The 56,713-nt window shown below is 70.2% G+C and carries 50 protein-coding genes, 1 pseudogene and 1 riboswitch (2 of these 52 cut by a window edge); of the genes and pseudogenes, 30 read left to right on the plus strand and 21 right to left on the minus strand.

Annotation, left to right across the window (positions count from 1 at the left end):
- The 7 genes from fmt to ACT3T9_RS04545 form a co-directional block, all read left to right on the plus strand.
- Window positions 1-862: the 3' portion of a methionyl-tRNA formyltransferase gene (fmt, locus tag ACT3T9_RS04515; RefSeq protein WP_441443016.1), read on the plus strand. It extends 92 nt beyond the left edge of the window; the window shows 862 of its 954 coding nt (coding positions 93-954); the start codon falls outside the window, past its left edge; the stop codon is at window positions 860-862.
- Entirely contained in the window at window positions 859-2,448 is a 1,590-nt protein-coding gene (locus ACT3T9_RS04520) for a transcription antitermination factor NusB (protein ID WP_442331665.1), read from the plus strand. The genes fmt and ACT3T9_RS04520 overlap by 4 nt, the downstream gene beginning before the upstream one ends.
- The gene (gene rpe, locus ACT3T9_RS04525) at window positions 2,445-3,131 is read left to right on the plus strand and encodes a ribulose-phosphate 3-epimerase (RefSeq protein ID WP_441443018.1); all 687 of its coding nucleotides are present in this window, start codon (window positions 2,445-2,447) and stop codon (window positions 3,129-3,131) included. The genes ACT3T9_RS04520 and rpe overlap by 4 nt, the downstream gene beginning before the upstream one ends.
- Window positions 3,132-3,300: 169 nt before the next feature.
- A riboswitch (FMN riboswitch) is annotated at window positions 3,301-3,418 on the plus strand.
- Window positions 3,419-3,510: 92 nt separating this feature from the next.
- Window positions 3,511-4,218 (plus strand): nicotinamide riboside transporter PnuC, encoded by a 708-nt coding sequence (pnuC, locus tag ACT3T9_RS04530; RefSeq protein WP_441443019.1) that lies wholly within the window; start codon window positions 3,511-3,513, stop codon window positions 4,216-4,218.
- 61 nt (window positions 4,219-4,279) lie between these two features.
- The gene (locus ACT3T9_RS04535; RefSeq protein ID WP_442331664.1) at window positions 4,280-4,543 is read left to right on the plus strand and encodes a phosphoribosyl-ATP diphosphatase; all 264 of its coding nucleotides are present in this window, start codon (window positions 4,280-4,282) and stop codon (window positions 4,541-4,543) included.
- Between the two features lie 176 nt (window positions 4,544-4,719).
- Window positions 4,720-5,577, plus strand: coding sequence for an ATP phosphoribosyltransferase (hisG, locus tag ACT3T9_RS04540; protein WP_441443021.1), 858 nt, complete (start codon window positions 4,720-4,722; stop codon window positions 5,575-5,577).
- A 7-nt stretch (window positions 5,578-5,584) separates the two neighbouring features.
- Window positions 5,585-6,049: a PH domain-containing protein gene (locus tag ACT3T9_RS04545; RefSeq protein WP_441443022.1), complete on the plus strand. Its 465-nt coding sequence runs from the start codon at window positions 5,585-5,587 to the stop codon at window positions 6,047-6,049.
- A 103-nt stretch (window positions 6,050-6,152) separates the two neighbouring features.
- Here the strand turns inward: ACT3T9_RS04545 and ACT3T9_RS04550 are convergent, their stop codons facing one another.
- Window positions 6,153-7,268, minus strand: coding sequence for a DUF3866 family protein (locus tag ACT3T9_RS04550; RefSeq protein WP_444606038.1), 1,116 nt, complete (start codon window positions 7,266-7,268; stop codon window positions 6,153-6,155).
- A gap of 67 nt (window positions 7,269-7,335) precedes the next feature.
- On the opposite strand from ACT3T9_RS04550, the gene ACT3T9_RS04555 reads away from it, so the two are divergent.
- From ACT3T9_RS04555 to ACT3T9_RS04595, 9 genes are all read left to right on the plus strand, one after another.
- Window positions 7,336-9,327, plus strand: coding sequence for a WYL domain-containing protein (locus tag ACT3T9_RS04555; protein WP_444606039.1), 1,992 nt, complete (start codon window positions 7,336-7,338; stop codon window positions 9,325-9,327).
- 132 nt (window positions 9,328-9,459) lie between these two features.
- Complete coding sequence (tatA, locus tag ACT3T9_RS04560) at window positions 9,460-9,786, plus strand: Sec-independent protein translocase subunit TatA (RefSeq protein ID WP_444606040.1); 327 nt, start codon at window positions 9,460-9,462, stop codon at window positions 9,784-9,786.
- 161 nt (window positions 9,787-9,947) lie between these two features.
- Window positions 9,948-10,781 carry a twin-arginine translocase subunit TatC gene (tatC, locus tag ACT3T9_RS04565; protein WP_441443026.1) on the plus strand — a complete coding sequence of 278 codons (834 nt, stop codon included), beginning with the start codon at window positions 9,948-9,950 and terminating at the stop codon, window positions 10,779-10,781.
- Window positions 10,778-11,743 carry a diacylglycerol/lipid kinase family protein gene (locus ACT3T9_RS04570; RefSeq protein ID WP_444606041.1) on the plus strand — a complete coding sequence of 322 codons (966 nt, stop codon included), beginning with the start codon at window positions 10,778-10,780 and terminating at the stop codon, window positions 11,741-11,743. Before tatC ends, ACT3T9_RS04570 begins: the two co-directional genes overlap by 4 nt.
- The gene (locus tag ACT3T9_RS04575; RefSeq protein WP_444606042.1) at window positions 11,740-14,757 is read left to right on the plus strand and encodes a DEAD/DEAH box helicase; all 3,018 of its coding nucleotides are present in this window, start codon (window positions 11,740-11,742) and stop codon (window positions 14,755-14,757) included. The genes ACT3T9_RS04570 and ACT3T9_RS04575 overlap by 4 nt, the downstream gene beginning before the upstream one ends.
- Window positions 14,754-15,569 (plus strand): hypothetical protein, encoded by an 816-nt coding sequence (locus ACT3T9_RS04580; RefSeq protein ID WP_442331660.1) that lies wholly within the window; start codon window positions 14,754-14,756, stop codon window positions 15,567-15,569. Before ACT3T9_RS04575 ends, ACT3T9_RS04580 begins: the two co-directional genes overlap by 4 nt.
- Window positions 15,566-17,287 (plus strand): apolipoprotein N-acyltransferase, encoded by a 1,722-nt coding sequence (gene lnt, locus ACT3T9_RS04585; protein ID WP_441443030.1) that lies wholly within the window; start codon window positions 15,566-15,568, stop codon window positions 17,285-17,287. Before ACT3T9_RS04580 ends, lnt begins: the two co-directional genes overlap by 4 nt.
- A gap of 2 nt (window positions 17,288-17,289) precedes the next feature.
- Window positions 17,290-18,045, plus strand: coding sequence for a polyprenol monophosphomannose synthase (locus tag ACT3T9_RS04590; RefSeq protein WP_441443031.1), 756 nt, complete (start codon window positions 17,290-17,292; stop codon window positions 18,043-18,045).
- 36 nt (window positions 18,046-18,081) lie between these two features.
- Complete coding sequence (locus ACT3T9_RS04595; RefSeq protein WP_444606043.1) at window positions 18,082-18,669, plus strand: FxsA family protein; 588 nt, start codon at window positions 18,082-18,084, stop codon at window positions 18,667-18,669.
- A gap of 449 nt (window positions 18,670-19,118) precedes the next feature.
- Here the strand turns inward: ACT3T9_RS04595 and ACT3T9_RS04600 are convergent, their stop codons facing one another.
- The 5 genes from ACT3T9_RS04600 to ACT3T9_RS04620 form a co-directional block, all read right to left on the minus strand.
- Window positions 19,119-19,469, minus strand: a complete 351-nt coding sequence (locus tag ACT3T9_RS04600) for an RNA polymerase-binding protein RbpA (protein ID WP_299305221.1) — start codon at window positions 19,467-19,469, stop codon at window positions 19,119-19,121.
- Window positions 19,470-19,625: 156 nt separating this feature from the next.
- Complete coding sequence (locus tag ACT3T9_RS04605) at window positions 19,626-20,450, minus strand: glycerophosphodiester phosphodiesterase family protein (protein ID WP_444598974.1); 825 nt, start codon at window positions 20,448-20,450, stop codon at window positions 19,626-19,628.
- On the minus strand, window positions 20,422-21,414 hold the full coding sequence (locus ACT3T9_RS04610) for an SURF1 family cytochrome oxidase biogenesis protein (protein WP_441443034.1): 993 nt from the start codon (window positions 21,412-21,414) through the stop codon (window positions 20,422-20,424). The genes ACT3T9_RS04605 and ACT3T9_RS04610 overlap by 29 nt, the downstream gene beginning before the upstream one ends.
- On the minus strand, window positions 21,411-21,929 hold the full coding sequence (locus tag ACT3T9_RS04615) for a hypothetical protein (protein WP_441443035.1): 519 nt from the start codon (window positions 21,927-21,929) through the stop codon (window positions 21,411-21,413). Before ACT3T9_RS04615 ends, ACT3T9_RS04610 begins: the two co-directional genes overlap by 4 nt.
- On the minus strand, window positions 21,926-23,923 hold the full coding sequence (locus ACT3T9_RS04620) for a hypothetical protein (protein ID WP_444598973.1): 1,998 nt from the start codon (window positions 23,921-23,923) through the stop codon (window positions 21,926-21,928). Before ACT3T9_RS04620 ends, ACT3T9_RS04615 begins: the two co-directional genes overlap by 4 nt.
- 170 nt (window positions 23,924-24,093) lie before the next feature.
- Here ACT3T9_RS04620 and ACT3T9_RS04625 point away from each other — a divergent pair, with 170 nt between their 5' ends.
- Together ACT3T9_RS04625 and ACT3T9_RS04630 are read left to right on the plus strand one after the other, a co-directional pair.
- Window positions 24,094-24,819 carry a beta-ketoacyl-ACP reductase gene (locus ACT3T9_RS04625; protein WP_441443037.1) on the plus strand — a complete coding sequence of 242 codons (726 nt, stop codon included), beginning with the start codon at window positions 24,094-24,096 and terminating at the stop codon, window positions 24,817-24,819.
- A 45-nt stretch (window positions 24,820-24,864) separates the two neighbouring features.
- Entirely contained in the window at window positions 24,865-25,392 is a 528-nt protein-coding gene (locus ACT3T9_RS04630) for a SixA phosphatase family protein (protein ID WP_441443038.1), read from the plus strand.
- 129 nt (window positions 25,393-25,521) lie between these two features.
- Here the strand turns inward: ACT3T9_RS04630 and serB are convergent, their stop codons facing one another.
- Window positions 25,522-26,211: a phosphoserine phosphatase SerB gene (gene serB / locus ACT3T9_RS04635; protein ID WP_442331659.1), complete on the minus strand. Its 690-nt coding sequence runs from the start codon at window positions 26,209-26,211 to the stop codon at window positions 25,522-25,524.
- Window positions 26,208-27,449: a glucose-1-phosphate adenylyltransferase gene (glgC, locus tag ACT3T9_RS04640; protein WP_442331658.1), complete on the minus strand. Its 1,242-nt coding sequence runs from the start codon at window positions 27,447-27,449 to the stop codon at window positions 26,208-26,210. The genes serB and glgC overlap by 4 nt, the downstream gene beginning before the upstream one ends.
- A gap of 134 nt (window positions 27,450-27,583) precedes the next feature.
- Between glgC and glgA the strand changes: the two genes are divergently transcribed.
- Complete coding sequence (glgA, locus tag ACT3T9_RS04645) at window positions 27,584-28,777, plus strand: glycogen synthase (protein ID WP_441443041.1); 1,194 nt, start codon at window positions 27,584-27,586, stop codon at window positions 28,775-28,777.
- Between the two features lie 19 nt (window positions 28,778-28,796).
- Here the strand turns inward: glgA and ACT3T9_RS04650 are convergent, their stop codons facing one another.
- Both ACT3T9_RS04650 and ACT3T9_RS04655 read right to left on the minus strand, forming a co-directional pair.
- Window positions 28,797-29,582, minus strand: coding sequence for a hypothetical protein (locus ACT3T9_RS04650; protein ID WP_441443042.1), 786 nt, complete (start codon window positions 29,580-29,582; stop codon window positions 28,797-28,799).
- Window positions 29,579-31,159, minus strand: a complete 1,581-nt coding sequence (locus tag ACT3T9_RS04655; RefSeq protein WP_441443043.1) for an RNB domain-containing ribonuclease — start codon at window positions 31,157-31,159, stop codon at window positions 29,579-29,581. Before ACT3T9_RS04655 ends, ACT3T9_RS04650 begins: the two co-directional genes overlap by 4 nt.
- Window positions 31,160-31,259: 100 nt before the next feature.
- Between ACT3T9_RS04655 and ACT3T9_RS04660 the strand changes: the two genes are divergently transcribed.
- The gene (locus ACT3T9_RS04660; RefSeq protein WP_441443044.1) at window positions 31,260-32,054 is read left to right on the plus strand and encodes an ABC transporter ATP-binding protein; all 795 of its coding nucleotides are present in this window, start codon (window positions 31,260-31,262) and stop codon (window positions 32,052-32,054) included.
- A gap of 73 nt (window positions 32,055-32,127) precedes the next feature.
- Window positions 32,128-32,907 carry a TrmH family RNA methyltransferase gene (locus ACT3T9_RS04665; protein ID WP_441443058.1) on the plus strand — a complete coding sequence of 260 codons (780 nt, stop codon included), beginning with the start codon at window positions 32,128-32,130 and terminating at the stop codon, window positions 32,905-32,907.
- Here ACT3T9_RS04665 and ACT3T9_RS04670 read toward each other — a convergent pair.
- The 4 genes from ACT3T9_RS04670 to ACT3T9_RS04685 all read right to left on the minus strand — a co-directional run bounded on the left by ACT3T9_RS04670 (window position 32,879) and on the right by ACT3T9_RS04685 (window position 36,609).
- On the minus strand, window positions 32,879-33,625 hold the full coding sequence (locus tag ACT3T9_RS04670) for a class I SAM-dependent methyltransferase (RefSeq protein WP_441443045.1): 747 nt from the start codon (window positions 33,623-33,625) through the stop codon (window positions 32,879-32,881). The two genes, ACT3T9_RS04665 and ACT3T9_RS04670, sit on opposite strands and share 29 nt — an antisense overlap.
- A 190-nt stretch (window positions 33,626-33,815) precedes the next feature.
- Window positions 33,816-34,850: an ATP-grasp domain-containing protein gene (locus ACT3T9_RS04675; RefSeq protein ID WP_441443046.1), complete on the minus strand. Its 1,035-nt coding sequence runs from the start codon at window positions 34,848-34,850 to the stop codon at window positions 33,816-33,818.
- The gene (locus ACT3T9_RS04680; protein ID WP_444606044.1) at window positions 34,850-35,578 is read right to left on the minus strand and encodes an HAD family hydrolase; all 729 of its coding nucleotides are present in this window, start codon (window positions 35,576-35,578) and stop codon (window positions 34,850-34,852) included. Before ACT3T9_RS04680 ends, ACT3T9_RS04675 begins: the two co-directional genes overlap by 1 nt.
- Window positions 35,578-36,609 carry an NAD(P)-dependent alcohol dehydrogenase gene (locus ACT3T9_RS04685; protein ID WP_444606045.1) on the minus strand — a complete coding sequence of 344 codons (1,032 nt, stop codon included), beginning with the start codon at window positions 36,607-36,609 and terminating at the stop codon, window positions 35,578-35,580. The genes ACT3T9_RS04680 and ACT3T9_RS04685 overlap by 1 nt, the downstream gene beginning before the upstream one ends.
- Window positions 36,610-36,808: 199 nt before the next feature.
- Here ACT3T9_RS04685 and ACT3T9_RS04690 point away from each other — a divergent pair, with 199 nt between their 5' ends.
- The 3 genes from ACT3T9_RS04690 (at window position 36,809) to ACT3T9_RS04700 (ending at window position 38,815) form a co-directional block, all read left to right on the plus strand.
- Window positions 36,809-37,066: a metal-sensitive transcriptional regulator gene (locus ACT3T9_RS04690; protein WP_345080107.1), complete on the plus strand. Its 258-nt coding sequence runs from the start codon at window positions 36,809-36,811 to the stop codon at window positions 37,064-37,066.
- Window positions 37,067-37,153: 87 nt separating this feature from the next.
- Window positions 37,154-38,584 (plus strand): MBL fold metallo-hydrolase, encoded by a 1,431-nt coding sequence (locus tag ACT3T9_RS04695; protein WP_345080110.1) that lies wholly within the window; start codon window positions 37,154-37,156, stop codon window positions 38,582-38,584.
- 39 nt (window positions 38,585-38,623) lie between these two features.
- A complete protein-coding gene (locus ACT3T9_RS04700) occupies window positions 38,624-38,815 on the plus strand; it encodes a hypothetical protein (RefSeq protein ID WP_345080113.1) in 192 nt (63 codons plus the stop codon).
- 22 nt (window positions 38,816-38,837) lie between these two features.
- Here ACT3T9_RS04700 and ACT3T9_RS04705 read toward each other — a convergent pair whose 3' ends face one another.
- Window positions 38,838-39,704, minus strand: a complete 867-nt coding sequence (locus tag ACT3T9_RS04705) for an MFS transporter (protein ID WP_444606071.1) — start codon at window positions 39,702-39,704, stop codon at window positions 38,838-38,840.
- 14 nt (window positions 39,705-39,718) lie between these two features.
- Window positions 39,719-40,111, minus strand: a pseudogene (locus ACT3T9_RS04710) (MFS transporter); the annotation flags it as partial.
- A 481-nt stretch (window positions 40,112-40,592) separates the two neighbouring features.
- On the opposite strand from ACT3T9_RS04710, the gene ACT3T9_RS04715 reads away from it, so the two are divergent.
- A complete protein-coding gene (locus ACT3T9_RS04715) occupies window positions 40,593-42,041 on the plus strand; it encodes a DUF222 domain-containing protein (protein WP_444606046.1) in 1,449 nt (482 codons plus the stop codon).
- A gap of 7 nt (window positions 42,042-42,048) precedes the next feature.
- On the opposite strand, the gene ACT3T9_RS04720 is transcribed toward ACT3T9_RS04715, so the two are convergent.
- The 3 genes from ACT3T9_RS04720 to ACT3T9_RS04730 all read right to left on the minus strand — a co-directional run bounded on the left by ACT3T9_RS04720 (window position 42,049) and on the right by ACT3T9_RS04730 (window position 44,250).
- The gene (locus ACT3T9_RS04720) at window positions 42,049-42,528 is read right to left on the minus strand and encodes a hypothetical protein (RefSeq protein ID WP_444606047.1); all 480 of its coding nucleotides are present in this window, start codon (window positions 42,526-42,528) and stop codon (window positions 42,049-42,051) included.
- 159 nt (window positions 42,529-42,687) lie between these two features.
- Entirely contained in the window at window positions 42,688-43,245 is a 558-nt protein-coding gene (locus ACT3T9_RS04725) for a GNAT family N-acetyltransferase (protein ID WP_444606048.1), read from the minus strand.
- Between the two features lie 45 nt (window positions 43,246-43,290).
- Window positions 43,291-44,250 carry a GNAT family N-acetyltransferase gene (locus ACT3T9_RS04730; RefSeq protein ID WP_444606049.1) on the minus strand — a complete coding sequence of 320 codons (960 nt, stop codon included), beginning with the start codon at window positions 44,248-44,250 and terminating at the stop codon, window positions 43,291-43,293.
- A gap of 231 nt (window positions 44,251-44,481) precedes the next feature.
- Between ACT3T9_RS04730 and ACT3T9_RS04735 the strand changes: the two genes are divergently transcribed.
- The 5 genes from ACT3T9_RS04735 to ACT3T9_RS04755 are packed head-to-tail and all read left to right on the plus strand — an operon-like array spanning window position 44,482 to window position 51,595.
- Window positions 44,482-45,309 (plus strand): hypothetical protein, encoded by an 828-nt coding sequence (locus ACT3T9_RS04735; RefSeq protein ID WP_444606050.1) that lies wholly within the window; start codon window positions 44,482-44,484, stop codon window positions 45,307-45,309.
- Window positions 45,309-47,087 (plus strand): DNA polymerase Y family protein, encoded by a 1,779-nt coding sequence (locus tag ACT3T9_RS04740; protein WP_444606051.1) that lies wholly within the window; start codon window positions 45,309-45,311, stop codon window positions 47,085-47,087. The genes ACT3T9_RS04735 and ACT3T9_RS04740 overlap by 1 nt, the downstream gene beginning before the upstream one ends.
- A 52-nt stretch (window positions 47,088-47,139) precedes the next feature.
- Complete coding sequence (locus ACT3T9_RS04745; protein ID WP_444592504.1) at window positions 47,140-47,724, plus strand: ArsR family transcriptional regulator; 585 nt, start codon at window positions 47,140-47,142, stop codon at window positions 47,722-47,724.
- Entirely contained in the window at window positions 47,715-48,167 is a 453-nt protein-coding gene (locus ACT3T9_RS04750) for a hypothetical protein (RefSeq protein ID WP_444592505.1), read from the plus strand. The genes ACT3T9_RS04745 and ACT3T9_RS04750 overlap by 10 nt, the downstream gene beginning before the upstream one ends.
- A gap of 2 nt (window positions 48,168-48,169) precedes the next feature.
- Window positions 48,170-51,595 (plus strand): error-prone DNA polymerase, encoded by a 3,426-nt coding sequence (locus tag ACT3T9_RS04755; protein WP_444606052.1) that lies wholly within the window; start codon window positions 48,170-48,172, stop codon window positions 51,593-51,595.
- A gap of 26 nt (window positions 51,596-51,621) precedes the next feature.
- On the opposite strand, the gene ACT3T9_RS04760 is transcribed toward ACT3T9_RS04755, so the two are convergent.
- The gene (locus ACT3T9_RS04760) at window positions 51,622-54,291 is read right to left on the minus strand and encodes a YhgE/Pip family protein (RefSeq protein WP_444606053.1); all 2,670 of its coding nucleotides are present in this window, start codon (window positions 54,289-54,291) and stop codon (window positions 51,622-51,624) included.
- Window positions 54,288-56,713, minus strand: partial view of an MMPL family transporter gene (locus ACT3T9_RS04765; RefSeq protein ID WP_444606054.1) — the 3' portion only. Its footprint extends 358 nt past the window's final position; 2,426 of the gene's 2,784 nt are visible here — the last part of the coding sequence; the start codon falls outside the window, past its right edge; it ends in the stop codon at window positions 54,288-54,290. Before ACT3T9_RS04765 ends, ACT3T9_RS04760 begins: the two co-directional genes overlap by 4 nt.

The following is a 56,713-nucleotide window of genomic DNA, read 5'->3' on the forward strand; positions in this document are numbered from 1 at the left end:
CCGACCCGACGCACCCTCCGGTCGCGGCCGCAGGCTCACCCCCTCACCGGTGAAGACCCTCGCCCTCGAGGCGGGCGTCCCAGTGCTCGAGCCGACCACGCTGCGCGACGAGACGGTCCAGCAGCAGATCCGCGAGCTCGCCCCTGACGCCGCGCCCGTGGTCGCCTACGGGAACCTGGTCCCGCAGGCCGCTCTCGACATCCCCCGCCACGGGTGGGTGAACCTCCACTTCTCATTGTTGCCGTCCTGGCGCGGCGCGGCGCCCGCCCAGCGCGCGGTGCTCTCCGGCCGGCAGGAGACCGGCATGAGCGTGTTCCGCCTCGAGAAGGGACTGGACACGGGGGATCTGATCGCCACGGCACCCACCCTGATCGGTGAGTTCGAGACCTCCGGCGAGCTGCTGGAGCGGATGGCGATCGACGGCGCCCCCGTGCTGCTGAGCGCACTGGACGCGCTCGAGGCCGGCACCGCGGTGCTCACACCCCAGGACCATGCACTGGCCACCCACGCCGCGAAGCTCACCACCGCCGAAGCCGAGATCGACTGGACGGTCCCCGCCGAACGAGTCGAGGCCCACATCCGGGGGATGAGCCCGCAGCCCGGCGCATGGACGTTGCTGGACGGCGCCCGCACGAAGATCCTGGGCGTCGAACGCGCCCCGGAGCACCCTCCGCTGCCACCCGGACAGATCGCGGCCACCAAGCGCCAGATGCTTGTGGGCACCGGCACCGGGGTGATCGCCCTGGCGACCCTCGCCCCGGCCGGCAAGCGGCCGATGCGGGCCGCGGACTGGGCCCGCGGTGCGGGCCTCGCCCCCGATGCCCGATTCACCAGCCAGTCGCAGGACGGAGTCACCGCATGAACCAGGACCGACGCAGCAATCAGGACCGCGGCCGACGCGACGAGAACCCGCAGCGAGACCAGCGCGACCAGCACGGCCGTTCCCGCTCCGGCTCGCGCGGGCAGGGAGGCCCCCGCCGCGGCTATTCCGAGTCACGGCCGGCCGAGCGGGCACGCCGCTCCACCCCCTCCCGCCAGGTCGCCTTCGAAGGGCTGCGGATGGTGCGCGAGGAGGACTCCTACGCGAACCTGGTGCTGCCCCGGCTGCTGCGCAGCCACCACGTCTCCGGCCGCGACGCCGCCTTCACCACCGAGCTGTTCTACGGCTCCCTGCGCGCACAGGGACGGCTCGACGCGGTCATCACCGCCTGCGTGGATCGCCCACTGGCCAAGATCGACCCGCCGCTGCTGGACGTCATCCGGCTCGGCGCCTACCAGCTGCTGGACATGAGCGTCGCCCCACACGCGGCGACCTCCGAGACCGTGGCCCTGGCCCGTTCCGTGGTCGGCGCCGGTGCGGCGAGCTTCGCCAACGCCGTGCTGCGCCGCGTCGGGGAGAAGGACCTCCCGCAGTGGCTGCTCGAGGTCGCCCCCGACCGCGAGCAGGATCCCACCGGGCACCTCGCCGTGGTGCACTCCCACCCGCGCTGGGTGGTCCGCGCCCTGAGCGACGCCCTGGCCGGCCACGGCCGTTCCCGCGACGAGATCGATGAACTGCTGGCCGCCCAGAACGCGGCACCGTCGGTCTCGCTGGTGATGCGACCGGGCCTCACCGACCTCGACGAGCTGATCGACCACGGCGCGAGCCAGGGCCGGCTGAGCATCTTCGCGGCCTCCTGGCCCTCCGGCGACCCCGGCGGCATGGACCCGGTCAAGGAGGGCCGCGTCGCCGTGCAGGACGAGGGCAGCCAGCTCGCGGCCCTCGCCCTCGCACTCGGCGCCGACGACCTGGTCCTCGCCGAGGACCACCACTGGCTGGACCTCTGCGCAGGCCCCGGCGGCAAGGCCGCGCTGCTGGGCGGACTGACCGTCGGCCACGACGCGGACCTGCTGGCGGTCGAGCTCCAGGAGCATCGCACCGAGCTCGTCAACCGGGCCGTGGCCACCTTGCAGGAGGCCGGCTGCGAGATCACCACCCGCACCGCCGACGGCACCACCATCGGCAGCGAGCTGCCCGGCCGCTTCTCCCGCGTCCTCGCCGACGTCCCCTGCTCCGGGCTCGGTGCCCTGCGGCGCCGCCCCGAAGCCCGCTGGCGCCGCACCCCCGCCGACATCGGCCAGCTGGGCGGGATCCAGCGCGGGCTGCTCACCTCGGCCCTGGACGCCGCCGCGCCCGGGGGAGTGGTGGCCTATGTGACCTGCTCCCCGCACCTGGCCGAGACCCGCCTGATCGTCGCCGACGTGCTCAAGCGGCGCGACGACATCGAGCAGCTCGACGCGCGCGACGCGGTGCGCGCCGGGATGCTCCCCGCAGTCCGGCAGGACGTCGAGCTGGGCGAGGGCCCCGCGGTCCAGCTGTGGCCCCACGTCCACGGCACCGATGCGATGTACATCCACCTGCTGCGCAAGCAGCCCGCCCCCACCGAGGAAGGACTCCCGACGGCATGATCACCCCGTACTCGACCGACGGCCACTACATCCACCCCAGCATCCTCAACGCCGACTTCATGAGCATCGGCAGCGAGCTCGACAAGATCTCCAGCGCCGACAGCGTCCACGTCGATGTGATGGACAACCATTTCGTGCCGAACCTGACCTTCGGTCCCTCGATGGTCGAGCAGATCGTCGAGCGCAGCACGATCCCGGTCGATGCGCACCTGATGATCGCCGACGCCGACACCGAGGCTCCCGCCTATGCGGAGGCCGGTGCCGCGTCCGTCACCTTCCACCTGGAGGCCGCCCGGGCCCCGGTCAAGCTCGCCCGTGACCTGCGCAGGAAGAACGTGCAGGTCGGCGTCGGCCTTCGACCTGCTTCCGCGGTCGAGCCGATCCTCGACATCATCGGCGAGTTCGACATGCTGCTGATCATGACCGTCGAGCCCGGCTTCGGCGGCCAGAGCTTCCTGGACACCATGCTCCCCAAGATCCGTCGGGCGCGCGCGGCGATCAGCGGGGCCAACCTCGAGGTGTCGATCCAGGTCGACGGCGGGGTCAGCCGGGAGACCATCGAGCGCTGCGCGGAGGCCGGGGCGAACGTCTTCGTGGCGGGGTCTGCGATCTATCGGGCCCAGGATGCGGCCGCTGAGATCTCTGCCCTGCGCGAACTTGCCCGGGGCCACGCCGCCCACTGACCTGCGGCTGCGCCGCCCCCTGACCTGCGCCACGCCGCCCACTGACCTGCGGCTGCGCCTCCTGCTGATCAGCGCGGTCGCCTCCACCGTGTCCCCCGCCCCGTCACCTGCGTTCATGCGCTCTCCGGTGGCGGGGCCGACGGTCTAGGATGATCTGGTCACGACCAGTGACGTGCTCCGGGGTCGGTGAAATTCCGAGCCGGCGGTGATAGTCCGCGACCCGCTTCGGCGGTGGAGCCGGTGAAATTCCGGCGCCGACAGTACAGCCTGGATGAGAGGCGCACGTCCTGCATGTCCCAGGGCGCCCTCGGCGCGCGCTGGCGCCATGCCGGAACCCTTTTCCCCCGGAGCCACTGCATCCGACGGCGAAAGGACCGACATGGATTTTCTGCAGTGGCTCTTCGACGCGCGAATCGATTTCGCGGGCGGACAGTTCCTACTCCTGCGAGAGGTGCTCGGCAACGTCTTCGGACTGCTCAGCGCCCTCGGCGGCATGCGACGGAAGGTATGGGCCTGGCCCATCGGCATCGTCGGCAATGTGCTGCTGCTGACGGTGTTCATGGGCTCGGTGTTCGGCAACCCGAACTCCGTGGACCTGCTGGGGCAGGCCGGACGCCAGGTGATGTTCATCGCCACCAGCATCTACGGCTGGCAGCGGTGGCGGCAGGCGAAGCACGACGGCGGCACCGCAGTGGAGCCCGAGTGGGCCTCCTGGGGGACTCGCGTCCTGCTGCTGGTCGCGCTAGTGGGCGGCACCGCAGCGCTGACCCCCCTGTTCCGGATGCTCGGCTCCTATGAGCCGGTCTGGGCTGACGCCTGGATCTTCATGGGCAGCCTGCTGGCGACCTTCGGGATGGCCAAGGGCTGGGTCGAGTTCTGGCTGATCTGGGTCGCGGTCGACATCGTCGGCGTCCCGCTGCTGCTCGATGCCGGGTACTACGCGAGCGCATTCATGTATCTCTTCTACGGAGCCTTCACCCTGACGGGGTTCTTCGTCTGGTGGGGTGTGCGCAGCCGCCGCCAGGTGGAGGAGACGCGGGTGACGGTGGAGACCGCCCATCTCGATCCCACGGTGCGCAAGGAGTGACTCGCCTTCCAGCAGGTGGTCCTCTGAACGGGCCACCTGCCGGAACGCGTATCCTGTCGGCGTGAAGGATTTCGAGGCACTGTTCGCCGAGCTGACTGAGAAGGCCCGTACCCGACCTGAGGGGTCGGGCACCGTCCGCGAACTCGATGGCGGGGTCCATCAGATCGGCAAGAAGATCGTCGAAGAGGCCGCCGAGGTGTGGATGGCCTGCGAGCACGAGACCGATGAGGACGCCGCCATGGAGATCAGCCAGCTGCTCTATCACGTGCAGGTGATGATGATCGCCAAGGGCATCTCGCTCGAAGACGTCTACCGACAGCTCTGACCCACCAGCTCCGACCCGCGCCGGTCTGCGGTCGAAGGTTCGCACCCGGTCCCGCGGTCTCCGGCTCTTCCGCCGTTGCCTCCGCATCCTCCGGGCTTGCAGCGTCTCGCCGCCTCCATCCTGTTCCTCTCCGTCCCACCCCCACTCGTGGCCGCCGCGGCGGCCGAGGAGGATCCGTGCTCCGCATCGCCGTCCCCAACAAGGGCGCCCTGTCCGATCCCGCCGCCGATCTGCTCCAGGAGGCCGGCTACCGGCGCCGCGGCACGGCCAAGGAGCTCGTCGTGGTCGACGAGGAGAACGGCGTCGAGCTGTTCCACCTGCGCCCGCGGGACATCGCGGTGTACGTGGGCTCCGGCACGGTGGACGTCGGCATCACCGGCCAGGACATGCTGCTGGACTCCCGCACCCCGGCCGATGAGATCCTGCCGCTGGGCTTCGCGCGGTCGACCTTCCGCTTCGCCGCGCCAGCGGGAACCCGCCGCGACGCCTCGGAGCTGCAGGGCGCCCGCATCGCCACCAGCTACGAGAACCTCGTCGAGGACTACCTCGCCGAGCGCGGCGTCACCGCCGAGGTGGTGCACCTCGACGGGGCCGTCGAATCCTCGATCCGGCTCGGGGTCGCGGATGTGATCGCCGATGTCGTCGAGACCGGCAGCACGCTCCGCCAGGCGGGCCTCGAGCCCTTCGGCGAGGCGATCATGACCAGCGAAGCGGTCCTCTTCTCCCGCCCCGGGCTCGAGCTCGACGAGGACGGCACCCACTCCCTCGAGGTCCTCGCGCGACGCATCCGCGGGGTGCTGGTGGCGCGCGAGTACGTGATGCTCGACTACGACATCCCCACGGCCCTGCTCGAGCGCGCCGTCGAGATCACCCCCGGCCTGCAGTCTCCGACGGTCTCCCCGCTGCACGGCGGGGAGTGGTCCGCGGTGCGCGCGATGGTGGACACCCGCTCCGCCCACCGCATGATGGATGACCTCTACGACGCCGGGGCCCGCGCGATCCTGGTCACCGCGATCCAGGCCTGCCGCATCTGAGACGCCGATGAGCACCCCCGCAGCGGATCAGCAGCCGGGGGAGAGCCGTGCCTCGATCGTGCTGCGTCCCCGGGCGGTACGGGTGGCCGCCTACCTCAGCGCCACCATCGTGATGGCGGGGATGATCGGCGGCGCGGTGATGATCACCAGCTTCCAATGGGGTGGACGGCTCGGACTGGTCGCCGTCGGCGTGCTGGTCTTCATCTTCTGCCATCTCGAGGCCTCGGTGACGGTCACCGCCCGCCCCGAGGTGCTGGTCGTGCGCAACCTGATGAGCACCCGCACCCTGGAGTGGGCCGAGGTGATCGGGATCAGCTTCCCGATGGGCGACCCCTGGGCGCACCTGGACCTGGCCGACGGCTCGACCCTCGCCCTGCACGCGATACAGCGCTACGACGGCGATCGGGCGATCGCCGCTGCGCATCTGCTGCTGGGGCTGGTGCAGGAACGGGGCGAAGCGGTCGGCGACTGAGCTCGATCGTCGTCACGAGGCTCTCGGGGCCTGAGATCGGTCCTCGCAACGAGGCTCTCAGGGCCTGAGCTCGGTCGTCGGGCTGGGGGCTCAGGGACCGGCGTCAGGCCCGCGGCGCGAGGGACGCGGCGCAGCGTCCCGCGAGCGCCGCGTACTGGAACGCCCAGGGATCCTCCGCCAGAGTGCGACCCATCGTGGTCATCCGCACCGGCATGTCCTCCAGCGCATCCCGCAGGCCCTTGGCATCGACCTCGGTGAGCTGGTGCCGCACTCCGCGCTTCTCCGCCGGCTTGAGGATCGTGGTTTTCACCTGTTTCCGTACAGACTCATGAAATGCGTTGTGCCGGCTGTCGTTGCGGGGGAGCACGGGCAGGTGGACAGGGGCGAGCAGCGCACGGCCATAGGTGGTCGAAGAATGATGGGACAGGCCCCGATGTCGCTTGCGCTCATCGGCACCGGAGACCCGCAGCGTCGCGACGGGGCGGCCGCCGAGCACCGAGGCGGCATGGACCGCCTCGGCCGCCTGCACTCCGGAGAATCCCCAGCCGGTTCCGGTGCCCAGATTGCCGGGCCCCTGGATCACGATCGCGACGTCGGCGCCGACCACGTGCTTCGCCCCGAGCAGCGCCGAGTGCACGGTCACGGCCTCGAGATCACCGCCGAAGGACTGACCGGCGCTGATCACGGAGGCCAGCAGATCAGCTGACCGCAGCCGAGCGGTGATCCGGGAGTAGGCCGCAGGCAGTGCGGCGGCGTCCGTGTGCACGTAGGCGATCTTCGCTGTGCGCCGCTCGGCCCGGATGCCCGCGATGATGGCGGGCAGCGAGGAGTGGAGATCGGCGACCACGACCGGCATCCCGGCGATGTCCTTCGCGGCGCGGACCGTCTCGTAGTGCTCCCCTCCGGGATCATCGAGCGCGTCGACCATGGTCTGCATCGGGGTATAGCGGGCCTTCACCATGTGCCCGCTGCTCTCCGTCGCCTCGGGGAGCACATCGAGGCGGGCCACCACCATGGCGTCCCCGCCGGTGCCCAGCTCCCGGCGGAGCGCATTCGTGTTCAGCAGCACCCGTTCGCCCGACCGAGGTGTGCCGGTCAGCTCCCGATAGGCGATCGCGGTGAGCGTTCCCGCCTCGTCATCGAGCTCGATCTCGAGCCGATCCACACCGTGCCAGGAGCTCAGCGCGTCCTTCACGGTTCCCCGTTCCCATCGCAGCATGAGCACAGCCTAGAGCCGCGGCGCGGAAGCGGCCCATTCGGCCTGCCCTGCCGGATAGTCTGACTGCGTGGCTTCGAAGAATGTGGAGAGACTCCTCAACGTCATCATGACGATCGGCTCCCGGCGACGGATCGATCGCGCCAAGCTCTTCTCCGTCATCCCCGATTACGCGAATGCGGTCTCCGACCAGGCGGCGGAGCGGATGTTCGAGCGCGACAAGGCCGCGATCCTCGAGCTCGGGCTGCCCCTGGCGACCGAGCGCGATGTGCTCGACGAGAACACGGTGCACTACCGGATCGAGACGGCCCGCTCCGGAGCGGTGCTGGATCTCACCACCGAGGAGTACACGGTGCTGCTCGCGGCGAGCCGTGCCTGGGACGCGGCCGCAGCCGGCGGAGCGGCCCGCCGGGTCCGCTCCAAGCTGCTGAGCCTCGGGCATGACGCCGACCCCGATCTGCTGCGACGCACCCCGCGCGGTGCGGTCGAGTCGCTGCCCGTGCTCTCGCCGCTGCTGGACTCGGTCGTGGGCGGCAGGACCGTCCGCTTCACCTATCGCGCCACCCACGGCGCCCCGTCGGAACGTCGGGTGGAGCCCTGGGTGGTCGGTGTGCACGAGGGGCATTGGTACGTCTACGGCTGGGACCTGGACCGTTCGGCTCCGCGTCTCTTCCGCGCCTCCCGCATCGAGTCCTTCCCTGCGGATATCTCCGCGGCCCGGCAGCCCCGTCCCGAGAACACGGATCTCTCGGGAGTGCTCGAGCGCATGCTCGACAGCGATGATCGTGACGCCGCCGTGCTGCGTGCGGCGCCGTACAAGGCGCTGTCGCTGCGTGACCGGGCCGGCGCGGCGCTCGAGGCGGAGCACCTCACCCTGCCGAGCCTTCCGCGTCCCGCCGCCCGGCGCCTGCTGCTGGGCGACATCCGCTGGGTCGAGCTGCTCGAACCGCATTCCTGGCGGGCTGAGCTCGCCCAGGTCCTGAGCGCGATCGCGGATCTGCACGAGCAGGAGCCGCAGCTCTCAGAGCTCGAGTCGGCGACCGGTCGCCCGACGCCCAGGATCCGGCTCACCCCGCAGAGCGGCGATCATCTCTCGCGACTGATCTCCGCGGCTTCCTATGTGCTCAGCCGTGGCGAGGCCGATCTCGCGGAGCTCGCCGAGGCCCTCGCCATCACCGAGAAGCAGCTGGTGACCGATCTGCAGGTGCTGTTCGTCTGCGGTGACATGGGCGACGGCTGGGAGGACCTGATCGAAGCGGAATGGGAGCACGGGACCGTGCGGGTGCGCAACGCCGAGCCGCTGCGCCGTGCCCTGAGCCTCAGCGCGGTGGAGATCACCGCGCTGCTGGCAGGGTTGGCGGCCCTCGAGCCTGTCGCAGGTCAGGCCGAGCAGACCGTGGCCGCGGCGCGAGCCAAGCTGCTGGCCGGCGCAACCGGCGGCCCCGCCGATTCCGTGGCGGTGCCCACCCGCTCCGACCTGGCCGATGCGATCTCCGCGGACGAGATGGCAGCCCGCACCGCGGACCGTGCGGAGGCGGTCCTGGCCGCAGTGCACGCAGCGCTGCGTGCGGAGCCCGGCACAGAGGACGGACAGCTCGTGATCCGCTACTCCTCCTCCGACCGGCCCGGCACCAGCGTGCGCAGGATCCGGCCGCTGCGCATCGAGAGCGATGGTGTGCGCTCCTACATGCTCGCCGAGTGCGAGCTCGCCGGTGCCGAGCGCCGGTTCCGTCTGGATCGCGTGGTCGAGATCCTGCCCGCCGGCACCCCGATGAGCCGCGCCGGCGCGGGGGAGCAGCAGGCCCTGGCCGGGCGCGTCGAGGGGGAGGTCTGGCTGCGGCTCGAACCCGCCGGACACTGGATCGCCGAGTCGTTCGGGGCCGTCGAGATGCGCGACGGCGGGGACGGCGAGGCCTTCGCCCGGCTGGACTCGCCGGTGCTGGCGCCGCTGGTGGACGCGGTGCTGGAATCCGCCGGCGCGGCCGAGGTGCTCGTACCGCGTGATCTCAGAGACACGATCGTGACCGTTGCGCGGGACGGCGCGGTACGTCACACCTCGTAGGAGCCGCTACCCTGGGACGACCCGCCGTGCGGTGGGCCGAGTCGCCACCGTGGCGACCCGTCCGGCGCCCAGTCCGCTGTGGGATGATAGGTGCGCCCGCGCTGTCTCGTGGCGCTGTTGAAAGGGACTTCCATGAACTTCTTCCGCAACCCCTGGGCGATCGTCCTGCTGATCGTGCTGGTGATCCTTCTGTTCGGCGCCAACAAGCTCCCGGGCCTGGCCCGCAACATGGGCAAGTCGATGCGCATCTTCAAGAGCGAGGTCGAGGAGCTCCGCGGCGAGGAGAAGCCCGCCGACGAGGACGAGGAGGACGATCGTCCGGTCCGCTCCACGCGCTCGCGTGAGGACCGCGACAGCCGTTCCCACGACGACCGCGAGTACAACCCTCGCGATGACGCGGACCGCGGCCGCGAGCCGATCCGCGCCCACGACGACGACGATTCCTACCGTCGCGACTGAGCATCTCGGCGCAGAGCGCGCCGTCGACAGCGGGCCCGGGTGGGAGACCGTCCGGACCCGGAGCGCTGGGAGGAAGCAGATCCGTGGCGAGTGATACGCAGGGACGCGAGCAGACCGAATCGGAGCCCGCGAATAAGTCACGCAGGGACCCCGAAGGACGGATGTCGCTCGGCGAGCATCTCGTCGAGCTGCGCAACAGGCTGATGATCAGCGCGATCACCGTCCTGCTGCTCTCCATCGTGGGCTGGTTCCTGTTCCCGTGGGTCTTCGACGCCGTCAAGGCGCCGATCGAGGCAGCCAGCGAGGACTCCGAGCTCCAGTCGCTGATCAACTTCCAGGGCGTGGGCCAGGGCCTGAACGTCAAGCTGCAGATGGCCGCGTACATCGGCCTGATCCTGTCCTCACCGATGATCATCGCCCAGATCTGGCTGTTCGTGATGCCGGGCCTGCACAAGAACGAGCGCAAGTACGCCATCGGCTTCTTCGGCAGCGCGATCCCGCTGTTCTTCGTCGGCTGCGTGGCCGGTTACTGGGCCGTCAGCCAGCTGGTGCCGGTGCTGATGAGCTTCACGCCCACCGAGGGCTCGGTCTCGCAGATCATCCCCTACGACCAGTACCTCGCGCTGCTGATCAAGACCATGCTCGCCTTCGGCATCGCCTTCGTGATGCCGGTGGTGATGGTCCTGCTGAACTTCATGGGGCTGGTCAGCGGCAAGGCGATGCTCAAGGCGTGGCGCTGGATCATCTTCCTGAGCTTCGCCTTCACCGCCGTCATGGTCCCCACCCCGGAGCCGATCACGCTGATCGCGATGTCCGCAGCGATCGCCAGCCTCTTCTTCGGTGCGATCGTCATCTCGCTGATCCACGATCGGCGCAAGGCGCGCAGGTCCGGTGACGAGGACCTCGACGATGACCAGGCCAGCAGCATCGACGACGAGGTGGAGAAGATCGACGGCCCGTCCCGCCTGGACGACGCCGACGGGGACGGGCGGTGAGCAGGCTCCGTGTGGGTCTGCTCGCGAATCCCACCGCTGCACAGGGAGCCGCTCACCGGGTCGGCCGCCAGGTCGGCCATCTGCTGCGGCTGGCCGGGATCTCCGTGGTGGACCTCTCCGCCACCTCCGCCCACCTCGCCCGGGCCCGCGCCGAGGAGATCCGCGACTCCCTGACCGCATTGGTGGTCGTCGGCGGTGACGGCACCGTCTCGCTCGGCGCCGAGATCGTGGCCGGCTCCCCGGTGCGGCTCGGGATCGTCCCTGCCGGCAGCGGCAATGACTTCGCGCGCGCCCTCGGGCTGACGATCAACGATCCGGAGGAGTCCACCCGGGCCCTCCTCCACGCCCTGTCGCGCCCGGTGGTGACGATCGACGCGATCGAGATCATCGCCGCCGGCGAGCATGCGCTGCCGCATCGCTCGCTCGCCCTGGGCAACGTGAACCTGGGCTTCGATGCCCTGGTCAACGCACGTGCCAACAGCTCTCGGGCCCGCCACACGGTCCGCTATACGACGGCCCTGATGCGCGAGCTGCCCGCCTTCACCCCCCTGCCCTACTGGCTCGAGATCGACGGGGGCGAGCGGATCGAGCTGGACGCCACGATCCTGACCCTGTGCAGCTCCGGGATCTTCGGCGGCGGGATGAAGATCGTCCCCGAGTCGCGGATCGATGACGGCATGCTCGAGCTGGTCACCGTCGCCGGGCTGGGCCGCAGCCAGCTGCTGCGCTTCTTCCCGCGCGTCTACCGGGGCACGCACACCACCCTGGACGCGGTGAAGATCCAGCCCGTGCGCGAGGTGACCGTCGGCCTGCGCCACGGCCGGGCACTGCGCGCCTACGCGGATGGCGAGCCCCGCTCGCTGCTGCCGCTGACAGCACGGGTGCTGCCCGGAGCGGTGCGGCTGCTCGCCGAGCTGCCCGCCGCGGCGGAGACCGCCGACGGCAGCGAGGGAACCCAGTGACCTCTCCCTCCGAGCGCTACGCCCAGTGGAAGCAGGAGCAGCAGCAGGAGCAGTCCTCCCGCGAGCTCACCGCCTTCACCGCCCGCTACCCCTTCGATCTCGACGAGTTCCAGCTGGCGGGCGGGCGGGCGCTCGAGGGCGGCAGCTCGGTCCTGGTCGCCGCCCCCACCGGCGCCGGCAAGACCGTGGTGGGGGAGTTCGCGGTGCATCTCGCACTGGCCCGGGGCCACAAGGTCTTCTACACCGCGCCGATCAAGGCGCTGTCCAATCAGAAGTTCGGCGAGCTGGTGGACTGGCTGGGCGCCGAACGTGTGGGTCTGCTGACCGGCGACACCTCGATCCGCCCCGATGCCGAGGTGGTCGTGATGACCACCGAGGTGCTGCGCAACATGCTGTACGCGGACTCCGACCTCCTGCAGGGACTGGGGTTCGTGGTGATGGACGAGGTGCACTATCTCGCCGATCGCCTGCGCGGGCCGGTGTGGGAAGAGGTCATGATCCACCTCGACCGCTCGGTGCAGCTGGTCTCGCTCTCGGCGACGGTCTCCAATGCGGAAGAGTTCGGTGCCTGGCTGCAGGAGGTCCGCGGGAGCACCGAGATCATCGTCTCCGAGACTCGCCCGGTGCCGCTGTGGCAGCACGTGATCGTGGGCGATGAACTCCTGGACCTCTTCGTCGATGCCGACGGGGAAGCTGTGGTGTCACAGGGTCCGGGCGCCCGCAGCGACCGTCAGGTGAACCCCGAGATCGAACGCATCACCTCGTTCTCCCTTCCCGTCGACGAGCGGACCGGCGGCGCGCGCGGCAAGGACTACCGGGGGAGGAAGGGCACCGGCGGGCGCCACCGGCCCCGCGGCTCCGGACAGCACCGCCCTCCCCACAAGCGCAGGGGGCGTGGCCCCGGCGCCTACGACGGCAGCGGCTACGGCGGCAACCGGAGCGGTGACAGCAGGAGCAGCGACAGTAGGAGCCACGGCGGTCAGGCCCCCGGACTGCCGCAGCGCACGATGCGGCGTCCCGAGGTCGTAGCCCTGCTGGACCAGGCAGAATTGCTGCCCGCGATCGTGTTCATCTTCTCCCGCGCCGGGTGCGAGGGCGCCGTGCAGCAGTGTGCACGGGCGCGCCTGCACCTCACCGATGACCGGGAGCGACGTGAGATCCGCGCAGTGCTCGACGAGCAGCTTGCCGGGATCGGCGCCGAGGACGAGGAGGTCCTCGGCATCGCCTCCTTCCGCCGCGCGGTGCTCGACGGCTTTGCCGCCCACCACGCCGGGATGCTGCCGCTGCTGAAGACGGTGGTCGAGCAGCTCTTCGCCCGGGGGCTGATCAAGGTCGTCTTCGCCACCGAGACCCTCGCGCTGGGCATCAACATGCCAGCCCGGTCGGTGGTGCTCGAGAAGCTCGTGAAGTTCAACGGTGTCGAGCACGCGGACCTCACACCGGGAGAGTTCACTCAGCTCACGGGACGCGCAGGCCGCCGCGGTATCGACACCGAGGGCCATGCTGTGGTCGTCGCGGGGCCCCGGTTCGATGCCCCCGCCGTGGCCTCCCTCGCCTCGAAGCGCACCTACCCGCTGCGCTCGGCGTTCCGACCCACCCCGAACATGGCCGTGAACCTCCTGGACCGTTTCGATCTGGCACGTGCCCGGGAGACCCTCGAGACCAGCTTCGCGCAGTTCCAGGCAGACCGTTCCGTGGTGGGGCTCGCCCGCCGCGCCCGGGAGCTCGAGGACACGGTGACGTCCTACCAGGAGGCGGTGACCTGCGACCGCGGCGATCTCCTCGAGTACGCGCAGCTCCAGGAAGCCGTCTCCGAGCGCGAGAAGACCCTCGCCCAGGCTCGCGCTGCTGCGGACCGGGACCGGACCCGCTCGGTCCTCGGTGACCTCCGCCGTGGTGAGGTGATCGCGCTTCCCGGCGGGAAGCGCCGGGGGTACGCGGTGGTGCTGGACGTGGACCGCGCGGTACTCGGCGGCCCACAGGTGGACCTGCTGGACACCGAGGGCCGACGTCGCAGCCTGCGCCCGGGCGATGTCCCCTCCCCGCCCGCCGTGATCGACAGCCTCCGCCTCCCGCGGCAGGATGCCCTGGGCAGTGGGAAGGTGCGCAAGGACACCGCGGCCGCGCTGCGCCAGCGACTGGCCGGACAGGACGACGCCGATCGCCGCGAGGTGCGGCGCCGCACCGGCCGCACCCCCTCGACCGTCGCCACCGATGAGCAGCTGCTCGGCCTGCGCGAACAGCTGAGCGCGCATCCGTGCGGCGAGTGTCCGGACCTGGAGTCGCATCTGCGCTGGGTGGGCCGCTGGCGGAAGAGCCGCGCGGAGCTCGAGGGAGTGCAGCGCAGGATCCGGGGGCGCACCAGTTCCCTGGCCCGTCAGTTCGACCTGCTCACCGGCCTGCTCATCGAGCTCGGCTATCTCGAACGGGTCAGCACCTCGTCCGCCGTCGGCATCCCCGACGCGGTGACGGATGCTGGCTCCGCGGAGCTGCGACCGACCCCCACCCCGGAACTGCGACCGACGGCGAGCGGCCTGCGGCTGCGACGGCTGTTCAGCGACCGGGACCTGTTGATCGCCGAGTGCCTGGAGCACGGCGCCTGGTCGGGACTCTCCGCCGCCGGGCTGGCCGCGGTGGTCTCCGCCGCGGTGCATGAGTCTCGCCGCGACGATCGTGCCCCGGAGCTGATCCCCGAGCCCGCCGTGGGTGCCGCGCTCGAGGCCTCCGCCCGGGTCGCCGCGCGCCTGCAGGCCGCTGAGAGCCGATATGGCATCACGCCCACCAGTGCCCCCGATCCCGCGATCTCTGCGATCGTGCACCGCTGGGCGCAGGGTCTGCACCTGGCCGCAGCGCTCGAGGGCAACGATCTGCCGCCCGGGGACTTCGTGCGGCACTGCCGCCAGGTGATCGACCTGCTCGATCAGCTCACTGCGGACCCCGAGCTCGGACACATCGCACGCGAGTCGATCAGGGCCGTGCGACGAGGTCTGGTGGCCCAGGAGATCGACCGATGAGCTTTTTCCCAGGCGGACGGGAGAAGCTTGGCCCCGTGAGCGAGAACGACCGTCATCAGACCCCCGCGACCGGGCAGGCCGCCGCCCCGATGCTCTACACCGGGATCGTGCTGTACAGCGCCGGCGATCCGGAGGCCTCCGCGATGCTGGTCGCGGACGGGCTCATCGCGTGGACCGGCCCGGAGGACACCGCGCGCGTGCTCCACGGCGATGTTCAGCAGGTCGATGCGACCGGCTGCCTGATCACTCCGGGCTTCGTGGACGCCGCCGCGACCGCCGACGGCTCTGCCCCTGATCCTGCGGATGATGCCGCAGCGGCCGCGCTCGGCATCGTGCTGCGGCTGCCCGGCCCCACCGGGATCCGAGAGGGAGTGCGCATCGTCGCCCCGGTCAGCGAGAGCGCCGACTATCTCGACCTGCTCGCTGAGGGCACCCCGCTCGCCTTCGCCTCCGCGGGCGAGCCGGCGGCGGCCGATCCCTGGGACTGGGTGCGCGGCGCCGCCCGTACCAGCCCCGCCGAGCAGCGCATCAGCGACCGCGCGGCCTTCCTCGCCGCCTCCCGTGGCGGGCAGCGGGTGGCCGGGAACCGCCACCCCGGGTCCCTGCAGACGGGGATCCCGGCGACCTTCGTGGTGTGGGAGCCGTGGGACCTCACTGTCCGCTCCCATGCCCAGCGGGTGGACAGCTGGTCCACCGACCCGCGCTCCCGCACCCCGCTCCTGCCCGACCTGGACCAGGGGACCCCGCGCGCCCTGCGCACGGTGGTGGACGGACACATCCTCCACGACCGGCTCGGTCAGGACGGCGGATGACGGCGACCACACGGTCGAGACCGTCGCGCGAGCGCAGCCGTAAGTCTCGTGACGAGTTCACACCCACCCCCTGGCCGGTTGCTGTGCTGTGCGGCGGCTTCGGCGGCTTCTGCGCACTGCTGGCCTTTCCTCCCTACGGCATGTGGATGCTGCTGCCGGTGGCGATCGCCCTGCTCGGGGCGGGCCTGCTCGTCCGCTCCTCACGGCTCGCGATGTTCGTCTCACTGGTCTGGGGGCTCGCGTTCTTCGTCCCGCTGACGCATTGGGCGAGTACCTACGCCGGTACTATGCCCTGGATCGCACTGGGCGTGTTCGAGGCCCTCTACATCGTGCTCTTCGGCCTGGTCGCTCGGACCGTGATGGTGCGTCGAGGCCTGTGCATCTCCAGCGCACTGATCGTCGCGGCGCTCTGGGTGGGAGTCGAGACGCTGCGCAGCACCGCCCCCTGGGGTGGCCTGTCCTGGGGTGCCAGTGCCTTCGCACTGGCCGAGTCCCCGCTGCTGAACCTCGGTCCCTGGATCGGGATGGCCGGGCTCTCGCTGGTGACCGCCCTGCTGGGACAGCTGCTGCTGTTCGGCGTGCTCGCGCTGCTGGGCAGGCGCCGCCGCGGGCTGATCGGCTTCTCCGGCGTATGGCCCTGCGCGATCGCGGTGTCCCTCGTGCTGGTGACCGTGGTGGTCCCCTATCCGCACAACCGCGCACCGGTGGACCGGCCGTCCATGACGATCGCCGCCATCCAGGGCTCGATGGGCGAGATCGATCCGATCTCCTTCACCATGCCCGATGACGTCTTCGAGAACCACCTCGCCGTGACCCGGGAGATCATCGAGCAGACGGCGGCCGACGGCACCCAGCTGGGCCTGATCGTCTGGCCCGAGGATTCCACCGGCTGGGATCCGCGGCAGGATCCGGTGCTCGCGGACCAGCTGACCTCCGCGGCCGAGGACGCCGGTGCCCCGATCCTGATCGGCACCCAGACGCGGGTGGGCGAGACCGAGAGGCTGAACCAGTCGGTGCTGTTCACCCCCGAGGCGACCACGCCCTACCAGTACTCCAAGCGTCATCCGGTGCCCTTCGGCGAGTTCATCCCGATGCGCGGGCTGTTCCGCCAGCTCACCGACAAGGTCGACCTGGTCTCCCTGGACATGATCCCGGGGCAGGACGTCGGAGTGATGGATCTGGGCGCCCTCGATCAGGGAGAGGGGAAAGTGGGGATCCTGATCTGCTTCGAGATCGCCTACGACTCCCTCGTCCATGATGTGGTCGATGGAGGCGCCGAGGTCATCGTCGTGCAGTCCAACAACGCGCTGTTCGGAGACTCCCATGAGGCGATCCAGCAGCTCGCCCAGGCGAAGGTGATGGCGGTGATGTCCGGCCGCAGCGTCGTCCACATCTCCACCGTGGGAGATTCTGCGATCTTCAGCCCGGAAGGTCGCCAGATCGACCTGGTCGGTCATTGGGACCGAGGCTCGCTGCTGGCCGACGTTCCCCTCCGCACCGGCATCACCCCGGCGGTCGCGGCAGGTCCGTGGATCGCAGTCGTGATCTCCGCCCTGGGACTGGTGGGGCTGTTGTCCGCGCTGACCACCGACCGTCGCGCCCTCGCCCGCTCCGCGACCGCCAGCACCGGCTCTACCCGCAGTGCCTCTGCCCGCGGCGGCTCTGCCCGCAGCGGTTCTGCCGGTACCGCACCATCCCGCACCCGCCGAGGACAGTGACCATGCATCCCTCCAATGCCCCGCTGCCGCCGACCCTCATCGTCATCCCCACCTACGATGAGCGAGAGGCGCTGCCGGGCACTCTGGCCCGTCTGCGCGCCGCTGTGCCCGAGGCGGATGTCCTCGTGGTCGACGACTCCTCCCCGGATGGCACCGGTGCGTGGGCTGAGCAGATGGCAGCCCAGGATCCGGCGGTGCACGTGCTGCACCGGGCCGGCAAGCAGGGTCTGGGACCCGCCTATCTCGCCGGCTTCGCCTGGGGGATCAAACGCGGCTACCAGCAGCTGGGGGAGATGGACGCCGATGCCTCGCACCGACCCGAGCAGCTGCCCGGGCTGCTTGAGGCGGTGCGACGCGGCGCCGACCTCGCGATCGGCTCCCGCTGGATCCCCGGCGGGGCGGTGCATGACTGGCCGCTGCGCCGCCAGGTGCTCTCCCGGGGCGCGAACGTCTACGTGCGGGCCCTGATGGGACTCGGTGTCTCGGACGCGACCGCCGGCTTCCGGGTGTTCCGCGCTGAACTGCTCGAGCGAGTGATCGCCGAGGACGTCGCCTCCCAGGGCTACTGCTTCCAGGTGGACATGACCCGACGTGCCCGCGACCTGGGGGCGGTGATCGCCGAGGTGCCGATCGACTTCGACGAGCGCACCGAGGGGGCCAGCAAGATGTCCTCGGGAATCGTGCGGGAAGCGCTCGTGAAGGTCACTGTCTGGGGACTGTCACGTCGTGCCCAGGCGGTTCGCAAGGCCCTGAGTTAGGCTGAACTGGTTCGCCACCGCAGGAAGGGAGCCTTCATGGCCGCACAGCAGCGCAGCACTTCGGGGGCGTCCGCACGCCCTTCAGCCGCCGACGGCGCGCAGAACCCGCGCTCCGGCTCGACTTCGCGCTGGGGGGTCCTGATCCCGCTGGGGGTCGTCCTGCTGGGGCTCGTGGAGCTCACCATCCTGGTCCTGATCGGGATCAACACCAGCCTCTGGTGGTCCGTGCTCGCGATCGCCGTGGGCTGGGTCGTCGGCATCGCGTTGCTGGTCGCCGCCGGTCAGCAGTCCTTCGTGCGCCTGCGCTCTCTAGTTCGCGCTGTGCGCGGTCGCGGAGACGTGCAGGAGCATCTTTCCCGCCCGGCGTTCACGCTGCTCTCCGCGCTGTTCTTCTTCTTCCCAGGAATCCTCACCGATCTGATCGGGTTGGTCCTGCTGCTCACCCCGGTGCAGCGCCGCTCGGTCAAGGCGATGGGGCTGAGCAGCGGCTCCGAGGGGGCGCGCAAGGTGCTCTACCGCCGCTCCGGCACCGGCGTCATCGACGGCGAGATCATCCTCGACAGCCGCTCGTCGGGCCCGTCACGCGGTGACGGCAGCACGCCGCCCATCATCACCCAAGACTGAGCCTCCCCACCGCTCCGTGCCACTCCAGGGCCAGGACATCCAGGGCCAGAGCGCTCGATGTCTCGTGCGCGAGCCCGCTCGCGTCACCCATCCCCTCTGAACTGTCGCTCTCGGGCCGCCCATCCGGTCTGGGTGGTCGCTCTCGCATCGCCCGTCCTCTCTGAGCTGTCGCTCTCGCGTCGCCCATCCCCTCTGAACTGTCGCCTGGGGGCTTCGTGGGCGACAGTTCAGAGGGGATGGAGCCGCACCTTCAGAGGGGATGGAGCTACAACTTCAGAGGGGTGGAGCCACACACCACCCATCGTGCGCTGGCTCTCGGAGACCATGACGAGCTCGGGGACCACGACGCGCTCGGGGGACACGACGAGCGCGGGGGACATGACGAGGGGGCACCCACCGCATGGTGGATGCCCCCTCGTCGCTCTGCTCAGGTGAGCAGTGCGGATGTCTCAGAGGTTGCGGCGCTGGTGAAGCTTCCCGGCGCGCAGCAGCGCGAGGCGCTGGTCGAGGAGGACCTGGAGGTCCTCTTCGCTGCGACGCTCGAGCAGCATGTCCCAGTGGGTGCGCACGGGCTTGCCCGGCTTCACCTCGGGACGCTCATGGTCACGGAGCAGCGCGGAGGCGCCGCAGCGGCACTCCCACACGGCGGGCACGTCGGCCTCGACCGAGAAGGGGAGGACGATGGTGTGGCCGTTGGGGCAGTCGTAGACGGACTCCTGGCGCGGTGCGGCGAGGACGCCCTCGTCGGTCTCCATGGAGAGGGAGCCCAGTCGGGTGCCTCGGAGGCTGCGGCTGTTCATGCGGTTCTCGCTTCCTGCCGGGGATGGCGGCCGGACGGTGTGCCGTCCGGAGAGGTCTGTGGTGTGGTGGCACTCGAAGGTGGTGTGGTGGCACTCGAAGGTGCCAACGCGCACGGAGCCGGATCTGTTCCCAGACCCGGGTGGGGTCCTCGCGTCTCAGATGCTGCTGGGACTATTCGAGAGCAGCTCGGAGAGCAGATCGACCCGATTGGTGATAATACCATCCACGCCCATGACCAGCATTTCCCGCATGGTCCTGGGGTCATCGATCGTCCACACGTGCACCTCGCACCCGGCGCGGTGGGCAGCAGCGACATTCGCCGTGGTGACCACCGGGATCCCCTGATAGGTGGGAGGGACCTGCAGCGCGCCGTAGGGAGCGAGGATCCGGCGGATGACGGGCGCGGGGGCCTCCACCGCACGGGCTGCGAGGAAGCTCCCGATCACGCCGCGGGCGGGGCTGCGCACCGGGGTTGTCCCGGTGGCTGCGTGGATCGTGGCGACGGCCTTGCGGACCACGTCGCCGTCGAAGCCCGCCACGCAGACCCGGTCGGCGCTGCGGGTGCGCGCAATTGCGGCGACCGCGGGCCCGATCGCCGCGGCGTCCTTGATGTCCACGTTGAGCGGGACGTCGCGGAAGGTGCCCAGCACATCCTCGAGCATCGCCAGCGGCTCGTCTCCGGCGAGCCGCACCGTACCGGCCTCATGGGCGCTGAGCTGATCGATCCGGCGCTCGTCACCGGCGACGCGGAGCAGGTCCTCATCATGGAAGGCCAGCGCCAGCCCGTCGCGGGTGGCGCGGGTGTCTGTCTCGAGCATGCCGGCACCGGCCGCCAGGGCGTCCTCGAAGGCACGCATCGTGTTCTCGGCCCCGTCGAGGGCGAGGCCGCGGTGGGCGATGCGTCGCGGCCTCGGGCCCGGCAGGAACCTGGACCTCGGGTCGCTGCGACGCTCAGGGCGTCTGCTGATCGATGAGGGCATCTTCTTCCTCCTCGTCCTGGCCCCGGCGCCGAGCGCGGACCGCACGGCGGGGACGGTGATCGGTGGGCTGTCGGGAGGGGCGCGGCGTGGCCGCAGATGCCGCTTCGCCTCGCCCCGTCTCGTCGTCATGGTCCAGGGTGGTCCGGGAAGCTGCGGGCGCGGCGTCGGAGTGCTCGGAGCCGACGGCGTCCCGCTCCTCCTCGTCCGCTGCGAGATCCTGGAAGAGCCGGCGCGTGCGGTAGATCAGAGCGGCCGGGAAGAACAGCGCGAAGACCCACCACTGGACGGCGTAGGACAGGTGCGGGCCCAGGGAGGTGTCGGGGTAGGGGAGCGCCGTCGGCCGTTCTGCTGCCGGATCTTCTGCGGCCAGCTCTCCATACGCCTGGGAGACGAGGCCCCCATCCTCCAGTCCCATCAGCCCGGCGGACTGCTCGGGGTTGACCGAATGGGTCTGGCCCGGGGGCGGCTCCCGGTCCAGTACGGGCTCGGCGGGCCGCAGGCGCACCGTGACGGTGAGCTCTCCTTCGGGTGCAGGAGCGAGCTGCGCCGGGTCGGAGGAATCCGCCTGCTGCGGCACCCAGCCCCGAACGACCAGCAGACTCGTGCCGTCGTCGGCCTGGAACGGAACCAGCTGCCAATACCCGACCTGGCCCGAGAGCTGGCGATTGCGCACATAGAGCACGCAGTCGCCTTCGGTGCAGTAGCTGCCGTGCAGGGTCACCGGGGTCCAGACGTCTGCGGTGCTCAGCGGCGACTGCGGATCAGGGAGCACCTGGTCCAGGGAGACCGGTGCGGATTCGTAGTTGGTGCGGACCACGGCCGCCTCGTCACGGCGGTTCTCGTAGCGTCCGTACTGCCACATGCCCAGCAGCACGCAGAGCGCCGCCAGGAGCAGCACAGCCACCAGCCCCAGCAGGGTCTCTCGGCTGAAGAGGATGCGTCGACGGGCGGTGCTGTCGGTCATTCGGCGACCGGTGCCGCGGCACCCGCCTCGGTCACCGGGGCGACGGCCTGCAGGTGCCCCGCGGCCTCCGCCATCATCCCGGGCAGGTCTTCGATCGCGAAGTCGACCAGCAGCACGAACATGACTGCGGTGAGCGCAGCGACCACGAATCCCAGAGCGGTGACCGAGATCGTCACCCCGAGCCGCAGCCGCGGCCGCTGCTTGCGGGGCTTCGCCGGAGGGAACCCATAGTCCTCGGACTGCAGGTGGTTCTCCGTCCACATCCCGGGGTTCAGCACGGCGACCGGGTACTGGTCCACCCGAGACCGCGGGCGGGCACCGCTGGCAGGGACATCCTCGGAGTCCTGCAACGGTGCCTCGCCCTGCCCTGAGGGCTGGTCCTTCAGCCAGAGCCTCCAACCCGCCGGCACCGGACCCCAGGAGTACTGGGGTCGGAAGTCCGCCGGCGGGATCCATCCGTCATGCGGAGGCTCCGGCCAGTGGGGCGGCGGGTTGAAGCGCTGGCGCTGGGTCACGCAGGGACGTCCCAGGAGTACTGGTCGGCACGGGAGTCGAAGACCAGCTTGTTGCCACCGGCACGCTTCACGTCGAAGAGGAGCGTGAGCGTGTATTCCTCTCCTGCCTGGTGTTCGTTCGGGCCGTCGGTCCCGGAGCCCTTGAGGCCGAAGCTCGCGGTGGCCGGCTCCACGGCGCCGCCGTAGGGGGTCTGGATATCGAACCGGAACGGGTTCATGGACAGCTCGCCCTCGGTCACCGTCATCTTGGCGGTGAGCACGACGTAGTCGCCCTGCTGCGCGTCTTCGACGGCACCTCCGTAGCTTCGCTCCAGCTCCGCGCCGGGGGTGTAGACCATGTGGACCGCCATGGTGCCCGTGCCATCGGGTCCCACGATGTTGATCGCCTCAGCCTCGGCGGCCGGGTCGATCGTGTTGAGATCGGTCGGGATCGGGATCTCGTCCTCGGTGGTCTCCTCCTCGGTCGGCTCTTCCTCGGTGGTCTCCTCGTCGGTGGGTTCGTCCGTCGTCGGATCCTCCTCCTGAGTGGTGGTAGAACCGCCACCACCGGCCTCCGTGCCGCCCGAGCGGCTGAACAGGAAGATGCCGCCGATGGCGATCAGCGCGAGCACGAGCACGATCGCGATCAGGCAGCCGATCCACCAGAAGCGCTGGATGATGCCCTTCTTCGGCGGTTCACCGGCGCCGGTCGACGCGGTCCAGCCGGACCCGGTGTCGATTCCGGGGGAGTTCTGGCCGTAGCCCGGTGCGGGATAGTCCGAGGCGGAGCCCTGTCCCGGGTAGTCCGGTGCGGAACCCTGGCCGTAGCCCGCGGCGGGCGAGGCCTGACCGTAGCCCTGGGCCGGCGAGGGCTGGCCATAGCCCTGGGCAGGTGATGCCTGGCCATAGGCGGGAGCGGAGGAGCCGTCGCCGTAGCCCTGAGCGGGCGAACCCTGGCCATAGCCCTGGTCCGCGGGCTGCTGGCCGTAGCCCTGGCTGGGGGATGCCTGCCCGTAGCCCTGACCGGAGGGATCCTGCTGGCCGGACGCGGCTGCCGCGCCAGCAGCCCCGCCGGCGGCTGCGGCACCGGCCGCCATGCCGTAGCCGGCGCCCTGAGAGCCCTCACCGGAGTGGTTGCTGTCATCGGCGGCGACGGGCTCTGCGGACTCGTACGGCGCGGACTCGTAGGGTGCCTGCTGTGCGAGGTCGGCCTCGAGATCGGGGCCCCCATATTCGGCAGTCTCAGCGGCGCCTTCCGCCTGCGTTGCGTGGGAACCGGCGGCATCGGGAGCGGCGCTGTCGCGCTGCCCGGAGTCCGCGACATGGGTGGCGTCATCATGGACGGCCGTTGCGGACGCATCTTGCGGCGCGGCGGCAAGGCCGGACTCTTCAGCGGTCCCAGCCGGCTCGGCTGCGACGGCGGGCTCCGGAGCGGCAACGGGCTCCGCGGCGGCGGCGGGCTCCGCAGCGTGGCGACCGACGGACTCCGCCGGGGCTGAGCTGCTCTGGTCGTCGGCCAGCGGCATGGAGCCGCCGCCAGCGGACTGGTCGACATCCTGCTCGGGCGCACCCTGCACGGGCGCATCCTGGGCGGCGGGAGCCTGCCCGTAGGGGTTCAGCGACCCGTACTGCCCGGCGGATGCCTGCTGATCGCCGGCTGCCTGTTCAACGTCGGGAGCCTGCTCAGCGACGGGAGCCTGCTCAACGACGGGAGCCTGCTCGGCGGCAGGCGTCTGCTCGCCGGTGGAGGCCACCCGGGTGGCGTCGTCGGCGTCAGGTGCGGGAGCGGTCGGTCCCTGCTCACTGGTTGATGCGACGCGAGTGGCATCGTCGTCGTCGGCCGCACCAGCCTGTTCGGAGGTCGCCTGCGGGGCCGGGGCCTGCTCGGACGCGGTCCAGAAGTTCCAGCCGTCGGGAGCGGGGCCCCACGAGGGATCCGGCTGCCAGCCGGGAGGCGGGCTCCAGTTGGCATCGTCGATCGGCCAGTTCGGCGGAGGATTGAATCGATATGCCATCGGGCAGCACCTTCCGGGGCGATGTTCGTGGACGGGTACCCCCCATGGATCCCGACACTCTCTCGCCCCGTATCGTAGAGCACGAGCACATGCCGAGGCGTTTCCCTCACCGCATGACATCGTCCTTTATGAGGGCATCCGCCCCGCCCACCTCTCACCCAGGAGTCTGAATGTCCGACGCCACCACCGAGCCGCGCAGTGTCCTGATCACCGGAGGGAACCGGGGGATCGGTCGCGCGATCGCCGAGGAGTTCCTCCGTCGCGGGGACAAGGTTGCTGTGACCAGCAGATCTGGGCAGGGCGGGCCGGACGGCGCGCTGACCGTCGCCGCTGACGTCACCGACGGGGAGAGCCTGGATGCGGCCATCCAGACGGTCGAGCAGGCCCATGGCCCGATCGAGGTGCTGGTGGCCAACGCAGGGATCACCGACGATCAGCTGCTGCTGCGGATGGGCGACGAGTCGTTCGAATCCGTCATCGACACCAACCTCACCGGTGCCTTCCGCACCGTCAAGCGGGTCATCAAGTCGATGATGCGGAAGAAGAAGGGGCGCATCGTGCTGATCAGCTCGGTGGTGGGCCTCTACGGCTCGCCGGGCCAGGTGAACTACGCCGCGTCGAAGTCGGGGCTGATCGGGATCGCTCGCGCGCTCACCCGTGAGCTCGGCTCCCGCGGGATCACCGCGAACGTGGTCGCGCCCGGCTACATCGACACCGAGATGACGCAGGCGCTCTCCGAGGATCTCCAGGCCTCCTACCGCAAGGCGATCCCGGCGGGCCGTTTCGCGGATCCGTCGGAAGTGGCGAAGGCGGTCACGTTCCTAGCGAGTGACGATGCGGCGTACATCTCGGGGGCCGTGATCCCCGTCGACGGCGGCCTCGGCATGGGACACTGAGCCCGAACCTGCACCACCGATCCCGTAAGGCGTGAACGCATCTCCATGTCATCTTCCGACCCCGACAGTCGTCTGCTGCTCCTGATGCGTCATGGCAAGGCGGAGAGCGGATCCGGCCAGCCGGATCACGCTCGCGCCCTGGCCGAGAAGGGGGAGGCTCAGGCCCGCCTCGTCGGGGAGTACCTTGCCGCGCAGAGCGTGCAGGTCTCCCGGGTGCTGGTCTCCGATTCGCTGCGGACCACCCAGACCTGGGAGGCGGCGGCCTCGATGATGCCCGGCTTCGACGGCAAGGTCTCCTTCCACGAGGAGATCTACACCGGTGGGGCTGCCGAGCTCCTCGCACTGGTGCACGGCATCGGAGACCAGCACCCGGTCACGCTGGTCATCGGCCATGAGCCGACGATCTCTACCCTCAGCGCGCTGCTGGCCGACGATGATTCCGATCCCGGCGCAGTCGCCCAGGCCCGCATCGGCATGCCGACCGGCGGGCTGGCCGTGCTCTCCGGCGTGGCGAGCAGCTGGGACGAGCTGCAGGAGGAGTCGTTGACCCTGCACACGATCGTCCGTCCCTGACCGGAAGTGCCCTGACGCACGGCTCTCCGTCGACCCGACGGAGCAGATCAGCATGACGGACCCTCGTCACCCAGGCCCTGCGGCCGGGTGACGATGGTCCGTCAGTTGTTGTGGGTCAGCTGCCTGGGGTCACCGATCGGTGACGGTGCTCGCAGCGCTCTCGAGGTGGGGCCAGGCGTCCAGCAGCGACTCCCCGTCGATCTCCACGTCGGCGATCTCGCGCAGCGCGGGCTTGGCCCGGAAGGCGATTCCGGTGCCGGCCGCGGCCAGCATCTCCCGGTCATTGGCCCCGTCGCCCAGGGCGATGATCCGCGAGGTGGGCACCCGATGCTGCGCGGCGAACTCCTCGAGGGCACGGCGCTTGGCGGCGCCGTCGATGATCGGTCCGGACACCCTTCCGGTGAAACGGCCATCCGTGATCTCGAAACGGTTGGCGCGTACATGATCGATGCCGATCTCCGCGGCGAGCTCATCGATGACCTCGTGGAATCCGCCGGAGACCAGTGCTGTCACCCAGCCGGCCGCCTTCGCGCGCCGCACCAGCTCGAGCGCGCCCGGGGTGGGGACCAGCACGCCCCGGACCGCTGCGAGCACCGATTCGTCGAGCCCCTCGAGCAGCGCCACCCGGGCGCGCAGGGACTGCGCGAAATCGAGCTCGCCGCGCATCGCAGCCGTGGTGATCTCCTCAACCCGGTCCCGCACCCCGGCATGCTCCGCGACGAGCTCGATCACCTCTTGGGTGAGGAAGGTCGAGTCGACGTCGGAGACCAGCAGCCCGGTCGCCGTGCGGGCGGTGGGTTCGGTCGCCGCAGTGGTCACGGGGTGATGACCGTGCCCTTGCCGAGCACCGTGATGCCCGACTCCGTGACCACCCAGCCGCGCGCACGATCCTTCGCGGCATCCAGACCGATCTGGGTGCGCGGGGGCACCACGACTCCCTTGTCGATGATCGCGCGATGGATCTGGCAGTGGCGACCCACGATCACACCGTCCATCAGCACCGAGTCGGAGACGTTGGACCACGAGTTCACCCGTACGCCGGGGGACAGGACCGAGCTGGAGACCTGCGCACCCGAGACGACCACTCCGGGGGAAATCACCGAGTCCACGGCGGAGCCGACGCGGCCCGGCCCGGCATGGACGAACTTCGCCGGCGGCTCGTTGCGGTGGCCGGTGAAAGTGGGCCATTCGGAGTTGTAGAGGTTGAAGACGGGATGGATCGAGATCAGATCCATGTGCGCGTCGTAGAACGCATCGAGCGTGCCGACGTCCCGCCAGTAGTCACGGTCCCGGTCGGTGGAACCGGGCACGTCGTTGCGGATGAAGTCGTAGACGGCCGCGTCATTCTTAGCCACGAAGGAGGGCACGATGTCCCCGCCCATGTCGTGCTTGGAGGTCTCGTCCTCGGCATCCCGGGTCACCGACTCGACCAGCGCGTCGGCATTGAAGATGTAGTTGCCCATCGAGGCGAGGATCGAGCTGGGATCGTCGGCCAGCCCCTCGGTCTCGGTCGGCTTCTCGACGAACGCCTTGATGGTGGTGGGATCCGACGAATCGGTCTCGATCACCCCGAACTGGTCGGACATCTCGATCGGCTGCCGGATCGCTGCGACGGTGCAGGACTTCCCGGATTCGATGTGGGCGTCCAGCATCTGCGAGAAGTCCATGCGGTAGATGTTGTCGGCGCCGACCACCACCACGTAGTCGGGCTTCTCGTCGTAGATCAGGTTCAGGGACTGGGCGATCGCGTCGGCGCTGCCGCGGAACCAGTGCTTGCCCATGCGCTGCTGCGCCGGGACCGGTGCGACGTAATTGCCCAGCAGCGAGCTCATCCGCCAGGTCTGGGCGATGTGCTTGTCGAGGGAGTGCGACTTGTACTGCGTGAGCACCACGACGCGCAGATAGCCGGAGTTGGCAATATTCGACAGGGCGAAATCGATGAGGCGGTAGATGCCGCCGAACGGCACCGCGGGCTTGGCCCGATCAAGGGTCAGCGGCATCAGCCGCTTCCCCTCGCCGCCGGCGAGAACGATGGCGAGAACCTTTTTGGACGACATGGTGCGAGGATAGTCCAGAAGTGGCACCCATCACGCCGGACTTCGTCCCTCGGACCGCAGCGCGGCCCAGGCGCTGTCCGATGATCTGACTCTGCCCATGAGAAACCGTTCGAGCCCATGAGAAGGAGCCTGACATGCGTGTCGATCTGCTCACCAAGGAGTATCCGCCCGAGGTCTATGGCGGCGCCGGCGTCCATGTCGCCGAGCTGACGAAGGTGCTCCGCCCGCACATCGACGTGCGGGTGCGGGCCTTCGGCGCCCCGAGGGATGAGGAGGGGACATTCTCCTACTCGACTCCCGCCGAGCTCGAGGGCGCCAATGCCGCCCTCTCGACGTTGGGGACGGACCTGCTGATCGCGGCGGACTGCGCGGGGGCGGATCTCCTCCACTCCCACACCTGGTACGCGAACTTCGCCGGCCATATGGCGTCGCTGCTGCATGGTGCCCCGCACGTGCTCTCCGCCCACTCGCTGGAGCCGCTGAGGCCGTGGAAGGCCGAGCAGCTCGGCGGCGGGTACGCGGTGAGCTCCTTCGCCGAGCGCACCGCCTACGAGGGCGCGGCCGGCGTCATCGCCGTCTCGGCAGGCATGCGCGAGGACATCCTGCGGTCCTACCCGACGGTCGACCCGGCCAAGGTCCACGTGGTCCACAACGGCATCGACATCGAGTCGTGGTCCCCGAATCCGGAGACCTCGGCGCTGACCTCCCGAGGGATCGACCCCGAGGCGCCGACGATCGTCTTCGTGGGCCGGATCACCCGCCAGAAGGGCCTGCCGTACTTCCTGCGCGCGGTACGGGATCTTCCCCGCGACTACCAGGTGGTGCTGTGCGCCGGCGCCCCGGACACCCCGGAGATCGCGCAGGAGGTGAGCTCGCTGGTCGAAGAGCTCGCCAAGGAGCGCGGCAACGTCCACCTGATCACCGAGATGCTGCCCCGGCACGAGCTCACCCAGATCCTCACCCACGCCACCACCTTCGCGTGCCCCAGCATCTACGAGCCGCTCGGGATCGTAAACCTCGAGGCGATGGCCTGCGGCATCCCCGTGGTCGCCTCCGCGACCGGCGGCATCCCCGAGGTCGTGGTCGACGGAGAGACCGGCTATCTCGTCCAGCTCGAGCAGGTCACCGACGGGACCGGCACCCCGGTGGACCCCGAGAAGCTCATCGCGGACACCCGCGACGCGCTGGTGCGGATGGTCTCCGATCCTGCTCGGGCGAAGCAGATGGGCGAGGCCTCCCGGCGCCGGGCGGCCGAGCACTTCTCCTGGACCTCGATCGCCGAGCGCACCCTGGAGGTGTACCGGACCGTGCTCGCGCAGAGCTCCTGACGCACAGGGGGTCCGGGGCTCAGCCGGTCTGCTCGGCGAGGATCCGCTCGACGGCTTCGACGAGCGCACTGCGGGCCGCCTCATGCAGCTCGTCGAGCAGCCCGCGCCGGGCCAGGGCCTCGGCGAGGTGCACGGTGTGGCCGTGCCCCTCGTCGATCTCCGCGCGGGTGAGCAGCACGGTGCGCGCGGCGAGCACCAGCAGATGCGCCGCGGAGCTGTCGATGTGGCGAGGCAGAGCGGTGGAGACCCACCCGGGCGGGATCCGGGCCGGCTCCACCGGCTCATCCGGCACCAGATCCAGCTCGACGCTCCCGTTCGCGGCCCGCTGCAGCGCCTGCAGCAGATCCTGGCGTGCGCTGCCCGAGGTGGCGGCCGGCGGCACCTGGGCGCCCACCGGCGCGGCCGCGCGTGCCCAGGAGACCGCGCTGACCGGGCCTCCCTCATGCTCGACGGACGAGAGGACGGGGATCAGCGTGTGGTCGGCGATGCCCGCGGCGGTGACCACGATCGCCTGCTCCGCGGCGAGCGCGAGCGGGATCGCAGAGGGAGGGCCGACGAGACCGGCCAGGCGGCCGGGGACAGGCAGGACCAGTCGCAGCTGCGCGAGCGGCAGCCGTCGCAGACCCGTCATCCAGCTGAAGAGGTCCTCTCCCTCGCCACTGGGGCCGCTGCGCCCCACGCCGTAGCTCATCTGTGCCGCGTCGTCGGGCCCCATGTCACCGCGCAGGTAGGCGGAGACCCACAGCATCAGCACCGCCGCGCGAGGAAGAGCGACCAGGTCCCTGCCCGCGGCGGCCTCGCTCACGCCGTGTTCCCGTCGGCGGCGTCGGCCCGATCGGCGGCGTCGGTTCCGGCTGCGACGAAGACGGCGCGGCGCTTCGCTGGGTCGACGGACTCGAGCCGGACCCGCACCACCTCGCCGGGCGCGGCGTCCATCGGCACCCAGGTCGTGATCGGCGGATCCGTCAGCTGCACCTCGACGCGGGTGGGGGCACCGCTATTCCCATTGCCGTTCCCATGACGGTTTCCTTGTCCGTTCCCCCCACCGTTCCCGTTGCTGGACTGCGTCGCCTCCCGGCGCTCGAGGACGGTCCCCTCGAACTCCTCGCCCTCCCAGGCGGCGAGGGCGGCGGTCTCCACCAGCCCGATCGCCTTGCGCTCCAGATCACCGGCACGAGCTCCGGCCGCGCGCATCGCCTCCGGGATCTCCGCCATCGCCGCCAGCAGCTCCGGTGAGGGGGTGCGGCCGGAGACATGGTCGTAGCAGACCAGCAGCACGAACCGATCCACCAGGCGGCGCAGCGGCGCGGTGGTGTGCGCGTAAGGGGCGGCGATCGCGGACTGCTCCGGGTCCTCGGGAACCTCCGCAGCGCTGGCGAACGCCGCATAGCCGGCACCCCGGAACAGGAAGGTGGCCAGGTTCAGCAGAGCCAGGTGCGTCGGCTCGTGCCAGTCCAGCGAGCGCAGGAACTCCCCGTAGCTCTGCTCGGTGGTCCAGGGGATCCCGAGCACCTGGCTCTGGCGGCGGAAGCGGTCCACCGCCTGCTGCTCGGCTGGGGGCATGGTGCGCAGGATGCCGGCACCGTGCTCGAGCATCAGCGAGGCCGCCGCCATGCCCGTCATCAGCGAGATCTGCGCATTGGCGTCCTCGATCGGATTGGGGCGGCGCCAGCTGAGCTGCACCACGTCCCCCTCGGCGACGATCTCCTGCTCGGGCACATTCAAGCTCGCACCGCCGCGCTGGGCCTCCAGCTGGGTCCGCAGCGCCCCGATCTCCTGGAGCAGCAGCATCATCGGCTGGCCCGCGCCCTGATCGAGCTCCTCCTGCACCCTGTCGTAGGCGAGCTTCTGCACGGAGCGGATCATCGCGCGCTCGAGGCCGATGCTGCGCACCTCGCCCGCCCCGTCGAGGTCGAGCACCCAGACGAACGCCGGGGTGTCCTGGTCCGGGAGCAGGGAGGCGGCGCCCCCGGAGAGCACCTCGGGGTGCAGGGGGATCCGCCGGTCCGGCAGATAGAGCGTCTCGCCGCGGTCGCGGGCCGCATGGTCCAGCGGGCCGTCGAGCGCGACGAACCACGGCACATCGGCGATCGCGTACAGCACCCGGAACCCGTCGCTCGTGCGCTCGAGGTGCATCGCCTGGTCGAGGTCGGTGGAGCTGGCGGGATCCAGGGTCATGAACGGGATCTCGGTGCGGTCGATGCGCTGCGCGGCCGAAGGATCCTGGGCGGCGGCCCGTTCCGCCTCCGCGAGCACCTCCGGAGAGAACTGGAGCGGGACGTCGCCATCCTGGTCCGCGAGCAGGGCGTCGATGCCCTCACGGATCACGTCGGCGGCGATGGACCCTCGGGGGGCGTGCAGGGAGACGGGCCGATGCGGCACGAGCACCTCCTGGAGCGGCGAGTCGGGCTCGGTCAGTCTATGGGTGGGATGTCGGCCACGTGAGCAGGTGAGGGGCCGCTCACCCGATAGGCTCAGAGGCATGTCCGTCGCAGCAGCTTCCTTGAACGATGTCACCGTCCGCCGCAGCGGGGCGCCGATCCTCGATGCGGTCTCCCTCGAGGTCAACGAGGGGGAGCGCTGGGCGGTCCTCGGCCCCAACGGCGCCGGGAAGTCCACCCTCGTGCGGCTGCTCTCCGCCCGGATGCATCCCAGCACCGGAAGCGTCGAGATCTTCGGCGAGCGGCTCGGCAAGGTCGACGTGTTCGAGCTGCGCCCCCTGATCGGGCTGGCCAGCCAGGAGCTCGCCGACACCATCCCGGTCGAGGAGACCGCGGAGAACGTCGTGGTCACCGCCGGTTACGGTGTGGTGGGCCGCTGGCGTGAGGAGTACGACCAGATCGATCTGGACCGTGCCCGCACCCTGCTGGCCGCCTTCGGCGTCGGAGATCTCGCCGCGCGAATGTTCGGCACCCTCTCCACCGGCGAGCGCAAGCGCGTGCTCGCCGCCCGGGCGCTGATGACCGATCCCGAGCTGCTGCTGCTGGATGAGCCCGCCGCAGGCCTGGACCTCGGTGGCCGCGAGTCCCTCGTGCGCACCCTGGGACGGCTCGCGAAGGACCCTGCGACTCCGGTGACCGTGCTGGTCACCCACCACGTCGAGGAGATCCCGCCCGGCTACACCCATGTGGCGCTGCTGCGCGAGGGCGCCGTGGTCGCCGCCGGCCCCATCGGCGAGACCCTCACCTCCCAGAACCTCACCCGCACGTTCGGCCTGCCGCTGATCGTCGAGCAGCGCGGCGAGCGGTACACCGCCCGCTCGCTCTCCCTGAACTGACCCGGTGGTGGAGCACCCTCAGCTGCAGCAGGTCACCGACCTCGCAGATCCGGCGCTGGACGACTACCTGCGCATGACCGACGTCCGCCTGCGCTCCCGCGTCGAGGTGGAGCGGGGCTTGTTCATGGCCGAGAGCTACGAAGTGATCTCCCGGGCGATCGAGGCCGGGATGGCGCCGCGCTCCTTCCTCATGAACGAGAAGTGGCTCGCGAAGTTCGCCCCGCTCTACGAGCAGTTCCCTGACGTGCCCGTCTACGCCGGGGAGGAATCGCTGGTCGAGCAGCTCACCGGCTTCAACCTGCACCGTGGGGCGCTCGCCTCGATGCAGCGGCCCGAGCTGCCGACGGCTCGCGAGCTGCTGCGCACCGCGCGTACTGTCGCGGTGATCGAAGACATCGTGGACCACACGAACGTCGGCGCCATGTTCCGCTCCGCCGCCGCGCTCGGAGTCGATGCGGTGCTGGTGACCCCGCAGTGCGCGGACCCCCTGTACCGCCGCTCGATCCGAGTCTCGATGGGCACCGTCTTCCAGGTGCCGTGGACGCGCATGGACGCCTGGCCGCGCGAAGGCGTGGACCTGCTGCACGAGGCCGGCTTCGATGTGCTCGCGATGGCCCTCACCGAGGGCGCCATCCCGCTCGACGAGGTGGATCTGGGCCCGGACCGCAAGGTCGCCTTCGTGCTCGGCGCCGAGGGCCACGGGCTGAAGCCCGCCACGCTGGATGCAGTCGATGCGCACGTGGTGATCCCGATGGCCGGGGGAGTGGACTCCCTGAACGTCGCCGCGGCCAGCGCCGTCGTGTTCTGGCAGCGCCGGGCGGCGCTCAGCTCCTCCGACGCGCCAGCAGGCTGAGGGCGTTCGGCAGCCGACCGTCCCAGGCGGCGGCCGCATCCTCGTCCTCGGGCATCCAGAACGGCTGGGGATGCTCTGCGAGATGCAGCAGCTCGAAGCCGGCGCCCTGCACCGTCATGACCATCTCGGCCAGAGTCCGCTGATGCTCCGTCGCCCCGCGGGCCGGGAAGGTGTCGTTGACGTGGTGCGCGGCGAAGTAGCTGCGGTCCTCTCGCACCCGCGCCTCGTCGTGGTCCCAGGCCCACAGCGGCACCAGAGGATGCGCCTCGTAGACGAACAGATGCCCGCCGGGACGCAGCAGTCGATGCATCTCCGCCGCCCAGGCGTCGAGGTCCTCCATCCAGATCAGGGCGCCTTTGCCGGTGTAGACCAGATCCGCGATCTGCCCGGGCAGCCCGGTGTCCGGCAGCTCGGCGACCTCGTAGCGGCACGGGACGCCCAGCTCGTCGGCCCGGCGCTGCGCAGCGGAGACCGCCGTCAGGCTGTAGTCCAGGCCGCGCACGCTGCGAGCTCCGAGTCGGAGGAGCGCGTGGTCGTCGAGCCCGTGACCGCTCTGCGGATGCAGCACCTCGGCGTCGCCGATCAGGGGCCGCAGCAGCTCGTCCTCGACCGGCAGCAGCCGGGCGATGCGGGCCTGCTCGAGGAGTTCCGCGTACTCCCGCACATGCTTGGAGGACGCGTCGTCCCAGGCTCGCCGGGTGTCGTCGTAGGAGCTCATCGCTTGAGGCTAGCTCTCCATGACGCACCCCAGTATGCGCATTTAGACAACAGTTGAACGCTGTTACTCATCGGACAACCTCTAAATGCTGTCAAAGGAGTCGGCCTGAACCGGATCGTCGCGTCCGCAGACGGCTCGTGCGCCGCCGACGCCGGCCGAGGGACGATCTCCCACCATCCACGTCCCGGGATCAGTTCTCGTCTGCCTCTCGTTCTTCGTTCAGCAGGGAACCCAGGTAGCGGGCGATGTGCCGGGCGGCAGAGACTTCCAGAGATGCCTCGACCTCGGGGTTGTAGTTGGTGTTGGTATTGACGTCGTAGGTGACGGTACGGCCGTCTACCGTCGTCATGTACTCGATCCCGGCGATCTCGATACCCAGCTCGGTCAGCAGCGCCTGGTACCGGCGGATCAGAGGCGTACTTGCGGTCACCTCAGGGCGGATCCGGAACATCGGCTCCGCCGCGTCGTCCTGGCCGGGGATGGCGCAGGCCTCAGCGGGGCACAGCTCGAAGGCCCCACCGGAGGTGTCCACCCGCACCGCGTAGACGAACTCACCGCCGACGAACTCGGCACGGGTGATGGCGGGCTCGTCGGCGACCAGCAGCTCCTGCAGCAAGGTGATCCCGTCGGCGGCGTCCTCGAATTCGTCGCCGTGCACGTAGTCGGCGAAAGTGGCGTGGTCGTCGAAACGACGCACTCCGAGCCCCTTACCGCCCTGGTTGTGCTTGGTCAGGAACGGAGCACGGAAGCCTTCGGCCACGTCGATCAGTCTGTCGCTCCCGAAGACTGCGAGGGTGCGAGGTACGTCGAAGCCGGCGCGACGCAGCTGGGCGTGCTGGAGGATCTTGGAGACCTCGAGGTCCGCGACGTGCTGGCCGTTGACCACGCGGCGACCCCAGGAGGCGGCCCAGGCAGTGATCGAGCGGGCGGCGTCCTTGGCGAGCGGGGCGTTGCGGGTGTGCGAGGAGGCGCTCAGGCGCGACCAGATCACTCCGCGGGGCGGTTCGGAGTCCAGGTCGAGGTGACCTTCGCCGAGTCGCCATTCGACCAGCGGCACGCCCTCGGCCTCGAAGGCCCGGCGGAACGGTGGCAGCCACTCGGGATTGTCGTGCAGCACGTGCACGGCGTACTGAACCGGGGACTGGTCCGGCGTCGTGGCGGCGGCGGGGGCGTCGGGTGCCAGACGCACGGCGGGCACGACGGTGACGGGAGAGGCGGACATCATCAGCTCCTATGGGGGTGCAAATCAGCTCTTGAGACTATCCCTTCCTGGCGCCTCCGGAGAGAGGCGTCCGCGGAGCACTCCCACGTCATGCGGCAAGGGTCCACAGGATCTCCCTGGTTGTCGATGCGCTCAACGTCGGCTCCCAGGGGTGCGGCCAGATTTCCCCATGACTGACCCAGCCAGTCAAGAACTCGGCCGCGCGGCCACCCGCGATATCGGCCGACGGATGATCGCCCACCATCCACGTCTCGATGCCGTTCTCGAGCCCGTCGACAGCGAGCGCGAAGATCCTCGGATCCGGCTTCTTCACCCCCCACCGCCTCGGAGATCACCACTCGACCCAGGAGCGGGCTGAGCCCAGTGCGCTCGATCTTCGCGCTCTGCTGGAGAACGGTCCCGTTGGTGACCAGGATGAGCTCAGCACCCCCGTCGCGCAGAACGCGCAGCGCATCGAGCGCCCCGGGGTAGCAGGTGATGCTTTCGATCACCTCGAGCTGCAGGCGCTGCTCGAGACGGGTGGTGGAGTTCTTCGGCCCGAGTCGGTCGACGATGGCCGCGGCGAGCTCCTGGCGAGGGCGATAGCCGCCGCGGTCAGCCTGGATCAGCCAGGCGAGATCCTCCGCCCCGGCATCCATCTCCTCGACGAAGCGAGCAGCCCAGTCCTCGAAGGCACGCTGGCGGTCCACCAGCGTGCCGTCGAGGTCCAGCAGCACCCGCAGGCGGGGCATCAGAGTGTGATCTGCAGCTTCACATCCGTCGGCCGGCCCTCGAGGAAGCGCTCGAAGGCCTGCACGGAGTTCTCGAAGGTGAAGGTCTCCGAGACGAAGCGGGAGAGGTCCACGGCATCGGTCGCGGCGAGGTCGATCGCCTTCTGGTAGACGTTCGCGTAGCGGAACACCGTCTCCAGGGAGATGCCGCGGCTCTGCGCGGTGGCGATGTCGAAGGGCACCGGATCCACCGGCATGCCCACCAGCACGATGCGGCCGCCCGGCGCGGGCAGCGACCAGAGGTTCTTGTAGGCGGGAGTGGCACCGGTCGCCTCGAACACGACCTGCGGGCCCCAGCCACCGGTCTCCGCGCGCACCCGCTCGCCCAGGTCCTCCTTCGTGGCGTCGACCGTGACGATGCCCTCGAGACCGTCGAGCAGGGCGAGCTTCTGCGGCAGCACGTCGGAGATGAAGACGGTGCTGGCACCGCCCGCACGGGCGGCGAGAGCGGTCATGATCCCGATGGTCCCGGCGCCGACGACGGCGGCGACATCGCCAGGCTTGATCCCCGCCTTCGTCGCGGCATACATGCCCACGGAGAACGGCTCGATGAGCGCACCCTCGGCGAAGCTGAGGCTGTCGGGGAGCTTGAAGGTGTACGCGGCGGAGTGGATGACCTCGTCGACGAGGCAGCCGTGCACGGGCGGGGTGGCCCAGAACTGCACGCCGGGGTCCACGTTGTAGTTGCCCTCGCGCACCGCACGGGAGCTGGGATCGGGCACGCCGGGCTCCATCGCGACCCGGTCACCGGGGGAGAGGTGGGTGACGCCCTCGCCGACCTCGACGACGGTGCCGGCACCTTCATGGCCCAGGATCATCGGCGCCTCGACCACGAAGGGTCCGATCTTGCCATCGGTCCAGTAGTGCACGTCCGAGGCGCAGATGCCGACGGTGTGCATCTTGATCCGGACCTCTCCCGGTCCAGGGGAGCCGACGGGCTCGACCTCCTCGATCGACATCCGGTTTTTCTCGTGCAGCATCAGTGCGCGCATACGGAGGCTCCTTCGCTCAGGCGTGGCGGGCTGTTCATGGCCCTATAGGAAACTCTGCCATACCGCTGCGCGGGGGACTTCGCCTGTTCGCGGCGGCGTCGTGGAGTGCTGTTCCGCGGCCGTTCATCGTCCTCCCGTAGCATTGAGCTTGATACCCCCAGGGGTATAGGATCAGAGCCCCGACCACCAGGAGCCTTCCGTGCAGCTGAACCTCGATGAGCTCACCCCCACCGTCCACCGCCTCAAGCGCGCCGAGGGGCAGCTGGCCGCCGTCGTGCGCATGCTCGAGGAGGGGCGGGACTGCAAGGACGTGGTCACTCAGCTCGCCGCGGTGTCCAAGGCGCTGGACCGAGCAGGATTCGCGATCATCGCCAGCGGCCTCGAGCAGTGCTTGAAGAACCCGGAGGAGAGCCTGGACAAGAAGGACATGGAGAAGATGTTCCTGTCCCTGGCCTGAGCTTCGGCCTGTGCCGTGGAGGCCGCCCCGGCCACCGCAGTCATTCACCCATGCAGCATCATCCATTCCAGAACCGCAGGAGGAATCATGCTTCTCGAGCGCATCTACGATGAGGATCTCGCCCAGGCCAGCTACCTGATCGGCTGTCAGGCCAGCGGGGAGGCGCTCGTCGTCGATCCTCGGCGCGATGTCCAGCAGTACCTGGACCTCGCCGCCCGCCATGGCCTGCGGATCGTCGCCGTCACCGAGACGCATGTGCACGCCGACTTCCTCTCCGGCACCCGCGAGCTGGTCGCGGCGACCGGCGCGACCGGCTACGTCTCCGGCGAGGGTGACGAGGACTGGACCTACCGCTTCGATGCGGAGGTCCTGCATGATCTGGACACCCTCACGCTCGGCAACGTCACCATCACCGCCCGGCACACGCCCGGCCACACCCCGGAGCATCTGTCCTTCCTGGTCACCGACGGTGCCGTCACGGACGAGCCCGGCTACTACCTCACCGGGGACTTCGTCTTCTCCGGCGACGTGGGCCGGCCGGACCTGCTGGACGAGGCCGCCGGATTCCAGGACACCCGCTTCGCCGGCGCGAAGCAGCTGTTCGCCTCGCTGAAGGACTCCTTCCTCACCATCCCCGACCACGTGCAGGTCTTCCCCGGCCACGGCGCCGGTTCCGCCTGCGGCAAGGCCCTCGGCGCGCTGCCCTCGACCACCGTCGGCTACGAGCGCAGGTTCGCCTGGTGGGCGCCCTATCTCGCCAGCGACGACGAGCAGGGCTTCGTCGACGAGCTGCTCGACGGCCAGCCCGACGCGCACGCGTATTTCGCCCGCATGAAGCGCCAGAACGTCCAGGGCCCGGCCCTGCTCGGCGAGCGGCCGCCGCTCACGGAGCTCTCGACCGCACAGGTCGCGCACAGCCTGGACGACGGCACCATGGTCTTCGTCGACGTCCGCCCGCAGGGTGAATTCCACCGCGGCACGGTCGACCGTGCACTGACCGTCCCCAGCGCCGCCAAGGCAGCGAGCTTCGGGGCCTGGGCCTATGACCCTGACGCCGAGGACACGCCGCTGGTGCTGCTCGCACCCGACGCCGAGGCAGCTGAAGAGATCCGCGACCACCTGGTGCGCGTGGGCATCGACCGCGTCGCCGGGTACACCTCGACGCTCGAGGGCCTGCCGCACACCGTCCCGGAAACGATCGCGCCGGCGGACTTGGAAGGCTTCCTGTCCCAGCACGAGGGCGCCCATCTGCTTGATGTGCGCAACCGCACCGAGCACGCCGACGGCCACCTCCCCGGATCACAGCAGCTCAACGCAGGCAAGGTCCTCTTCCACCAGGACGCTCTGCCCGCCCCAGAGGCCGGCCCGCTGGTGACCTACTGCCAGTCGGGCGTGCGTAACGCCGTGGCGGCGGCCGCGCTGCGCCGGGCCGGCTTCGAGGTGGTCGAGCTCGAGGGCAGCTACGCGGGTTGGGCCTCCTGGGCGGCTCAGAACGCCCCTGATCAGCTCGTCTCCTGAAGAGTAGATCCCTCACCAGATTCTTGGAAAGGACTCGCCATGTGTCGAGCCGTCACCTGCCGCACCTGCGGCAAGACCACCTGGGCCGGATGCGGCCAGCACATCGATCAAGTCATGGCCGGGGTGGCCGCCGCCGACCGCTGCCGCGGGCATGAGGATGCCCCCGCCGCCGCGGGGTCCGGGCGCGCCGGTCAGTCCAGCGGATTCTTCGCTCGACTGTTCGGTCGCTGAGCCTCGGGAGACGCGGGGCGGGTCACGCAGTGATCGTGTCGAGGGCGTCCTGTGGTCCGGCGCCTCTGCTCACAGCGCAGATGAGAAGCGCCAGCAGGATCGTCGCCCCGGCGATCAGCCACCATCCCCATCCACCGTTCAGGGCGATCGCGGCGCCGAGAAGTGCGGGCGCCACGGAGGACATCAGCCCGTTGCTGATCCCATAGAAGGCGCCGTACTGACCCTGCTGCTGCGCAGGCGCCAGCCGGAACAGCAGCTCCATCGTCCCGGCGCTGTACAGCACCTCTCCCGCCGTGTGTGCTGCGAGGAAGACGATCAGCACGAGCACCAGCACGCCCGGTGAGGACGACCAGCCGGAGAGGAAGAACAGGTAGGAGAGCGCGAGGCAGAGGGCGCCGACGACCAGCCGCCTGCTCGCCGCTGCGACACTCTCGATTCCCGCGCTCGCTGGCACCTGGAAGGTGGCGGTGAACAGGACGTTCAGCGCGACCAGAAGGCCGACGACCCAGATCAGCTCCGGATGATGGATCACCGCCCACAGGGGGAGTGCGAAGGACAGCACGTGCAAGTAGATCCCGATCGCACCGTTGGCGAGCGAGAACACGGCGAATCGCCGATCGGGGAGCACCGGGCGCGGTCGCCCTGGAGCCCCGGGCGGGGCAGGCGGAACCGTGATGCCCAGCAGCAGCATGGCGGCGATGACGAAGGTGAGAGCATTGCCGAGGATCGCGATCCGGAACGCCGCCAGCTCGCCGCTGGCCAGGACCAGCCCGGCCAGCAGGGCACCGGCAGAGACGCCGGGGTGAGCAGGGACCTGAGCGAGGCTCGGGCGAGCGCCGGATTCTCGTGTGCGAGGCGCCGGATCAGAGTGGTGTTCGAGGACATGCACAGCCCCTGCCCGAGGCTGATCAGGCACAGCGCGACTACGAAGCTCGCCTCATCCCAGACCGCCAGCAAGAGGGCGGTGGAAAGAGCGGAGAGCGCGAGCCCGGCCAGAAGCACCGGCTTCGGGCTCGAGGCATCGGAGAACCTCCCGCTGACCAGATCACCCCCGATCGCGAGCACGGTGGCGAGCACCAGGGCGACGGAGACGACGCCGACCGAGAAGCCGAGGTGCTGGGTGTAGAAGAGGATGCTGATCGTCGCGAAGAGCCCATTGCCCAGCGCATTGACTCCAGTCAGCAGTGCGAGCGTGCGCATCGCGCGCGAGGCCCTCAGCGTCGCGGCCGCGGTGACGTAAGGGGCGATGAGCATTGCCCTGAGAGAAGGGAGGCTTCGATCGTGGACATTTCTCATGCGCCGAGAATAGTGCTGCACGCATCGAATATGCGAATTTCTTTTCTGACGAGATCGCGCGCTGACCTGTGTTACCGTCCGGACGTTTCCGTCCAGGGTGGAATCACTCCTTGCGGCGCAAGAGGGATTCTGTCGAGATTCCTAGACGGCGCCTATTTGGTGCGTAGATTGGTCATTCCTGAAATCCTGCAGGACCGCCGCAGAGCCCACCCTCGCCTCGAGCCATTCGTCGACAGTGACCTGTGACCACCGTGCATGGCGTGACGATTCCTCCACAGTGGTGGCTTATCCACAGAACCCAGCGGCACCTTTCCTCCCCACCACCTACTTATCCACAATATCCACAGATTCGACCCGGGGGCTTGTGCTGACATCGGATGTTGATAAAATAATGAGATGACGATGTGTTGATCTGTCGGCCGTTCACGGGTCTTCCCCTGGTGAGCATTCCGCAGTGGATCCCGAGGGGGAGGTGTGTGCGATGGGTGATCTCTATGAGAGCGCGAATGTGCCGTTCGATGAGAGCGGGGCTGACGGGACTCCCGCACGGCCGGCCCCCACTCCGGCCGCCCCCGTCCTCCCGGAGCATCTGCGGCCCGTCCACGCGGCCTCGATCGAGGAGAGCCACCGGCTGGCCGCACGGTTCACCGCACTCGCGCCGTCGTTCCACGACACCGAGTGCGAGGGCTACGACGAAGACAGCGCAGAGGCAGAGCTCCTCTCCGTCGCTCTGGCTCTGCGCTGCACCCGGACCGTCGCGGGCCGCATCGTTCACGACTCCCACATCGCAGTCACCCAGCTCCCGCGCACGCTGATCCGTCTGGGAAGTGGGGAGTATCCCGCGGCCTGGTTCGATCGCATCCTGCGCCGCACCCGCCATCTCACCCCACGCCAGATGGGGCAGGTGGACAGCGCCACTTCGCTCTGGTCCGCCACCCTCACCACCGAGCAGTTCCATCAGCGGCTCTCCCGGTTGCTCAGCCGGCTGGAATCCCAGCAGGAGACCCCGGCGCACCTCACTCCCGAGGGTCGGCGCCGGGTGGAACTGCTGCCCACCCGGGACGACGGGATCGGATGCCTGAGAGTGATCGGCCCCGCCCCGGAGATCCTTGCCCTCGCTCAGCGGCTCGATGCCGCCGCTCGCGCCGTCCAAGCCGCTCAGCGCCACGCCCTGGAAGCGGGGGAGGCCCCGCCGGTGGACCCGCGCGGGACGGTCGCCGAGACGGCGATGACCGCTTCCCTCGCCCTGATCCAGTACGACCTGCTGGGCGGCGCCGCCTTCGATACCGACGGGGTCCAGGTGTCGAAGCCCCGTTTCCGCCTCAACGTCACCGTGCCCGTCATGACCATGCTCGGCGGCTCTCAGGAGCCCGGCCTGCTGGAGGGGACGATCCCGATCCCCGCGGCGATGGCTCGCGAGCTGGCCGGTCAGAGCGACACCTGGTACCGGGTGCTCACCGATCCGTGCAGCGGAGCATTCCTACCGCTGCCTGCGGAGGTCTACACGCCGACCCGTGCCATGCTCGAACATCTGCGGCTGCGCAACACCACCTGTGCTGTTCCCGGATGCACGCGCCCTATCTCCTGGGCCTCCGAGGCGGACCACATCGAGGAGTACAACCACGGAGATCCGGAGCGCGGCGGCCTCACCGAGATCGAGAACCTGCATCTCCTGTGCTGGCAGCATCACCGCGCGAAGACCGCCGGGCTGATCGACCCGACCCGTTTGCCGTGCACCCCCGGCCTGCCGGGACGGACCGCCTGGTCGATCCAGGATCGAGTGCACGTGATCGTCCGCGACAACGAGGATCTCGCGAGCCCCTATATGACGCGTGAGCTCATGGACTCCTGGACACGTCACCAGGCAGGGCTCGATGCGAAGCGCCGAGCGCTCGAGCGGCTGAAGAACCCGCCGCTCCCGCCGTACTGACCGGGCTCTACATCATACTTTCGGCAAGAACGAAGATATTTAGGTCTGCGGTGCGACATTCGATCAATTCGCTGCCGTCAGCTTGCACGGATATCGATCGACAGGCCGTCAACTCGGGGACCGCGGAGACGTCGTGCACTTCTGCCAGCTGTTCCGTGATGCCGTGGGCCGTGAGTAGAGCAATGTGGTCGGTGCCGCTCGCCTGATCAGGAAGGATCCAGGGTGGAGAGTCGGCGGTGCCATAGACGTACACCGCAGATCCATCTCCATGGAATCCATCCTTGTCTTCGATCGCGTCAATGAGCTCGGCGCCCCCAGCTGGGAGTACATTCCAGTTCTCTTCGAGAGCCCACTCCGCATCGAAGGTGTCGGTCGCAACAGTGAATGTATGGACCGCAAGGAAGTAAAGACCTATCGGCAGTCCAATGATCAACGCGACGGCAAAAATGGCAAGCAGTACCTGGAATCTGTCGACCGTCTTCTCCACGGTTCCCCCTTGTGCCAGGATTTTCCGATCTGGCGAACGCTACTGCAGCGAGGCGTGAATGGGAGGGAGTGATGACGGGGGTTCTGTGAAGAGGTGGGGGAAGGGGGCAATTCCGGGTGTGGACAACCCGCTGACCGCAAAGATCGAGCGGCCATCGCCTCACAGGACGTACTCGAAGAGGTGGAACTGGCTGAGATCGGTGCCCTCGTAGCGCACCGTGTGGCATCCCAGGTCGTGGAATCCGCAGCGAGCGTAGAGCCGCCGCGCCGGAATGTTCTCGACGTAGGTGTCCAGCCTGACCGTGCGGAGCTTCCAGTCCCGGGCGAGCTGGAGCGAGGACTCGACCAGATGGCGGGCGACCCCTCGGCCGAGAAAAGCGGGAACGACGCCCAGAGCATGCACCACCAGCACCTCGTCCGGCGTCGCATCGATGGCCCAGGTCGCGTCGGCGTACTGCTCCGCCGCGTCGTGGTTCAGCACGGCGACCCCGGCGATCGTCTCCGGCTGCGTGTCCGTCCTGTCGGCGCCAGCGCGGGTGATGGCGAGGTAGAGCTCTCCTGCCTCGATCCAGGCCGCGACCTCGTCCGGGATCGGATGGTTCTCGGTGTGCCAGTGCGGGAAGTCGACGGTCGCCGCGAGGTGATCGATGATCGCCCGATAGGCCGCCTGCGCGGCAGGGACGTCGTGCCGCTCCGCGCGTCGGAGGCTCAGATCCATGCGGGGAAGTCCTTCTGAAGGTCGGTCGGGAAGCGTGGCGGAGCGTCAGCGGACGAGCCGGACCTCGGCGAGGTCGAGCGTCTCGTCGACGTGACGGGCACCATCAGGAGTGAAGCCGTTGCGCTCATAGAACCGGCGCGCGCGGGGGTTCTCCGCGGCGACCCAGAGCTGGGCGGGGACGTCCGCAGGGAGCACCGCCTCGAGCAGGGCCTGGCCGGCCCCGCTGCCGTGATGCGCGGAGAGCACATAGAGCGAATACAGCTCCCGGTCGCGCACCGGCGCATGAGGGCCGATCTGTCGTCCCGTATGCGCGATGGCGAGGCCGATGATCTGACCAGCGGATTCCGCGACGGTCACGGCAACTCCGCCGTCGAGCCATCGCTGCCAGGTCGCAGCGCGCTGCTCAAGAGTGTCGGTCTCCCAGTGCGACGCCGGAAGCAGCTCGGAGTAGGTCTCAACCCACGAGGCGTGATGCACTGCCGCGCAGCCATGGGCATCCTCTGTCGTGGCGGGACGGAGAGTGAAGGTCCGGCCTGGATCGTCCTGCCAGCGCACCCACGCAGCAGCCGTTCCGGGCCACGGGGCGGCGGTCGGCACGAACCCTTCCCGCTCGTAGAAGCGGCCGGCATCCGAGTTCTCCGAGACGTACTCGGTGAGCAGACCGCGGCGCCGTGCCCGGGCACGATCCTTCGCGGCGGAGATCAGCTCGTGCCCGATTCCTGAGCGCTGCTGCGAGGGCAGGACGTAGAGCTTCCACAGGACCAGGTCGTCACCGAGCTCCGCAACCTCAGCCATGCCCACGACCCCCTGCGCGGTCTCGGCAACGTCGATGTCTCCGGCCTCGATGGCGGTACGGAGGGCATCGGCGCTCCAATAGCTATCCAACGCGTCGAGGACATAGCGGGCACCCTTGAGCGGCCCGTAGGTAGGAGGCCATGTCGAGAAGCCGATGAAGCGCACGGCGTCGAGATCCTCAACGACGGCCCGACGGATTGTGATGCTCATGACCGGCATGTATACCAGCCCTGGTGCTGATCGACCCAGTCCCCACCTCCTGCCTCCTGTGGCTCGGAGCCGCCCCGCCGCCGTCTGTCACACCCCTCCCAGAGGCTTCGCATGTACGTTCGAAGTCACGACCTGGACGCCTTGAGCACTACCCCTTCTGGGCGTACAGTTCGAACCCCTGTTCGAACATGTGTGTGAGCGGAATGGCGAGAGGCGGAAGGAGGAATCACGATGGGCACAGCCCTCCAGGTAGAAGATCGCGAGCAGCGCCTGTCTCGGGCTCGGGCCGCGTTGGGTGCGGCTGAGCGCTCTGCCGCGCGCTGGGGCGGGAGGATCGATCGGACCGCTCTGCAGTCGTCGGCGCCCTCCGTGTCAGACCCCGGCGCGGGACCTGTCGCAGGACCAGGCGCAGAGTCCGCCGATGACGGCCTCGGCGCCCGCCTGCCGGTCCCCGGACCGCTCGCCACGCTGTTCCCGCGCGGCAGTCTGCGCGCCGGCAGCTCCGTGGCGATCCAGGGCGCCGCGACCACCTCGCTGCTGCTGTCCCTCGCGGTCGCTGCGGCGGGGGAGGACTCCTGGTGCGCGATCGCCGGCATGTCCGACCTGGGCCTGCGCTCCGCTCTGGACGCCGGCCTGGATCCTTGCCGCCTCGCGCTCGCCCCGGCCGACGGGGACCAGCGCCCCCAGGTGCTCTCCGCCCTGGCCGACGGCGTGGGCGTGCTGGTGCTGGGGCCTGACCTGGACCCCGCCCCCGGGCTCTGGCGCAGCCTGCTGAACCGGGCCCGCACCGCCGACACCCTGGTCCTCGCCGCCACCCCGCCCGGCCGCGCCGACCTCACCCTCCGCGCCGTCACCCAGGGCTGGGCAGGGCTCGGGACCGGCTCGGGCCGGCTGCGCAGGCGCCGCCTCGAGATCACCGCCGACGGGCGCGGGATCGCCGGGCACCGCACCACCGAGGTGCTGCTGCCCCAGGTGCGCGGCATGATCGCCGACGCCCCGCAGGTTCGAGAGGTCCGAGAGCCGATGCGCCTGCTGCGACCGGTGCGGAGGGCCAGCTGATGAGCGCGACGGATACGCCTGCCAAGCTCCCCACCTCGGGATCGCCCGCCGCGACCCGCACCGTCGCCGTCACCGTCCCGGACTGGCCGCTGCTGGCGGCGCTGGACCGTCACCAGCGCCGCAGCGAGAGCGAGGCAGAGACTGCGAAAGCGGCAGGGAAAGAGACAGTGGCGGGGCAGACCCCGCCGTCGCTCGACCTCGCCACCGCCCCGGTGATCCTGCTGGACCAGCACCGCGTCACCCATGCCGGGGCCGCCGCCCAGGTGGCCGGGGTGGTGCCGGGGATGAAGCGACGCGCCGCCCGCGCCGCCTGTCCCGAGGCGCTCGTGCTGGAGGCGGACCGGGAGCACGAATCCGCCTTGTTCGAGCTGGTCGCCGCCGCGGTGGATACGATCGCCGCCGGGGTCGATGTGCTGCGTCCCGGGGTGCTGCTGATGTCGGCCCGCGGCCCCGCCCGCCACCAGGGCGGCGAGGGACCCCTGGCGGAGCAGATCCTCGACGCCGTCGCCGAGCTCACCGGCTGGGACTGCACCGTCGGGATCGCCGACGGTCCCTTCGCTGCGCTGCTCGCCTCCCCGCGCGGGCGGATCGTGCGCGAGGGGCGCAGCGCCGACTACCTCGCCCCGCACCCGATCGCGACCCTGCGCAGCGCGCCCGTCGGCCCCGGCTGGGGACATCGCGGCCAGCCCTCGGCCACCCGCCCGGAACGCAGGCTGGATCTCGCCGAGACCGTCGACCTGCTGCAGCGCCTCGGCATCACCACCCTCGGGGACCTCGCCGCCCTCCCGTCGGCCGCCGTCGCCGACCGCTTCGGCCCCGACGTTGCGACCTTGCACCTGCTGTCCCGCGGTGAGGAGCCCACCCCGCCTGCGGCGCACCATCCCACCCAGCCGATCCTCGCCGAGACCACGCTGGAGACCCCGCTGGTGCGCACCGACCAGGCGGCCTTCATCGCCCGCCCGCTGGCCGAGCAGCTGCACGAGATGCTGGCCGCGAACGGCCTGGTGTGCACCCGGCTGCGGATCGTGGCCCGCACCGAGAGCGGCGAGGAGATGGAGCGCACCTGGCGGCACGACGGGGCGCTCACCGCCGCCGATGTCGTGGACCGCATCCGCTGGCAGTGCGACGGCTGGATCACCCGCGCCCGCCTGGGCGGCCCCGCGACCGGCGCGATCACCCGGATCGGTCTGCACCCGCTGCAGCTCGCCCCGGCCGGGGAGAACGCCCCCGCCCTGTGGGGCAGCGCCGGGGAAGCGGCCCAGCGCGCCTCCCGCGCCCTCGCCCGAGCCCAGGGCCTGGCAGGAGAGGACGCGGTGCAGGTCCCCGCCCTCACAGGCGGGCGGTTGCTCGCCGAGGAGGTGACGCTCGTGCCCTGGCGCAGCGAGAAGCCCACTCACCGCGACGGCCCCTGGCCCGGCTCCCTGCCGCGCCCGGTACCCGCCACCGTGTTCCGCGAGCCGCCCGCGGTGCGGCTCGAGGACGCCTCCGGCCGGCCCGTCGTGGTCACCGCCCGCGGCCTGCTGAGCGCCCCGCCCGCTCAGCTGCTGGTCAGCGCGCCCGGCGCTCCGGCCCTGCAACGGGCGGGACTGCGCGCCGGCTCCGGCTATCCGGTGCTCGGCCACGGTGCCCCGACGGTGATCGATGAGCGCTGGTGGGCCCGGGACGGCCATCGCGCCGCCCGCCTGCAGCTGGTCGTGCGGGGCGCGAGCGCCGAGGAGACCGCGGTGCTCGCGTTGTCGCGGACCGGCGACTGGGCACTGGAGGGACTCTATGACTGAAGCAGTGATCAACCCCTTGAGACTCACAATAATGGAGGATATCCTCCGTTATATGAGAACTGAAGCGCCTCTGCTTGCACCGATCTTCCGGTCGGACGGCCAGGCCCGACTGCTGTCCGCGCTCATGCTCGACGATGAGGAACGCAATCTCACCCAGCTCGCCGAGCAGACGGGGTTGGCATATCCCACCGTGCACCGGGAAGCCGCCCGCCTGCTCCAGGCCGGGATCCTGGCCGAACGGCAGGTGGGGCGCACACGTCTGCTCCGCGCCGATCCGGACAGTCCGCTCTTCACTCCGCTCCGCGAGATCCTGCTCATCACCACCGGACCCGTCGTGCTGCTCAAGGAGGAATTCTCCCGGATCCAGGGAGTCGAGAGCGCGTTCCTGCACGGCTCCTTCGCCGCCCGGATGCGAGGAGTCGACGGACCTGCCCCGAACGACATCGATGTCCTGGTCATCGGGACCCCCGACCCCGATGAGGTGTATGACGCCTGCGGACGGGTCGAGGAGATCGTGCGCCGTCCGGTGAATCCCACGATCGCCACCCGCGCCGAGTTCGACCGTGACTCGGGGTTCCACACCCAGGTGCGGAACAGTCCCACCGTCCCCGTCCTCGGAGAGCTGCCATGGCCCTGACCCCACTTGAGACCGCGCAGAGCCAGGTCATCAACGCGCTCGTCACCGCACATCGCCTAGAACAGGTGCCTGTCGACCTGAGACGTGCAGAGCTGTTCCTGGAGAAAGCGCGCCGGCGTCTCGATGACCTCGACAACCTCACCTGGGCCGAGAGCCGCTACAACCTCGCCTATGACGCCGCGCATGACGTCGGAGAATCGCTCCTGGCCGCCTACGGATACCGGACGACCAACGGCCCGGGGCAGCATGAAGCACTCGGTCGCTTCCTGAAAGCAGTGCTGACCACGCCACCGGGGCAGTCGGGCGCCCGACGCTTCGACCAGATGCGCCGGGCGCGCAACCAGCAGAGGTATGAGGCGCGCAGCGTCGGCGGCGCCGATGCAGAGACGGCGAGCAGGGCGGCACGCGCGCTCTACGCCGGCGCGGCAGCACGGGGGATCTGAGCATGGCCCGCTGGTTCCTCGGCCCACCCGCGTGGAAGGACCTCGAGGCGATCCTCTCGGACCGTCCCGCCGAGGTGGTCTCCCCGCCGGTCGTCATCGAGCACACCGGGCAGGTCACCGATGACGCCTACCGGCCTGAGCGCACCGTCGACTACGCGGAGCTGCACGCCCACTCCCACTTCAGCTTCCTCGACGGCGCCTCGAGCCCCGAGGACATGGCCGCACAGGCCGCCCGGCTGGGGCTGGGGGCGATCACCCTGGTCGACCACGACGGGCTGCCCGGCGCGGTGCGCTTCGCGAAGGCTGCGGCGGAGGCGGGGATCGCCACCGTCTTCGGGGCCGAGCTGACCCTGGGCCTCGAACCCGGGGCGGACGCGGCGAGCACCACCCCGATCATCTCCGCTCCCCGGACCGGCGTGCCGGACCCGGAGGGGGAGCACCTGCTGGTGCTGGTGCGCGACACGGACGGCTACCGCCAGCTCTCGGCCGCGATCGCCCGCGCTCACCTCGACAGCAGGCAGAAGGCCGCCCCCCGCTACCGGCTCGCCGAGCTCTCCCGCCTCGCCCACGAGGGGCACTGGCAGATCCTCACCGGCTGTCGCAAAGGCTCGGTGACCCGGGCCGCGGCCCCGCACCTGGAGGTCGGGGACCTCGAGGCGGCCGCCCACGCGGCCGCGGAGGCCATCACGCGACTGCTGGAGCTGTTCGGCCCCGGCAACGTCGCCGTCGAGCTGATCGCCGGCGGTGGGGGAGAGGCGGATGAACTCCACGACGCGCTCGCCCAGGGCGCCCGCCTGGTGCGCGAGAGCCACGGGCTCGATGCGGTCTCCCTGCCGCTGGTGGCGAGCACCAACGCCCACTACGCCCGCCCGGCCGACAAGCGCCTGGCGGACACCCACGCCGCCCTGCGCGCCGGAGTGCCGCTCGCCCAGGCTGATCCCCACCTCTCCTCCCGTCCCGCGCACCTGCGCAGCGGCGAGGAGATGGCCCAGCTGCTGCCCCGCTATCCCAGTGCGATCGCGCAGGCGGCACGGCTGGGACGGGACTGCGCTTTCGACCTGCGGCTGCTGGCCCCGGATCTGCCGCCATTCCCGGTGCCCTCCGGGCACGACGAGGCCAGCTGGCTGGTGGAGCTGGTGGAGATCGAGGGCCAGGAGCGCTACGGACCGCGCCCGACGGCAGAGCGTCCCGAGCAGATCCCGGGGGCGTGGGCGCAGATCGACCACGAGCTGAAGGTCATCATCGACCTGCACTTCCCCGGCTACTTCCTCATCGTCCACGAGCTCGTCGACTTCTGCGCCGGGGAGGGGATCCTCGCCCAGGGCCGGGGCTCGGCCGCCAACAGTGCCGTCTGCTACGCGCTGGGGATCACCGCGGTCGAGCCCGTCGGCCACCACCTGCTGTTCGAACGGTTCCTGGCCCCCGAGCGGGACGGCCCGCCGGACATCGACATCGACATCGCCTCCGACCGCCGCGAGGAGGTGATCCAGCACGTCTATGACCGTTACGGGCGGGAGAACGCCGCCCAGGTCGCCAACGTCATCACCTACCGGGCCCGGCTCGCGGTGCGCGACGCGGCTCGGGCGCTCGGCTACGACCCCGGCGCGCAGGACGCCTTCGCCAAGCGGATCGAGCGCTCCTTCTCCTCCCTCGCCGATGCGGACGTCCCCGCCGACGTGGTCGAGCTCGCCCACCAGCTGCGTGACGCCCCCCGCCACCTCGGCATCCACTCCGGCGGGATGGTGCTGTGCGACCGGCCGGTGATCGAGGTGTGCCCGGTGCAGTGGGCCGCGATGGAGAACCGCTCCGTGCTGCAGTGGGACAAGGAGGACTGCGCCGACGCGGGCCTGGTGAAGTTCGACCTGCTGGGGCTGGGGATGCTCACCGCGCTGGATCATGCGCTGCGGATCATCGCCGAGCACCACGGCCAGCACTTCGAGCTGCGCACCCTGCCGCAGGAGGACGAGGCGGTCTACGACATGCTGTGCGAGGGGGACAGCGTGGGCGTGTTCCAGGTGGAGTCCCGTGCCCAGATCTCCACCCTCCCGCGGCTGCGGCCCCGGGAGTTCTACGACCTGGTGGTGGAGGTGGCGCTGATCCGGCCCGGCCCCATCCAGGGCGGAAGCGTGCACCCCTACATCCGGCGCCGGAACAAGGAGGAGGAGGTCACCTTCCTCCACCCGCGGCTGGAGAAGTCCCTGGGCCGCACGCTCGGGATCCCGCTGTTCCAGGAGCAGCTGATGCAGATGGTGGTCGACGTCGCGGACTTCACCCCCGCCCAGGCCGATCAGCTGCGCCGCGCGATGGGCTCCAAGCGCTCCACCCAGAGGATGCTCGAGCTCTCCGACGCGCTGTTCGAGGGGATGGCCAAGCACGGGATCGTGGGGGAGGACGCCGACGCGGTCCACCGCAAGCTGCTGGCTTTCGCCAACTACGGCTTCCCCGAGTCGCACGCGTATTCCTTCGCGTACCTCGTCTACGCGAGCTCCTACCTGAAGTGCCACTACCCGGCCGCGTTCACCGCGGCGCTCCTGCGCTCCCAGCCGATGGGCTTCTATTCCCCGCAGTCGCTGGTCGCGGACGCCCGCCGGCATGGCGTGCTCACCCGCGGGCCCGATGTGCTCCGCAGCCGCGCCCGCACCGATCTGGAGACCGACGAGGAGCATCACGGCTACCGGGTGGATCCGCCGCGGGAGCAGGTCCAGGGAGAGAGCGCAGCGGCCGGTCCGGCGATCCGGCTGGGCCTGGATCAGGTGCGCGGCATCAGCACCGAGACCGCGGAGATGATCACGGGGGAGCGGGAGCGCGGTGGGGTGTTCGTCTCGGTCCCGGATCTGGCCCGCCGGGTGCGGCTGACCGCTCGGCAGCTCGAGGCACTGGCCACGGCCGGGGCGCTCGATGCGCTGGCGAGCTCGCGTCGGCAGGCTCTGTGGGCCGCGGGCGCCGCCGCGCAGGAATCCCCGGGCACCCTGCCGCATCTCGCGATCGGTGCCCAGGCGCCGATGCTGCCGGGGATGAGCGAGGCGGAGCTCGCCACCGCCGACGCCTGGGCCACCGGTATCACCCTGGATGACCACCCGATGGCGCTGCTGCGGAAGCAGCTCACGAGGGACGGGGTGCTCTCGATCGCCGGCACCCGCGAGGCGGAGGACTCGACCCGGATCCGGGTCGCCGGGGTGATCACCCACCGCCAGCGCCCCGCGACCGCCGGGAACGTCACCTTCCTCAGCCTCGAGGACGAGACCGGGATCCTCAACGTGGTCTGCTCCCAGGGGTTCTGGGTACGGCACCGGGCCCTGCTGCGCACCGCCCGGTCGATCGTGCTGCGCGGCATCGTGGAGAACCGCACCGGCGCGGTGAACCTCGTCGCCGACGACGTCACCGCCCTGGACCTGGTCGCAGCGGGCAGGTCCAGGGACTTCCAGTGAGCAGGGACTTCCAGTGACTGCTCCCGTCAGGCAGCCGCCGGGACCGCCCCCGCGCCCACCCGCACGGAACGCCGCGCGAAGCGGGCCCTGCGCGAGGCCACCAGGGTCAGCAGCAGCGACACCGCCGCCCACGCAACGATTCCCAGCAGGGTGCTCGAGGTGCTCACCAGCGACCCGCCGAGCGCCGCATGGACCAGGCCCTGGGTGACGATCGACAGCGGCATCAGCGAGCCGATCGACTGCAGCAGCTCCGGAGCAGTCTGCACCGGCACGATCCCCACCAGCGTCACCACCTGCAGCACCATCAGCACGATCGAAGAGATCCGGCCGATGCGATCGCCCAGCAGCGTCAGCAGCATCTGGTGCAGCGCGGCGAACATGACCGCCCCGGCGAAGGCCACCAGTCCCACCGACAGCGGGGACAGCGGCGAGATGCCGATGGCGGTGAGCACCGACAGCACCGCGACGGTCTGCACCACCGCGATCAGCAGCGCCGGTGCCAGCGAGCGCAGCACCACCTGCCACATCGGCAGCGCCCGGTCCAGCAGGCTGCGCCGCAGCGCCGGCAGCAGCAGGAAGGTGCCGAAGGCGCCCAGCCACAGCGCGAGCGCGGTGACGAAGGGGAAGGTGGCGGTATCCGCCCCGTTCGCCTCGTTCTGCCGCTCCACCTCGGTGCCGACGGGAGCGGCGGCCATCTCACCCATCCGGGTGCGCTCGGCCTCGGTGTACGAGGGCACGGAGTCCGCGCCCTCGCGCAGACCGCCGGCCAGCTCCTCGGTGCCCTCCGCGAGCCCGGTGGTGCCCTCGGCCAGCTCCTCAGTGCCCTCCGCGAGCTCCCCGGAGCCATCGGCCAGCTGCTGATTGCCCTGCGCCAGCTGCTGCGCGCCGGTGCCGAGCTCGGTCGCCCCCTCGGCCAGCTGATCGGTGCCATCGGCGAGGGTTCCGGCGCCATCAGCGCTGGTCCGGGTGCCAGTGGCGAGCTGCGAGGCGCCCTCCGCGAGCTGGTCGACGCCGTCGGCATACCGCACCAGCCCGTCATGCAGGCCGCTCACCCCGTTCACCAGTTCTCCGGCGCCGTCGGCGCTGGTGCGGGCGCCGGCGGCGAGCTGCTGCGCGGCCGCGGTGAGCCCGGGGTTCTCGGCGGTGCCGTCCCCGTCGACGGCGGACGCGATGCCCTGGGCGTAGGTCACCACGCCCTCGGTGCCCTGGACCAGGCCCGGCTGCTCGTCGGTGCCGTTGATGCCGTCGGCGATCTGCTGGACGCCCTCGGCAGCGGTCGTCGCGCCGTCGCCCACACCCTGCGCGGTGGCGGTCAGGCCGGGGTTCTCGACGGTGCCGTCACCGTTCACGACCGTCGAGGCTCCCTCCGCGTACCCGAGCATGCCCTGGGCCTGCTGCTTGATCGCCTGGGCGTTCGGGTCCTCGGGATCCTCGAGGAGCATCGCGTCGGCGGTCGCGTCCATCTGGAGCGCCAGCTCATGCATACCGGGGTTCTCGGCGCTGCCGTCGCCGTTCACGATGGTTGAGAGGCTCTCGCCGTAGGTGACCACTCCCTGCGCGCCCTGGGCGAGGCCCGGCTGCTCGGGCGTGCCGGCGAGCCCGTCGGCGGCCTGCTGCGCGCCCTGGCCGAGCTCCGCGGTGCCCTCTGCGACGCCCTGCGCGGTGGGGACCAGGCCGGGGTTCTCCGCGGTGCCGTCGCCCGTGACCGCGGTTCCGGCCTGGGAGACGCCGTCCGCGAACTGCTCGATGCCGGTGGCGAGCTGGTCCGCGCCGGCCTCGAGACCCGGGTTCTCCGCGGTGCCGTCGCCCTCCACGCCGGCGGCGAGCAGCGAGGCGCCATCGAGCAGGCCCGGCTGGCCGTCGGTGCCGTTCATGCCGTCCTGCAGTCCGAGGACGCCGTCGGCGAGATCCTCACTGCCGGTGGCCAGCTCGTCGAGTCCATCGGCGAGCGTGCGGGTCCCGTCGGCCGCCTGCCAGGTGCCGTCGGCGAAGGTCCACACCCCGCCGGAGAACTCGTGCGCGCCCTCGGCCGCCTTCTCGGTCCCGTCGGCCAGGGTGCGGGTGCCCTCGGCGAGCTCCTGGGTGCCGCTGTCCAGATCGCTGGTGCCCTCGGAGAGGTCCTGCGCACCGTCGGCGGCATCGCGGAAGCCCTCGCCGAGGTCGTTGAAGCCGAGGTAGAGGCCGTCGAGGTACTGCTGTGCCATCTGCCCACCCATGGTGGAGGCGGACGCCTCGGCGATCGCAGTGCCCACCAGGGCGTTGATCTGGCCGCTGGCGTCGTTGGTGGTGACCTCGAGGATCGCCTGGGTGGCCTCGGGGGTGCCGATCGTGGCCAGATCCTGGGAGAAGTTCTCCGGGATCACCACCACGGCGGAGTAGGTGCCGTCCTGGAGACCCTGCGCGGCATCATCCTGGCTGGTCAGCTGCCAGTCGAAGCCGGTGGTGTCGGGGGCGTCCTGCCCCTCGACGGTGCCGGGCTGGGTCAGGGACCCGGCCAGCAGCCGGCCGAAGGGGACGGTCTGGACCTCGCCGTCGGCGTTCTCGATCTCAGCGCCCGCATCGAGGTTCACGACCGCGGCGGGCACCGTGTCCAGGCGGTCCACGCGCCCGCTGAGCGCCCACATGCCCAGTGCGGCCACCAGCAGCGGCAGCACCAGGACGACGATCAGGGTGCGGGGGTGCGTGAGGCGGTTCATGCGAGGGCTCCTTCGAGGGAGGACGCGGTGTCTGGAGACGACGCGGTGGAGCGTTGGACGGACAGGGCGAGCAGCCGGCGCGGATCGCGCAGGCTCCCGGACAGGTGGCGTTCGGCGTCGACGGGACGGTCGGTGCGGGAGCCGACGATCACCGTGGCGCCCTTCTCCAGCAGTGCGTCGAGGCGTTCGATGAGGGTGTCGTCGCTGACAGCGGCGGCGTGGGCGAGATCCTCGATCTGCTCGATGACGATCACCGCCCGGCCGATGCCGTGGCCATCGATCTCAACCAGCCGGTGCGCGACAGGTGCGCCGGCGCCGATCCAGTGAGCACGTCCCTGGATCGCCCCGAGATCGTCAGGGGCCAGGCGGTCATGGACGGCGAGGATGCCGGAGGTCGGGGTGTGGCGACCCGCGGCGAGCGCGAGGAAGGTCGCGCGCGCGGCGTCGTCGGGCGCGCGCACCACCAGCAGGGTGCCCGGGGCGATGGAGCCGGTGAGCGGACCCACGGTGCCGGAGGCACCGAGCAGAGGCGCGACGACCTGGTCCAGACGCAGCGCGTGCTCGCCGTGCTCCCCGGTCCAGCGGCGGTGCTCGAGCACCGCGGCCAGCCCCTCGCCCTCGACATCGACCGTGGGCAGCGCGCGGGACAGCCATCCCGGCAGCCACCAGGCATGCCGTCCCAGCAGCGCGAGCACTGCGGGGACGAAGGTCATCCGCACCACGAAGGCATCGACCAGCACCCCCACCGCGAGCGCCACGGCGATCGGCTGCAGCATGAACCAGCCGGAGGTGACGAAGCCGGCGAACACCGCGACCATGATCAGTGCCGCGGCAGTGACCACCGGGGCGTTGGCGGTGAAGCCGCGTTCGATCGCGCCGCGGGCATCGCCGGTGTGCACGAACTCCTCGCGCATGCGGGAGACCAGGAAGACTTCGTAGTCCATGGCCAGGCCGAACAGCACGCCCATCACCATGATCGGCATGAAGGAGACGACGGGGCCGTTGACGTGCACGAACAGCGGTCCGTTGAACCAGCCGTACTCGAACACCATCGAGGTCACGCCGAAGGCCGCGGCGACCGAGAACAGATAGCCCACGGAAGCCTTGATGGGCACCCAGATGGAGCGGAACACGAGGGCGAGCAGGATCAGCGAGAGGCCCACCACGAACAGTGCGAAGGGCAGCAGAGCACTGGAGAGCTTGTCGGTGACGTCGATGCCGACGGCGGTCGCACCGGTGACCGTCACCTCGGAGATCGCCAGCTCGTCCTCCCAGCCGTCGGCGCTGCCGCGCAGCTCGGCGACCAGGTCCTTGGTGGACTGGTCGGTGGGCCCGCCGTCGGGGACCACGACCACCACCGCCATGTCGGCACCCCGGTTGGGGGTCGCCATCTGGATCTCCTTGACGTTGTCGAGGGAGGCGATGTCGCTCTCCAGCTCGTCGACCACGCCGAGCGGATCGGTGGTGTTGATGATGTCGGCCGTGACCAGCAGGGGTCCGTTGTAGCCGGGGCCGAACTCCTCGGCGACCAGGTCATAGGTGTCGCGGGCGGAGGTGCCCTGCGGCTCGGTGCCGAGATCGGGCAGTGCCAGCTCGAGGTCCTTGATCGGGATCGCGAGGGCGCCGACGCCGATGATCACCAGCAGGATCGTGAGCGCGGGCACCTTGGTCACCAGGCGCACCCAGGTGCGGCCGAAGCTCCGACGGGGTCGCGCGTCCGGCTCCGGGGCCGGCAGCGTCCCGCCGTGTTCTGCCATGGCCCGGCGGATCCTGCGCGGGCGCAGACGTTCACCGAGGATCCCCATCATCGCCGGGAGCATGGTCAGGGCGACGACCACGGACAGGGCAACGGTCGCCGCTGCGGCGACGCCCATCACGGTGAGGAAGGGGATGCCGGTGATGAACAGGCCCACCAGCGCGACGATCACGGTCAGGCCGGCGAAGATCACGGCGCTGCCGGAGGTGGCCAGGGCCTTGCCGATCGATTCGTGGACGTCATCGCCCTGGCTGAGCTGGTCGCGGTGGCGCGAGAGGATGAACAGGGCATAGTCGATGCCGACGGCGAGGCCGAGCATCGCGCCGAGCGCGGTGGTCACCGAGGGGATCTCGACCCCGGCGGAGAGTGCGACCAGGGCGAGCATCGAGACGCCGACGCCGACGACCGCGGTGATAATCGGGATGACCGCGGGGACCAGCGAGCGGAACACGATAGCGAGGATCAGCAGCGCGACGATGACGCCGATCACCTCTCCGGCGCCGAAGGGGATCTCGGCGCTCTGGAGCACCTGGCCTCCGACGTGGGTCTCGAGCGACGGGGTCTCCGCCTCCTCGATCAGCTGCGTGATCTCGGCGATGGACTCCGCGGGGTACTCGCCGTCATAGGGCTCCATCTGGAACTGGGCGATGATCGCGGTGTCGTCCT

The organism is Brachybacterium sp. AOP29-B2-41 (assembly GCF_052378395.1).
Classification (GTDB): Bacteria; Actinomycetota; Actinomycetes; order Actinomycetales; family Dermabacteraceae; genus Brachybacterium.

Coding starts and splice junctions, on each gene's coding strand:
- ACT3T9_RS04740 (WP_444606051.1), top strand. CDS start 45,309: ATGAGCGCGACGGATACGCCTGCCAAGCTCCCCACCTCGGGATCGCCC.
- ACT3T9_RS04660 (WP_441443044.1), top strand. CDS start 31,260: ATGTCCGTCGCAGCAGCTTCCTTGAACGATGTCACCGTCCGCCGCAGC.
- ACT3T9_RS04550 (WP_444606038.1), bottom strand. CDS start 7,268: ATGCTGCGATGGGAACGGGGAACCGTGAAGGACGCGCTGAGCTCCTGG.
- ACT3T9_RS04625 (WP_441443037.1), top strand. CDS start 24,094: ATGTCCGACGCCACCACCGAGCCGCGCAGTGTCCTGATCACCGGAGGG.
- ACT3T9_RS04760 (WP_444606053.1), bottom strand. CDS start 54,291: ATGAACCGCCTCACGCACCCCCGCACCCTGATCGTCGTCCTGGTGCTG.
- tatC (WP_441443026.1), top strand. CDS start 9,948: ATGTCGCTCGGCGAGCATCTCGTCGAGCTGCGCAACAGGCTGATGATC.
- ACT3T9_RS04620 (WP_444598973.1), bottom strand. CDS start 23,923: ATGGCATATCGATTCAATCCTCCGCCGAACTGGCCGATCGACGATGCC.
- pnuC (WP_441443019.1), top strand. CDS start 3,511: ATGGATTTTCTGCAGTGGCTCTTCGACGCGCGAATCGATTTCGCGGGC.
- ACT3T9_RS04545 (WP_441443022.1), top strand. CDS start 5,585: ATGAGCACCCCCGCAGCGGATCAGCAGCCGGGGGAGAGCCGTGCCTCG.
- glgA (WP_441443041.1), top strand. CDS start 27,584: ATGCGTGTCGATCTGCTCACCAAGGAGTATCCGCCCGAGGTCTATGGC.
- ACT3T9_RS04665 (WP_441443058.1), top strand. CDS start 32,128: ATGACCGACGTCCGCCTGCGCTCCCGCGTCGAGGTGGAGCGGGGCTTG.
- rpe (WP_441443018.1), top strand. CDS start 2,445: ATGATCACCCCGTACTCGACCGACGGCCACTACATCCACCCCAGCATC.
- ACT3T9_RS04680 (WP_444606044.1), bottom strand. CDS start 35,578: ATGCCCCGCCTGCGGGTGCTGCTGGACCTCGACGGCACGCTGGTGGAC.
- ACT3T9_RS04580 (WP_442331660.1), top strand. CDS start 14,754: ATGAGCTTTTTCCCAGGCGGACGGGAGAAGCTTGGCCCCGTGAGCGAG.
- ACT3T9_RS04600 (WP_299305221.1), bottom strand. CDS start 19,469: ATGAACAGCCGCAGCCTCCGAGGCACCCGACTGGGCTCCCTCTCCATG.
- ACT3T9_RS04755 (WP_444606052.1), top strand. CDS start 48,170: ATGGCCCGCTGGTTCCTCGGCCCACCCGCGTGGAAGGACCTCGAGGCG.
- ACT3T9_RS04520 (WP_442331665.1), top strand. CDS start 859: ATGAACCAGGACCGACGCAGCAATCAGGACCGCGGCCGACGCGACGAG.
- ACT3T9_RS04750 (WP_444592505.1), top strand. CDS start 47,715: ATGGCCCTGACCCCACTTGAGACCGCGCAGAGCCAGGTCATCAACGCG.
- ACT3T9_RS04595 (WP_444606043.1), top strand. CDS start 18,082: ATGGCCGCACAGCAGCGCAGCACTTCGGGGGCGTCCGCACGCCCTTCA.
- ACT3T9_RS04670 (WP_441443045.1), bottom strand. CDS start 33,625: ATGAGCTCCTACGACGACACCCGGCGAGCCTGGGACGACGCGTCCTCC.
- ACT3T9_RS04675 (WP_441443046.1), bottom strand. CDS start 34,850: ATGATGTCCGCCTCTCCCGTCACCGTCGTGCCCGCCGTGCGTCTGGCA.
- ACT3T9_RS04605 (WP_444598974.1), bottom strand. CDS start 20,450: ATGCCCTCATCGATCAGCAGACGCCCTGAGCGTCGCAGCGACCCGAGG.
- ACT3T9_RS04745 (WP_444592504.1), top strand. CDS start 47,140: ATGAGAACTGAAGCGCCTCTGCTTGCACCGATCTTCCGGTCGGACGGC.
- ACT3T9_RS04610 (WP_441443034.1), bottom strand. CDS start 21,414: ATGACCGACAGCACCGCCCGTCGACGCATCCTCTTCAGCCGAGAGACC.
- ACT3T9_RS04590 (WP_441443031.1), top strand. CDS start 17,290: ATGCATCCCTCCAATGCCCCGCTGCCGCCGACCCTCATCGTCATCCCC.
- ACT3T9_RS04685 (WP_444606045.1), bottom strand. CDS start 36,609: ATGCGCGCACTGATGCTGCACGAGAAAAACCGGATGTCGATCGAGGAG.
- tatA (WP_444606040.1), top strand. CDS start 9,460: ATGAACTTCTTCCGCAACCCCTGGGCGATCGTCCTGCTGATCGTGCTG.
- ACT3T9_RS04700 (WP_345080113.1), top strand. CDS start 38,624: ATGTGTCGAGCCGTCACCTGCCGCACCTGCGGCAAGACCACCTGGGCC.
- ACT3T9_RS04735 (WP_444606050.1), top strand. CDS start 44,482: ATGGGCACAGCCCTCCAGGTAGAAGATCGCGAGCAGCGCCTGTCTCGG.
- glgC (WP_442331658.1), bottom strand. CDS start 27,449: ATGTCGTCCAAAAAGGTTCTCGCCATCGTTCTCGCCGGCGGCGAGGGG.
- ACT3T9_RS04630 (WP_441443038.1), top strand. CDS start 24,865: ATGTCATCTTCCGACCCCGACAGTCGTCTGCTGCTCCTGATGCGTCAT.
- ACT3T9_RS04695 (WP_345080110.1), top strand. CDS start 37,154: ATGCTTCTCGAGCGCATCTACGATGAGGATCTCGCCCAGGCCAGCTAC.
- ACT3T9_RS04730 (WP_444606049.1), bottom strand. CDS start 44,250: ATGAGCATCACAATCCGTCGGGCCGTCGTTGAGGATCTCGACGCCGTG.
- ACT3T9_RS04725 (WP_444606048.1), bottom strand. CDS start 43,245: ATGGATCTGAGCCTCCGACGCGCGGAGCGGCACGACGTCCCTGCCGCG.
- ACT3T9_RS04715 (WP_444606046.1), top strand. CDS start 40,593: ATGGGTGATCTCTATGAGAGCGCGAATGTGCCGTTCGATGAGAGCGGG.
- lnt (WP_441443030.1), top strand. CDS start 15,566: ATGACGGCGACCACACGGTCGAGACCGTCGCGCGAGCGCAGCCGTAAG.